At 47.1% G+C, this 57,671-nt stretch carries 55 protein-coding genes and 1 pseudogene (1 of these 56 running past the window's edge); 39 read left to right on the forward strand and 17 right to left on the reverse strand.

Annotated features, from left to right (window positions below; all coding sequences use genetic code 11):
- The first annotated feature begins 109 nt into the window (after positions 1-109).
- The 3 genes from B0X71_RS03095 (at position 110) to B0X71_RS03100 (ending at position 1,496) form a co-directional block, all read left to right on the forward strand.
- Positions 110-472: a hypothetical protein gene (locus B0X71_RS03095; protein WP_077588069.1), complete on the forward strand. Its 363-nt coding sequence runs from the start codon at positions 110-112 to the stop codon at positions 470-472.
- 104 nt (positions 473-576) lie between these two features.
- Positions 577-747 carry a hypothetical protein gene (locus B0X71_RS20805; RefSeq protein ID WP_156889783.1) on the forward strand — a complete coding sequence of 57 codons (171 nt, stop codon included), beginning with the start codon at positions 577-579 and terminating at the stop codon, positions 745-747.
- Positions 744-1,496 (forward strand): hypothetical protein, encoded by a 753-nt coding sequence (locus tag B0X71_RS03100; RefSeq protein WP_077588070.1) that lies wholly within the window; start codon positions 744-746, stop codon positions 1,494-1,496. The genes B0X71_RS20805 and B0X71_RS03100 overlap by 4 nt, the downstream gene beginning before the upstream one ends.
- A 276-nt stretch (positions 1,497-1,772) precedes the next feature.
- Here B0X71_RS03100 and B0X71_RS03105 read toward each other — a convergent pair whose 3' ends face one another.
- On the reverse strand, positions 1,773-1,988 hold the full coding sequence (locus B0X71_RS03105) for a cupin domain-containing protein (RefSeq protein WP_077588071.1): 216 nt from the start codon (positions 1,986-1,988) through the stop codon (positions 1,773-1,775).
- A 287-nt stretch (positions 1,989-2,275) separates the two neighbouring features.
- On the opposite strand from B0X71_RS03105, the gene B0X71_RS03110 reads away from it, so the two are divergent.
- A complete protein-coding gene (locus tag B0X71_RS03110; RefSeq protein ID WP_077588072.1) occupies positions 2,276-3,580 on the forward strand; it encodes an MFS transporter in 1,305 nt (434 codons plus the stop codon).
- A gap of 29 nt (positions 3,581-3,609) precedes the next feature.
- The gene (locus B0X71_RS03115; protein ID WP_077588073.1) at positions 3,610-4,593 is read left to right on the forward strand and encodes an ornithine cyclodeaminase family protein; all 984 of its coding nucleotides are present in this window, start codon (positions 3,610-3,612) and stop codon (positions 4,591-4,593) included.
- 742 nt (positions 4,594-5,335) lie between these two features.
- Here B0X71_RS03115 and B0X71_RS03120 read toward each other — a convergent pair.
- From B0X71_RS03120 to B0X71_RS03130, 3 genes are all read right to left on the reverse strand, one after another.
- Positions 5,336-5,998: a DUF4352 domain-containing protein gene (locus tag B0X71_RS03120; RefSeq protein WP_077588074.1), complete on the reverse strand. Its 663-nt coding sequence runs from the start codon at positions 5,996-5,998 to the stop codon at positions 5,336-5,338.
- Positions 5,999-6,067: 69 nt separating this feature from the next.
- Positions 6,068-7,450, reverse strand: a complete 1,383-nt coding sequence (locus tag B0X71_RS03125) for an alkaline phosphatase (RefSeq protein ID WP_077588075.1) — start codon at positions 7,448-7,450, stop codon at positions 6,068-6,070.
- 288 nt (positions 7,451-7,738) lie between these two features.
- Positions 7,739-9,106 (reverse strand): alkaline phosphatase, encoded by a 1,368-nt coding sequence (locus B0X71_RS03130; RefSeq protein WP_408634132.1) that lies wholly within the window; start codon positions 9,104-9,106, stop codon positions 7,739-7,741.
- A gap of 394 nt (positions 9,107-9,500) precedes the next feature.
- On the opposite strand from B0X71_RS03130, the gene B0X71_RS03135 reads away from it, so the two are divergent.
- The gene (locus B0X71_RS03135; protein WP_077588077.1) at positions 9,501-9,851 is read left to right on the forward strand and encodes a hypothetical protein; all 351 of its coding nucleotides are present in this window, start codon (positions 9,501-9,503) and stop codon (positions 9,849-9,851) included.
- Between the two features lie 54 nt (positions 9,852-9,905).
- Here the strand turns inward: B0X71_RS03135 and B0X71_RS03140 are convergent, their stop codons facing one another.
- On the reverse strand, positions 9,906-10,112 hold the full coding sequence (locus B0X71_RS03140) for a hypothetical protein (protein WP_077588078.1): 207 nt from the start codon (positions 10,110-10,112) through the stop codon (positions 9,906-9,908).
- A gap of 226 nt (positions 10,113-10,338) precedes the next feature.
- Between B0X71_RS03140 and B0X71_RS03145 the strand changes: the two genes are divergently transcribed.
- The 10 genes from B0X71_RS03145 (at position 10,339) to B0X71_RS03195 (ending at position 21,720) form a co-directional block, all read left to right on the forward strand.
- Complete coding sequence (locus B0X71_RS03145; RefSeq protein WP_077588079.1) at positions 10,339-10,944, forward strand: CadD family cadmium resistance transporter; 606 nt, start codon at positions 10,339-10,341, stop codon at positions 10,942-10,944.
- A gap of 575 nt (positions 10,945-11,519) precedes the next feature.
- On the forward strand, positions 11,520-12,431 hold the full coding sequence (gene prpB, locus B0X71_RS03155) for a methylisocitrate lyase (protein ID WP_077588081.1): 912 nt from the start codon (positions 11,520-11,522) through the stop codon (positions 12,429-12,431).
- Between the two features lie 110 nt (positions 12,432-12,541).
- Positions 12,542-14,182 (forward strand): ATP-binding protein, encoded by a 1,641-nt coding sequence (locus B0X71_RS03160; protein ID WP_077588082.1) that lies wholly within the window; start codon positions 12,542-12,544, stop codon positions 14,180-14,182.
- Positions 14,179-14,865: a response regulator gene (locus B0X71_RS03165; protein WP_077588083.1), complete on the forward strand. Its 687-nt coding sequence runs from the start codon at positions 14,179-14,181 to the stop codon at positions 14,863-14,865. Before B0X71_RS03160 ends, B0X71_RS03165 begins: the two co-directional genes overlap by 4 nt.
- A 252-nt stretch (positions 14,866-15,117) precedes the next feature.
- Entirely contained in the window at positions 15,118-16,092 is a 975-nt protein-coding gene (locus B0X71_RS03170; protein ID WP_077588084.1) for a tripartite tricarboxylate transporter substrate binding protein, read from the forward strand.
- Between the two features lie 36 nt (positions 16,093-16,128).
- Positions 16,129-16,578: a tripartite tricarboxylate transporter TctB family protein gene (locus B0X71_RS03175; protein ID WP_077588085.1), complete on the forward strand. Its 450-nt coding sequence runs from the start codon at positions 16,129-16,131 to the stop codon at positions 16,576-16,578.
- Positions 16,579-16,590: 12 nt separating this feature from the next.
- Complete coding sequence (locus B0X71_RS03180; protein WP_077588086.1) at positions 16,591-18,087, forward strand: tripartite tricarboxylate transporter permease; 1,497 nt, start codon at positions 16,591-16,593, stop codon at positions 18,085-18,087.
- Positions 18,088-18,102: 15 nt separating this feature from the next.
- Positions 18,103-19,623, forward strand: coding sequence for an FAD-dependent tricarballylate dehydrogenase TcuA (tcuA, locus tag B0X71_RS03185; RefSeq protein ID WP_408634133.1), 1,521 nt, complete (start codon positions 18,103-18,105; stop codon positions 19,621-19,623).
- 95 nt (positions 19,624-19,718) lie between these two features.
- Positions 19,719-21,098 (forward strand): SLC13 family permease, encoded by a 1,380-nt coding sequence (locus tag B0X71_RS03190; protein ID WP_077588087.1) that lies wholly within the window; start codon positions 19,719-19,721, stop codon positions 21,096-21,098.
- A 133-nt stretch (positions 21,099-21,231) separates the two neighbouring features.
- A complete protein-coding gene (locus tag B0X71_RS03195; protein WP_077588088.1) occupies positions 21,232-21,720 on the forward strand; it encodes an immunoglobulin-like domain-containing protein in 489 nt (162 codons plus the stop codon).
- A gap of 242 nt (positions 21,721-21,962) precedes the next feature.
- Here the strand turns inward: B0X71_RS03195 and B0X71_RS03200 are convergent, their stop codons facing one another.
- Positions 21,963-22,721, reverse strand: a complete 759-nt coding sequence (locus tag B0X71_RS03200; protein ID WP_077588089.1) for a class I SAM-dependent methyltransferase — start codon at positions 22,719-22,721, stop codon at positions 21,963-21,965.
- Positions 22,722-22,819: 98 nt separating this feature from the next.
- Here B0X71_RS03200 and B0X71_RS03205 point away from each other — a divergent pair, with 98 nt between their 5' ends.
- The 3 genes from B0X71_RS03205 (at position 22,820) to B0X71_RS03215 (ending at position 23,932) form a co-directional block, all read left to right on the forward strand.
- A complete protein-coding gene (locus B0X71_RS03205; protein ID WP_077588090.1) occupies positions 22,820-23,020 on the forward strand; it encodes a hypothetical protein in 201 nt (66 codons plus the stop codon).
- Positions 23,021-23,079: 59 nt separating this feature from the next.
- Positions 23,080-23,403 (forward strand): YnfA family protein, encoded by a 324-nt coding sequence (locus tag B0X71_RS03210; RefSeq protein WP_077588091.1) that lies wholly within the window; start codon positions 23,080-23,082, stop codon positions 23,401-23,403.
- Between the two features lie 265 nt (positions 23,404-23,668).
- Positions 23,669-23,932, forward strand: a complete 264-nt coding sequence (locus B0X71_RS03215; RefSeq protein ID WP_232336832.1) for an NIPSNAP family protein — start codon at positions 23,669-23,671, stop codon at positions 23,930-23,932.
- Positions 23,933-23,986: 54 nt separating this feature from the next.
- On the opposite strand, the gene B0X71_RS03220 is transcribed toward B0X71_RS03215, so the two are convergent.
- Positions 23,987-24,316, reverse strand: a complete 330-nt coding sequence (locus B0X71_RS03220; RefSeq protein ID WP_077588092.1) for a hypothetical protein — start codon at positions 24,314-24,316, stop codon at positions 23,987-23,989.
- A gap of 199 nt (positions 24,317-24,515) precedes the next feature.
- Between B0X71_RS03220 and B0X71_RS03225 the strand changes: the two genes are divergently transcribed.
- The gene (locus B0X71_RS03225; RefSeq protein WP_077588093.1) at positions 24,516-24,758 is read left to right on the forward strand and encodes a hypothetical protein; all 243 of its coding nucleotides are present in this window, start codon (positions 24,516-24,518) and stop codon (positions 24,756-24,758) included.
- A gap of 64 nt (positions 24,759-24,822) precedes the next feature.
- Here the strand turns inward: B0X71_RS03225 and B0X71_RS03230 are convergent, their stop codons facing one another.
- Positions 24,823-25,572, reverse strand: coding sequence for an SDR family NAD(P)-dependent oxidoreductase (locus tag B0X71_RS03230; RefSeq protein ID WP_077588094.1), 750 nt, complete (start codon positions 25,570-25,572; stop codon positions 24,823-24,825).
- Positions 25,573-25,813: 241 nt separating this feature from the next.
- Between B0X71_RS03230 and B0X71_RS03235 the strand changes: the two genes are divergently transcribed.
- The 3 genes from B0X71_RS03235 (at position 25,814) to B0X71_RS03245 (ending at position 27,931) form a co-directional block, all read left to right on the forward strand.
- Entirely contained in the window at positions 25,814-26,320 is a 507-nt protein-coding gene (locus B0X71_RS03235) for a pyridoxamine 5'-phosphate oxidase family protein (protein WP_077588095.1), read from the forward strand.
- 188 nt (positions 26,321-26,508) lie between these two features.
- Positions 26,509-27,531, forward strand: coding sequence for an alpha/beta hydrolase (locus B0X71_RS03240; RefSeq protein WP_156889784.1), 1,023 nt, complete (start codon positions 26,509-26,511; stop codon positions 27,529-27,531).
- A 118-nt stretch (positions 27,532-27,649) separates the two neighbouring features.
- The gene (locus B0X71_RS03245; RefSeq protein WP_077588097.1) at positions 27,650-27,931 is read left to right on the forward strand and encodes a DUF5316 family protein; all 282 of its coding nucleotides are present in this window, start codon (positions 27,650-27,652) and stop codon (positions 27,929-27,931) included.
- Between the two features lie 77 nt (positions 27,932-28,008).
- On the opposite strand, the gene B0X71_RS03250 is transcribed toward B0X71_RS03245, so the two are convergent.
- Together B0X71_RS03250 and B0X71_RS03255 are read right to left on the reverse strand one after the other, a co-directional pair.
- Positions 28,009-29,388: an MATE family efflux transporter gene (locus tag B0X71_RS03250; RefSeq protein ID WP_077588098.1), complete on the reverse strand. Its 1,380-nt coding sequence runs from the start codon at positions 29,386-29,388 to the stop codon at positions 28,009-28,011.
- 431 nt (positions 29,389-29,819) lie between these two features.
- A complete protein-coding gene (locus B0X71_RS03255) occupies positions 29,820-30,389 on the reverse strand; it encodes a TetR/AcrR family transcriptional regulator (protein ID WP_077588099.1) in 570 nt (189 codons plus the stop codon).
- A gap of 191 nt (positions 30,390-30,580) precedes the next feature.
- Here B0X71_RS03255 and B0X71_RS03260 point away from each other — a divergent pair, with 191 nt between their 5' ends.
- The 4 genes from B0X71_RS03260 to B0X71_RS03275 all read left to right on the forward strand — a co-directional run bounded on the left by B0X71_RS03260 (position 30,581) and on the right by B0X71_RS03275 (position 32,410).
- On the forward strand, positions 30,581-30,988 hold the full coding sequence (locus B0X71_RS03260) for a hypothetical protein (RefSeq protein ID WP_077588100.1): 408 nt from the start codon (positions 30,581-30,583) through the stop codon (positions 30,986-30,988).
- Positions 30,989-31,246: 258 nt separating this feature from the next.
- A complete protein-coding gene (locus B0X71_RS03265; RefSeq protein WP_156889785.1) occupies positions 31,247-31,591 on the forward strand; it encodes an AbrB/MazE/SpoVT family DNA-binding domain-containing protein in 345 nt (114 codons plus the stop codon).
- A gap of 3 nt (positions 31,592-31,594) precedes the next feature.
- Positions 31,595-31,867, forward strand: a complete 273-nt coding sequence (locus B0X71_RS03270; protein ID WP_077588102.1) for a type II toxin-antitoxin system RelE/ParE family toxin — start codon at positions 31,595-31,597, stop codon at positions 31,865-31,867.
- Positions 31,868-32,158: 291 nt separating this feature from the next.
- Complete coding sequence (locus B0X71_RS03275; protein ID WP_077588103.1) at positions 32,159-32,410, forward strand: AbrB/MazE/SpoVT family DNA-binding domain-containing protein; 252 nt, start codon at positions 32,159-32,161, stop codon at positions 32,408-32,410.
- 200 nt (positions 32,411-32,610) lie between these two features.
- Here B0X71_RS03275 and B0X71_RS03280 read toward each other — a convergent pair whose 3' ends face one another.
- The 4 genes and pseudogenes from B0X71_RS03280 to B0X71_RS03300 all read right to left on the reverse strand — a co-directional run bounded on the left by B0X71_RS03280 (position 32,611) and on the right by B0X71_RS03300 (position 35,467).
- Positions 32,611-33,105 (reverse strand): helix-turn-helix domain-containing protein, encoded by a 495-nt coding sequence (locus B0X71_RS03280; RefSeq protein ID WP_232336770.1) that lies wholly within the window; start codon positions 33,103-33,105, stop codon positions 32,611-32,613.
- A 284-nt stretch (positions 33,106-33,389) separates the two neighbouring features.
- Entirely contained in the window at positions 33,390-34,166 is a 777-nt protein-coding gene (locus tag B0X71_RS03290) for a class I SAM-dependent methyltransferase (RefSeq protein ID WP_077588105.1), read from the reverse strand.
- Between the two features lie 18 nt (positions 34,167-34,184).
- Positions 34,185-34,601 (reverse strand): NUDIX hydrolase, encoded by a 417-nt coding sequence (locus B0X71_RS03295; RefSeq protein ID WP_077588106.1) that lies wholly within the window; start codon positions 34,599-34,601, stop codon positions 34,185-34,187.
- 60 nt (positions 34,602-34,661) lie between these two features.
- A pseudogene (locus B0X71_RS03300) lies at positions 34,662-35,467 on the reverse strand (DUF817 domain-containing protein).
- Between the two features lie 385 nt (positions 35,468-35,852).
- Between B0X71_RS03300 and B0X71_RS03305 the strand changes: the two are divergent.
- Positions 35,853-36,755 carry a glycerophosphodiester phosphodiesterase gene (locus tag B0X71_RS03305; RefSeq protein ID WP_077588107.1) on the forward strand — a complete coding sequence of 301 codons (903 nt, stop codon included), beginning with the start codon at positions 35,853-35,855 and terminating at the stop codon, positions 36,753-36,755.
- Positions 36,756-36,951: 196 nt separating this feature from the next.
- Here the strand turns inward: B0X71_RS03305 and B0X71_RS03310 are convergent, their stop codons facing one another.
- The 3 genes from B0X71_RS03310 to B0X71_RS03320 all read right to left on the reverse strand — a co-directional run bounded on the left by B0X71_RS03310 (position 36,952) and on the right by B0X71_RS03320 (position 39,242).
- Entirely contained in the window at positions 36,952-37,563 is a 612-nt protein-coding gene (locus B0X71_RS03310) for a PIN domain-containing protein (protein WP_077588108.1), read from the reverse strand.
- A 5-nt stretch (positions 37,564-37,568) separates the two neighbouring features.
- Entirely contained in the window at positions 37,569-38,012 is a 444-nt protein-coding gene (locus B0X71_RS03315; protein ID WP_077588109.1) for a helix-turn-helix domain-containing protein, read from the reverse strand.
- 690 nt (positions 38,013-38,702) lie between these two features.
- On the reverse strand, positions 38,703-39,242 hold the full coding sequence (locus B0X71_RS03320) for a hypothetical protein (protein WP_077588110.1): 540 nt from the start codon (positions 39,240-39,242) through the stop codon (positions 38,703-38,705).
- 318 nt (positions 39,243-39,560) lie between these two features.
- On the opposite strand from B0X71_RS03320, the gene B0X71_RS03325 reads away from it, so the two are divergent.
- From B0X71_RS03325 to B0X71_RS03375, 11 genes are all read left to right on the forward strand, one after another.
- Complete coding sequence (locus B0X71_RS03325) at positions 39,561-39,992, forward strand: DUF4181 domain-containing protein (protein WP_077588111.1); 432 nt, start codon at positions 39,561-39,563, stop codon at positions 39,990-39,992.
- Positions 39,993-40,774: 782 nt separating this feature from the next.
- Complete coding sequence (locus tag B0X71_RS03330) at positions 40,775-41,452, forward strand: SLATT domain-containing protein (RefSeq protein WP_077588112.1); 678 nt, start codon at positions 40,775-40,777, stop codon at positions 41,450-41,452.
- Between the two features lie 14 nt (positions 41,453-41,466).
- Positions 41,467-42,900, forward strand: coding sequence for an RNA-directed DNA polymerase (locus tag B0X71_RS03335; protein WP_077588113.1), 1,434 nt, complete (start codon positions 41,467-41,469; stop codon positions 42,898-42,900).
- 1,239 nt (positions 42,901-44,139) lie between these two features.
- Positions 44,140-44,385: a TIGR04540 family protein gene (locus B0X71_RS03340; protein WP_232336771.1), complete on the forward strand. Its 246-nt coding sequence runs from the start codon at positions 44,140-44,142 to the stop codon at positions 44,383-44,385.
- Positions 44,386-44,415: 30 nt separating this feature from the next.
- Positions 44,416-45,012, forward strand: coding sequence for a DUF1819 family protein (locus B0X71_RS03345; RefSeq protein WP_077588115.1), 597 nt, complete (start codon positions 44,416-44,418; stop codon positions 45,010-45,012).
- A 12-nt stretch (positions 45,013-45,024) separates the two neighbouring features.
- On the forward strand, positions 45,025-45,591 hold the full coding sequence (locus B0X71_RS03350; RefSeq protein WP_077588116.1) for a DUF1788 domain-containing protein: 567 nt from the start codon (positions 45,025-45,027) through the stop codon (positions 45,589-45,591).
- 21 nt (positions 45,592-45,612) lie between these two features.
- Positions 45,613-49,185 carry a BREX system P-loop protein BrxC gene (gene brxC / locus B0X71_RS03355; RefSeq protein ID WP_077588117.1) on the forward strand — a complete coding sequence of 1,191 codons (3,573 nt, stop codon included), beginning with the start codon at positions 45,613-45,615 and terminating at the stop codon, positions 49,183-49,185.
- Between the two features lie 13 nt (positions 49,186-49,198).
- On the forward strand, positions 49,199-52,651 hold the full coding sequence (pglX, locus tag B0X71_RS03360) for a BREX-1 system adenine-specific DNA-methyltransferase PglX (protein ID WP_077588118.1): 3,453 nt from the start codon (positions 49,199-49,201) through the stop codon (positions 52,649-52,651).
- Between the two features lie 84 nt (positions 52,652-52,735).
- Positions 52,736-55,288 carry a BREX-1 system phosphatase PglZ type A gene (pglZ, locus tag B0X71_RS03365; RefSeq protein ID WP_332309473.1) on the forward strand — a complete coding sequence of 851 codons (2,553 nt, stop codon included), beginning with the start codon at positions 52,736-52,738 and terminating at the stop codon, positions 55,286-55,288.
- A gap of 17 nt (positions 55,289-55,305) precedes the next feature.
- Entirely contained in the window at positions 55,306-57,348 is a 2,043-nt protein-coding gene (brxL, locus tag B0X71_RS03370) for a protease Lon-related BREX system protein BrxL (protein ID WP_077588120.1), read from the forward strand.
- 254 nt (positions 57,349-57,602) lie between these two features.
- Positions 57,603-57,671 carry the 5' portion of an AAA family ATPase gene (locus B0X71_RS03375; protein ID WP_077588121.1) on the forward strand. It continues 1,074 nt past the right edge of the window, so 69 of the gene's 1,143 nt are visible here — the first part of the coding sequence; its start codon is at positions 57,603-57,605; its stop codon lies beyond the right edge, outside the window.

A 57,671-nucleotide genomic window follows, 5' to 3' on the forward strand; every position in this document is an offset into this window, starting at 1 on the left:
ACCAAGATTCAGCGGAAACCGGGCGACAACACTGTCGTTAATTCAGAAAATTGTAACGCCCGGTTTTTTGGTTCGTCTAATGAACCAAAGCTGAAAGGAGATGATCGCCATGAAACGGCTGACAGGAAGATTCGCAGTCGCATCGCTTGTGCTCATTGGCCTGACAGCCTGCGGGGAGGAAGAAGCGCAGGAAACGGAAGTGGCTGCAGCTGAAGACACCCATGAAGCGGAAACGGGCGGCGGGCTGCCGGTGACGTGGATCGTGCACGAAGGAGATAAATATACCTTCATTGAAATCGTGCCGAAAGAGGACATCGATATGGAGCAGGTCGTATCCACAGGAACGTTCACTAATATGGGGGATGGCATGAAATTCGGTGAAGAAATCCTTCAATATGAGAAAGACGGCAGCCTGTTCGTCATCGATAACACCGGTCCCACTGAACAATGGGCCAAGTTTACGTTGAAATAACAAAAAATGGATTGCCGGGATTTGGCCGGCAATCTGTATACATAGCAGCAGTCGGAAGGGTTGCCGGGATATGGTACGCTTATAGCAGGAGGTGTTCATGCGGCATGACGGATACGTTGCGGATTTACGTTATCTCAATCATCGTGATTCCATTGGTGATGTCGTTTCTGATCGACGCGGGAACCCGGGAGTCGGGTGGTGTGATCATGTATGTGCTGATCGTCATCGCGACCCATCTCATTGTCACAAAAGTCCAGGAGGAGCAGGGCCGATGAAGCGGATCGGGGCATTGCTTCTTGTCTTGCCGGTTCATTTGGTCATGGGCGGCATTTCCTTGCTGCTGCTCGCCGTGTCATTCAACGGGAGTTTGGAGTTAGTGTCACTTACTGCATTTTTTATAAACTTTATCGGCTTTGTGGCACTCAGTATGATGCTACTGAAGAACCGGGAATGGAAGAATGTGCTGTTTTCTGTGGGCGTGTTCCTCGGAATCGGTCTCGCACTCGCTGCCGTATTCCTGACAACGGGTCGATTCGATGAAGCGTTTTTCATTTATCATGCAGCAGGTCATATGTCTTTACTCTGGATCATGGAGCAGCCGGGTCTTTGGCAGGCAGCGGCATATTCCATTATCCCTTCCGCATTGATTGTCACCGGAGTTTATTTGGGAAAAAAGATCTCGTCGAAAGTGGCATTTATACGAACTGCCTTGTACAGCGGAGCCACAATCGCCGCAATCCTGATCGTGCTCATGAGCAGTTTCGAAGGGGAGCGGATCGAGACGCAGGCGGAACTCGCCCGCGCGTTTCCGATGGCGACCGGGTTTCCATTCGATTTCGCTGAATTGCGGCACCCGAAAATCGACCCGCCGCTGCCCTGGACATACAGCGGTATCAGTTGCTGTTCCATGACCATCATTTCGTGGAGCAAATTCGGGCTGTCGGCCGCGGTCCTGTCGGTCGGCATGCTGGTGGCAATAGAAGTGGTTTATTGGGCGTACCGGCGATTCAATACGGGTAAATGAAACCGGTATCGCAAGATTAACAAGATCGCTCTTTGGTATGCAGAAAAGTAAAGTATATATAAATTGAACTAAAGAAAGAGCATTTTAATTAACGGCATTTGAGGTATCTATGCTCGCTTGCCGCGGACGAACAGGCAAGCTTCCTCTGCCGGCTGGACCGACATGCGGGGTCTTGCCTTGTCCGTTTTTCCGCAGGCGTCTCACATTTTGTCTCTCATGCTCGTTCGAGTGGTGGATCTTTAGCTCAACATATATAGTTAAATTCCAATAACCTTTTTAGTTAACTGTATTTCTTGAACTAACTACGAGAAATTGAACTATCTCTTTTGTATAGTTGAACCAATAAGGCGGTTTGTTTGCATCAAACATGAGTGATTGATGTTCAGTTAATTTATGTTGCTGTCTTTCGATTTCCACTGTTACTAATTCTTTAATCACATCCGAGGCATCTGCGATTCTCTTAGTGTGGGCTATCGTTCCTTTCGAAGGCATGTTAACCGTTCACCTATAGAATTTTATGGCATCTAAAATTCCCTCACTTTTTCAAAGGGTTATTTCTTTTGTGATACAGGAAGTTTCGAGAAGCCTGAAGTAAGTGCTGGAAGCAACTTCTATCAGAAGGTGGCTTCATTTTTCGTGTTTCCTTTTTTGTCATAACATCTCCTCTCAAGATTAGTAATATCTCCTAAAAATTAATTTTATTTGAATATTGACAGAAAATTCTGTTGTGAATAAAATTGAATTGAAGTGAGACTTCAACTTGAGAGGGAGGGAAAGAGATGAGTAAAAACCAAACACGTCGTGTTCTGGTAGCTAGCTTGGTTGGAAGCTCGATTGAATGGTTCGATTATTTCTTGTATGGTACAGTTGCGGCACTTGTTTTTAATGAACTATTCTTCGTGAACGAGGATCCGACAGTGGGATTGTTATTAGCTTATGCATCATTTGCTCTGGCTTTTTTCATTCGGCCATTTGGCGGCGTGATATTCAGCCATATCGGTGATCGAATCGGACGGAAGAAGACACTTGTCCTGACACTGAGTTTAATGGGAATTGCTACATTTGGGATGGGACTCCTACCTACATATCAGGCAATCGGCATATGGGCACCGATTCTGCTAGTCACTTTACGGCTCATCCAGGGACTCGGTATCGGCGGAGAATGGGGCGGCGCCTTGCTGCTAGCGGTAGAATATGCGCCAGCTGAAAAACGCGGATTATTTGGAAGCATTCCACAGATGGGTGTAACTATCGGAATGCTTATGGGAACCATTGCACTTTGGGTGATGACTTTGCTGCCAGATGGAGCGTTCATCTCGTGGGGATGGCGAGTACCATTCATCCTAAGTGCGCTGCTTGTCGTGTTTGGTTTATGGATTCGTAAAGGAATCGATGAAACTCCAGAATTTAAAAAAGTGCAGGAATCAGGAGATATTCCGAAACTGCCAATTGTTGATACATTCAAATTCCATTGGCGTGAAGTACTGATTGCAGTTGGAGCAAAAGTAGTGGAAACAGCTCCTTTCTATATTTTCAGCACATTTGTGGTATCTTATGCGACTGCGAATTTGGGCTTTAGTCGCACATCCGTGCTGGCAGCTGTTATGATTGCAACTGTAGTAACAACAATTTTGATTCCAATCATGGGGGCGTTGTCTGACAGAGTCGGACGAAAAAAATTGTATATTGCAGGTGCAGTAGGGATGGCGCTGTTCGCGTTTCCTTACTTTTGGCTGGTTCACCAAGGATCCGTTGCTCTACTTATTATTGCGACTGTCCTTGGCTTAGGAGTTATTTGGGCGCCAATCACAGCAGTGCTCGGGACAATGTTCTCTGAAATATTCGAAGCAAAGGTTCGCTACACAGGTATTTCGCTTGGTTATCAGATTGGGGCAGCAGTGGCAGGCGGAACAGCTCCGCTCGTCGCAACAGCATTGCTTGTCCGATTCGATAATTCCTATGTCCCAGTCGCTGTCTACATTATCTTTACTGCACTTATTTCACTGGTTGCTATTTGGGCAGTTAAAGACCATAAGTCTCAACCATTAGTTGAACAGGTTATCGTAAAAGAAAGCCGCGTATAAGCGGCTTTTTTTTGTAAGGAGGAATGACGATGCTGATCATCAATGAACGACAGATTGAGCAATGCTATGACATGACGGATGCCATTCATGACATCCGGCTGATCCTCAAGTCGAAAGAGCGGGGAGAACTGCTCAGTCCGCACCGGACCGTGCTCGATTTTCCGGCGCACCGGGCATCGGCGCTCTATATGCCGAGTGCGGACCTTGCCGTGGAAATGGCCGGCGTCAAAGTCGTGACGATCTTTCCGGATAATCCGGATTTGGGCAATCCGACAACCCAAGGCGTTATCCTGCTGACCGATGCGATTGACGGGCGGCATATCGCCTTGATGAATGCGTCATATCTGACCCGGCTCCGCACAGGGGCATTGAGCGGCATTGCGACCGACCACCTTGCGCGAAGTGACAGCCGCACGCTCACCGTAATCGGAACCGGCGCCATGGCATTCGAGCAAGTGCTGGGCGTGATGGCCGCCCGTAAAATCGAGCAAATTCTGCTCGTCAACCGTACACCGGAAAAAGCGGAAGTGTTCGCTGAGCGGCTGCGGGCATTCGGCGTGGAGATTCCAACAAAAGTGGAAACGGACACAGCAACCGCGGTCCGGCAGGCAGATATCATCTGCTGTGCGACCCGCTCCGATGAGCCGGTGTTCAACGGCAGCGACTTGCAGCCCGGCACCCACATCAATGGTGTCGGCTCGTACTTGCCATCCATGCGGGAAGTGGACGAAACGACTGTGTTGCAGGCCAATAAAATCGTGGTGGACAGTCTCACTGGCGTCAAAGCGGAAGCCGGGGAACTGATCCATGCAGCTAAAAGCGGAAAATGGTCATTCGATCAAGTCCACGCGGAACTCGACGCACTTGCAAACAACACGGCAGCTGGCCGGGAATCAGCGGACGAAATCACTTTTTTCAAGTCAGTCGGTGCCGCGTATTTCGATCTCGCCGTCGCCCGGGGCGTCTACACAAAAGCGCAGGAAAGCGGAACGGGAACAGAGATGGACATCTGAATAAGTTAACTTGTTGTGCCATAAACCTCGTGTTTATGGTATTTTTTGTTTTTGGTAACGGGCGGAGCACGGACATTAAGCGTTTAGAGTGGTGAGGGGGCTTAAAGTGAACTCAGTCGACCTTAAAGTGCATTCAAAATTTTTTAAAAGGCACTGAACTGGTTTTAAAAATCATTCACCGCCCCTTAATATGCACTCACCCGATCTTAATCGTCACTCGACCACCATTTACATCATAAATCACAAAAAGCTGACACCGGAAACCCGATACCAGCGCTCACAATCTCCATCAAAAAGGATAAATCGCCGGATAGATGCCAAGAGAAATTTTAAAAGGCACTCATCCGGCTTTAAAGTGCATTCAAAATATTTTAAAAGGCACTGAACTGGTTTTAAAGATCATTCACCGCCCCTTAATATGCACTCATCCGATCTTAATCGTCACTCGACCACCATTTACATCATAAATCATAAAAAGCTGACACCGGAAACCCGACACCAGCGCTCACAATCTCCATTAAAAAGGATAAATCGCCGGATAGATGCCAAGAGAAATCTTAAAAGGCATTCATCCGGCTCTAAAGTGCATTCAAAATTTTTTAAAAGGCACTGAACTGGTTTTAAAGATCATTCACGGCCCCTTAATATGCACTCATCCGATCTTAATCGTCACTCGACCACCATTTACATCATAAATCACAAAAAGCTGACACCGGAAACCCGGCGTCAGCTTTACTTTTAATTAAAAATCAATCGTCAATTCATTGGCGTCTGCAATTTTTTCATCTTCTGTATTGAACACATCGCTCGTCGTTAAGGTAAGGGTCCGGGTATCTTCTCCGTCAAGCACGAATCCGATATGGCCTTTCACTGTTTCACCGGGCGCGATTTCGCCATTCAGTTCTTCCAGGTAGATATCATCTTCCCACGTATATTCTTCTCCGGTATCCGCCGAAGCGAGCGCAACCGGCGCGAATTTCAGCGGGGCATCCGTGGTGTTGCGGATTTCAATAAATGCGTTGATGATCGGAAATTCTTCGGCTTCGGTAAAGTGATGATAGTAATCGGTCAGGCTGTAATCCGGCTGATAGCTGAGCAGTTTTGCTGCATGCACCGTCAATTCGATGCCGCCGATTTCGACGGTGTCGCCATCCAGTGCCGCGGCGAGCAACTCGATCTGCCCCCGCGCATCCCGGAACACAGCGCCGGTTTCTGTCAGCGTCCGGTCATCCGTCACTTGCGGGTTCACAATATAACCTTCATAAAAACCGGGAATCGCGATATGGGAAGCGGCCGCAGATACGCCGGCTTCCGGCTGTTCAGAAACAGCGGGGGTGTCGGCTTGTTCACTGCAGCCGGCCAGCAATGCGGCCAGCGTAAAACCGATGAGGCTTGCTCGTTTCATTTCAAAACTCCTATCCCGCAGTGATTCCCGCTGCGACACAAGCCGGCGGGAACCGAGAGTAAATACGGATTATTTATCAGTGATCGTAACGTCAGCTTTCAATAAATCAAAGATCAGTTTCGCTTGGTCGGTGTTATCCAAATGACCGGCGAAATTGTCGCTCGACGGGCCGTATGCATAGACGGATACATCTTCACCGGTGTGGCCGCCTGTCGTCCAGCCGGTGAATGTGCGCGCATTGTAAATCGCTTCAATGGCGTTATCAACAGCCCGCAGATCGTTTTTCGCTGCTGCAGTTTCAACGGAACGGATCTCGGCCGCTGTCACTTTGAAGCCGCTATAAGCTTCGAGTGTTTCACCCACGCCTGCACCATTAATGATGCGCTGCGCCATGAAATCCGGTGTGCGTTTGGCGCCTTCAATGATTTCACTTAACCAATTGTACTGACCGGCTGCGCCCATCGAGAAGCCGCCTGTCGAATGATCAGCGGTTGCAATGACAAGTGTATGCTTGTCTTTTTTCGCGAAGTCGATCGCTGCCTGGAAAGCCAGTTCAAAATCTTCCATTTCACTCATCGCGGAGACGATATCGTTATCGTGTCCGGCCCAGTCGATCTGGCTGCCTTCCACCATAAGGAAGAAACCGTCTTTATCCTGGCTCAGGCGGTCAAGTGCAGAAACCGTCATGTCTTTCAAAGAAGGGGTGTCTGCGTCGCGGTCAATCATTTTCGGCATGCCGCCCGGCGCAAAGAGACCGACGACTTGTTCGTTATCGTCCGCAAACAATTCCTGCTTGCTGTCGACATAGCTGAAGCCGTCCGCCTGGAACTCTTTTACGAGGTTCCGGTCTTCACGGATCAGCAGGTCAGTGCCGCCGCCAAGAAGAACATCCACTTTATGTTCACCGTTAATTAATTCATCAAAATAATCATCCGCGATGCCGTTCATGTTCCGGCGGCTTGGGTCATGCGAGCCGAAGGAAGCAGGGGTTGCGTGTGTGATTTCAGACGTTGCCACGAGACCGGTCGCTTTTCCTTGTTCTTTGGCTGCCTCCAGAACCGTCTTCACTTCGGATTTATCGTTATCAACGGCAACCGCGCTATTGTATGTTTTAATCCCAGCGGCCATGGCGGTCGCTGCTGAAGAGGAATCGGTGATATTTTCGTCCGGGTCTTCCGCGTACGTCATCTGCATGCCGACGAGGTATTCATCCATCGCTGTCCGTTCGACGAGCTTCGTCGTCGGATCATCTTTCAAATACCGGTAGGCGGATGTGTAGGAATTGCCCATTCCATCCCCGATCAGGAAAATCACATTTTTGACTTTGGCGTTGCTGTCAGCCTGTCCGCTTTTTGCTTGTGCGTCAGCTGCGGCACCGAAAATTCCGGCGAATGAAATGACAGAGATGGCCGCGAACGGGATCAATTTCTTCTTGAATGAATGCGTGGTCATGAAATCACTTACCTCCTGCTTTATATATAATAAATCTTTATAAATTTAACCGTTATTCTGAAAAAATAATAGATGCGGAAAGTAGGGGAAAGAGAAGCGAAAAACAGATGGCAAAATCCTATGGAAACAACAGCGGGCATAGGAAAACGAATTTAAGTGAGTGGAAAGTAACTGAAAGCTGAGAAAGAGAGGGGAGAAGCGGTTTTTAATGAAATTTTCAGTTTTAATGGACGAGGAAATACCCGGCTGCATCGCTTGGATGCCGCCGGGTTGGATGGCTTGCTGAGTTTATTCGTCGGTGATGTCCGCATCAGCGCCCAGCAGCCGAAATAATTTTTTTGCTATATCCGTATTATCAATGTGACCGGCAAATTGCGTCCGACCCGGTCCGGCGGCATAGACGGGCACATCTTCACCGGTGTGGCCGTCAGTCGTCCAGCCGGTATGCGAGCGGGCGTCGAAAATGGCTTCAATGGCATCATCTGTCGCGCTGAATCCCTCGGTGCGCGCGGCTTTGCGGACGGCGGCGATTTCTTCCGACCGCAATTCAATTCCGATATACGCATCAAGTGTTTCTTGAACGTCAGCTCCGGTCAAAATCTCCCGGGCGATGAAGTCAGGCGTACGCCGTGCCGTCCGTACCGAATCGCCGTCCCAGTCATAGTAACCGTCAGCGCCAACGGATAAGCCGCCGACGGAATGATCCGCGGTCGCGATGACGAGCGTGTCGCCGTCTTCCTGCGCGAAATCGATGGCCGTCTGGAATGCCTGCTCGAAATCCGCCATTTCGCTCATCGCTGCGACGATATCATTATCATGCCCGGCCCAGTCGATCTGACTGCCTTCGACGAGGAGAAAGAAACCGTCATCGTCCCGGCTCAGCCGCTCGATCGCCGACTCGGTCATTTCCGCAAGCGATGGCACATCATTCGTCCGGTCAATGCTATACGGAAGGCCCCGGTCTGCAAACAACCCGACCACACGGCTGTCGCGGTTTTGCCGCAATTCCACCCGGCTGTCCACATAGCTATAGCCGTCTGTCTGGAATTCCTCGACCAAATTGCGGTCGGACCGAATCAGCAAATCCCGCCCGCCGCCAAAAAGCACATCGATTTTATGGGCACCATCAATCCGGTCGTCGTAATAATCGTCTGCGATCGCCCGCATGTTCTGCCGGTCGGCGACATGCGCAGCAAAAGCGGCAGGGGTGGCATGCGTCACTTCCGAAGTGACGACAAGTCCGGTTGCTTTCCCTTGGGCCTTAGCGGCTTCCAGCACCGTCTGGACCGCGGACCGGTCATTGTCGACGGCAATGGAGCTATTGTACGTTTTCACACCTGCCGCCATGGCGGTCGCCGCGGCGGCAGAGTCAGTGACATTCGCTTCCGGGTCATCGGCATGCGTCGACTGCATGCCTGTGAGATACGGATCAAATGCGGTATCGTCGACAATCGCTGTACGCGCATCATCCTGCAAATAGCGGTACGCTGATACATATTCTATCCCCATGCCGTCACCGATGAGAAAAATGATGTTTTCCGGTGTTGTATAAGTGTAGAAGTTCCCGGACTCTTCCGTTTCAGCAGCCAGGTTTATAGTTCCCGGACAAGTGAGTGCGGCGGCATTTATGAGCAGCAGCTTTTTTCCGAGTGACATGCCCATCGTAGGTCTCCTCCTGAAATGCAATGTGTTTAAAATCATCGATGTCGGGAGAAACAAGGCAGGCAGCAGCATTTATCAATAAAAAACGATCCGCCGGTCATGTCACAGACCGGCGGATCGTCCTTAAAGAATTCAGGTGGGGTTACTTATTTTTACCCCGAAATGCACAAGCGCAATCCCATTTTGAAATAAGAGCAGCAACTGGTTTGAGATCGATTGAGCCGACGTTCAGAGCCGGTAAAGTCCTGTTGAGGGAGACGGAAGCGCTCCAAGAACAATTGGGGGGATGATCGGATCTTCCGGCAATAAATCCTATGTCCCATACTAATATTTTAAAAATTGTGTTAAATTATTCTTAATAAAAAGAGGCCGGCAGGAGGTGAATACAGTGGGCCGGACGACTGAGATGGCCTTAGGCGTATTTGGCGGTCTGTTTGGGTTTGCAGGGGCGATGATGGCATTGTTTATCGGAATGGCGGAATTCGTTTTCACAGGTTCCAGCCAATTGATTGCAGCGGGAGCCAATGCGCTCGTCTTCAGTGCATTGGCCGTCATCGGCGCCGTGATGGTTGAGATACATGCGAAAGTTGGCGGCGGTTTGATGATGGTCAGCGGAATTTTGATTTTGCCTGTGCTGGATCTGTTCGGTGTAGTGCCTGCATTGCTGCTGGTGCCGGCAGGCGTAATGGGCATGGTGCGGAAAACGAAGCCGGAACTTCCCAAAAACCTGGCCGCCTGACCGCTCACGAGCCGTAATCAGGGAAACTGCATTGAGCCAAGGGATCAATTCGGATCATAAAAAGAGCGGACGCACAGCGCCCGCTCTTTGTCCGTTCCGATCTGACCGGCCGATGGTTGTCTGATAGCTCAGCGGGCATATCCGGGGTATTTCCGCTGTCCGGCAGTCGATCGGGGCCGCGGCTGAGCGGCCGAGCCGACTCCATCTCCCAATCCACGTCGACATCAATCCAGCGCCTGCGAGACCAGACGCCGGCTCCACATCGCAGACCCCCCTTTCGGTAAGACAGACCCCATCCAGTCCGGGGGGATGGATGGTTACCTTTATCGTAGCAATCATTTCGGAATCGCGACTTGACCGGGATCAAGTTTTACATCCAAAAGCAAAGCTTCGTAAATCAGCGGCAATTGCGCCTTCAAGAAAGATTGCCGTTGTCCTCTGCGGGTAAATACAGGGCAACAGCATCTTCCGGAAGGAGGGATGAGTTGTGCTGACGACGGTCATCTCTGCAGTATCAGCTTTCATTGCAACGAGCATCGATTACATCTTTATCCTGGTCATTTTGTTCGCGCAGCTCAAGAAAGGCAGCGCTAAACGCATCGTCATCGGCCAGTACTTGGGGCTGACCGTGCTCGTGGGCGTCAGTGTGCTTGCCGCATACGGACTCGCGTTCATCCCGCAGCGCTGGATCGGATTTCTCGGGCTGATCCCGATTTACCTGGGATTCGATGTGCTGTTGAATAAAGACGAAGACAACGAGGATGAAGACGTGCTCGAATCGGTCGGCCGGTTCCAGCACGCCGCGATCGGTGTGATGATTCTGGCGCTGGCGGCCGGCGGGGACAATCTCGGTGTCTATATCCCCTATTTCACAACGCTCACCGGCGGGGAATTGGTCGCTGTCCTGGTCATTTTCTATGCGCTGACGGGCGCGCTTTGCTACCTCAGTTATAAATTGGCGAAAATCGGCGCCGTATCCATCACGATTGAGAAGTATGAACGGTTCATTGTCCCTGTCGTATTCATTGCGCTCGGCCTCATGATTCTGAACGAAAACGGGACATTCGAGCTGATTGCGGGCTGGTTCAGCTAAAAAGAGATTTGGGGGTGACCCTGTGTCAGAAACAATTCACCCTCGATTGGCAGGCATTCAAGCTTAACGTGCACTCAAATAGTTTTAAAACCCACTCAGCCAATTTTAAAACGCACTCAAAAGTTTTTAATGAACACTCGACTGACCTTAAAACGCACTCAAAAGTTTTTATTACGCACCCAATCGATTTTAAAAAGCAATTATTGACCCAGACGAAGGGAATTGAATGTGACCCTGTGTCAGAAGCAATTTAGGATTAAAGTGCACTACACCCACTCAGAAGGTTTTAATGTTCACGCAGCCGATCTTTGAACGCACTCACTGACTTTCAAAATGATTCCACACCTCCACAGGAAAAACACGTCCCGCAGGTTTCTTGGCTGCCGGACGTGTTTTCGTGTTTCACGCAAAGCATAGGGGTACGATTCATTCAAAATAAGAGAACCCGAAGAAGATAAAAAAGTGCTAAACTGAACAAGGATATCCATGCCGGTTGAATGATCGCATTGGATGAAGAAATGGAATGGGTGCAACCAACGTCAACGTGGAAGAGCTAATGAAAAGGGGGACTTGGAATGACATGGCTTGTCAATGAACCGATCGGGCAAAAAGAGCTGGCTGCCCGCTTCAAAGAACTGGTCGATGGACCGGACATTCTGCAAGTGGCCGGCGCGCACGACGCAATGGCAGCGCTTGCAGCAAAGCAGGCGGGATTCAAGGCGCTGTATTTATCAGGTGCTGCCTACACCGCGAGCCGGGGGCTGCCGGATCTCGGCCTGTTGTATTCCAATGAAGTGGCCGACCGTGCCCGCGATATTGTCCGGGCGACGAATTTACCGCTTCTTGTTGATATTGACACAGGATACGGCGGTGTCATCAACGCAACCCGCGCAGCCCGTGAAATGGTGGAAGCCGGCGTGGCGGCCGTGCAGCTGGAAGATCAAGTGCAGCCGAAGAAATGCGGTCATTTAAATGGCAAGGCGCTCGTGCCGACAGAAGAAATGGTGCACAAGATTCAAGCGATCAAAGCGGCCGCCCCGGGTTTGATTGTGGTGGCCCGCACGGACGCATATGGCGTGGAAGGCATCGATGCGGCAATCGAACGGTGCACGGCATATATAGCTGCCGGGGCGGATGCGTTGTTTCCGGAAGCGCTTCAAAGTGAAGCGGAGTTCCAGGCTGTGAAATCGGTGGTGGATGTGCCGATTCTGGCCAATATGACCGAATTCGGCAAGACACCTTACTTCACAGCGCAGGAGTTTCAGCGCATGGGCTGCGATTTTGTGATTTATCCGGTCACATCGCTGCGGGTTGCGGCAAAGGCCTATGTCCGGGTATTTGAGGAAATCCTGACCGCCGGCACCCAACAAGGCCAGCTAGAGAATATGCAAACCCGAAAAGAGCTGTACGAGACCATTGAATACGAGAAGTACGAGCAGCTCGACCGAAAGTTGGCAAAGACGAAAATTGAAGATTATCACGGCTGAACACCAGCCAATCTGTACACTGCCCGCAATGGACCAAACGAATATAAAATCGGCGGTGGGACGGCAATTGCGCCGTACGTTATCGTTCGAATGGGAATAAGAGGCTTGCTATGATGAAGAATAAAAACAAACGATTTCTGCGCGTGTCCATTCAGTTGAAAATCCTCGGTCTGGTCATTTCCCTGCTCCTGCTCATTGTCGGTATTCTGACCGCCACGTTCATCTATTTTGATTATCAGGAAGGAATCGACCGGGCGGAAGAAGTCGCTTCACAGACGGCTAAAACGCTGTCTTATATGCCCGTTGTCCAGGAGACGCTCATGACAGGAGACCGGATGGCAGATACGGCACTCGTTGTTGAAAACCTGCAAAAAGATACGAAAGTGACCGGCATTGTCATCAGCAGCCGGGACACCGCGATCATTGAACAGGCACCGGAACGCGTGACCGACCGTCTGGCCCGCGCTCCTGAGGAGAACGAAGCGCTCGTATTCGGCAATAGTTATGTCGTGTCCATCGGCGAAGGAGCGGACCGGCTGCTGGCAGGTGTCGCTCCGATTTACGTCGATTATGGAGACTACTTGAAAGTGGAAGGGACCGTGACGGTCATTTTTGAAATGAGTGTCATTTTCGAGAGTCTTCTGAGGGGCATGAAATTGATTTTCATGGCCGCGTTTATTGCGCTCGTGTTCGGCATTCTCGGCAGCTGGCTGCTAGCGTCTGATATCCGGCGGGACACACTCGGACTGGAACCGAAGGAAATTGCCTCACTGTACCGGGACCGGACGGCGCTGTTCCAGTCCATCCGGGACGGGCTGATCGGCGTTGACCAGGACGAGCAAATCACGGCAATCAATAAAGCGGCCAAGAAAATGCTGGATATTCACGAGTGGGTGAAAGGGAAATCGCTGAGAGAAGTGCTGGCGTCCGATTCGGTCTACGGGGCGTTCCACCAATTGGCGGAAAGAGGGACGACGGAATTCGAACACAACGGCAAAACACTTGTTGTCCATTCGGAGCCGATTTTCAACGATTCGAAAAAAGTCGGAACCGTTTTTAACATCCTGGACAAAACAGATATCCGGGAAATGGCCGTGACACTGACAGAGGTCAAGCAATATTCAGAAGACCTCCGTGCGCAGACCCATGAATTTAAGAACAAGCTCTATGTTCTGCTCGGATTGCTCCAGCTCGGGAAAACAGAGGAAGCGGTCACGTTCATCACGGAAGAGTCAGCCGGCCAGCAGTCGCAGGCGAATGTCATCCTCTCCAATATTTTGGATGAAAAAGTCCAGGCCATCCTGCTCGGCAAATCAGCGAAAGCCTCAGAGCAAAAAGTGAAATTCCAAGTAAGTGCCGACAGCACGCTGGAACCGCTGCCGGAAAGCATCGATCTGCTGCCGCTCTTGATCATCCTCGGCAATTTGATCGACAATGCATTCGACGCAGTCAAACAGCAGACAGACAGAGAAGTTTCCTTTTTCTCCACCGATATCGGGAATGATGTGCTGTTTGAAGTCACGGATAACGGGGCCGGCATTCCGCCGGACAGGCTTCCGCATGTCTTCATAAAAGGGTATTCCGATAAAGGAGAAGACAGGGGGTACGGGCTTTTTAATGTGGAGCAGGAACTGGAAAAGCTCGGCGGCGGGATCGAAGTGGAGAGCGAACCGGGCGAAGGCACGACATTTACGGTTTATATTCCGAAAAAGCAACGGGAAACAGAAAAACGGAAGGGGGAAGCAGGATGATTCGTGTGGCGATTTCTGAGGACGATTTTCGTGTCGCTCAAATCCATGAAGCATTTTTGAAAAAGATCAGCGGGGTTACCGTAGTCGGGAAAGCGGTCAACGCCAAGGAGACACTTGCGCTTCTGGAGACGGAACAAGTGGATCTCCTCCTGCTGGACGTTTTCATGCCGGACCGCCTCGGCTCTGATTTGCTGCATGAAATCCGGCTGAAGCATCCGGAAGTGGACATCATCATGATTTCAGCGGCACAGGAAAAGGAATTTATCCGAAAAGCGATGAATTATGGCGTGTTTTATTACTTGATCAAACCGGTCCAGCTTGAGCAGTTTAAAGAAGTGATGGAGCAATACAAGGAAAAGCGCCAGCTGCTGGACAGCAATGAAGAAATCGCACCTGACATGATTAAAGAATTATTCAATCAGCCCACGAAGGATAGCCCGTTGGATGACCAGCAGGACTTACCGACCGGCATCAATTCCATCACGCTCCGGAAAGTCATCGAGCTGATTGAATCCCATCAGGAAGGGCTGACGACCGACATTGTCAGCCAGAACCTGGGCGCTTCCCGGACAACGGCAAGACGCTACCTGGAGTATCTGGTCGGCAAAGGACTGGTGAACGCGGAAAGCGTGTACGGCATCGTCGGCAGACCCGAAAGAAAGTACTATCCGGTCAAATCCTGAAAATTGCATAGCTCTGTGACTGCAGCGGATCCTGTGCCCTCCCGGTAAAATGGGGGGCATGGGTTTTTGTGTGTCTGGTGCAATATTGTTTTTTTATTGGCGTTAAAGAATGGTTTTAATGAACAAAATGGCATTAAAAACTTTAAAATTATTAAAATTGGAAACGTTTACATTCTGAATATTTCAAGTCTATGATGAGGGCAGTCTTATAAATCACTTTAACCAGGCGAAAAAACAAAAGGAGTGAATGACATGAAAAAAACAATGTTACTGGCTGCCTCAGCGCTTATCCTCGGTGCGTGTTCCGGAGAAGCAAGCAGCGAAGAAGAAACGTTCCCAACAGAAAATATCGAAATTGTGGCACCGGCTTCACCGGGCGGCGGCTGGGATCTGACAGCCCGCTCCCTAACGAAAGTGCTTGAAGACAATGAATTGGTGGATCAGTCGATCACCGTTGCGAATAAACCGGGCGGCGGCGGTGAAGTGGGCTGGCAGTACCTCAACGGTCAGGATGCACACACCTTGGCAGTTAACTCCAGCCTGTTGATCACGAATAACCTGCTTGGATCAAGCGAACTCACACACGAAGATTTCACACCGCTTGCGACACTGGCGACAGAATGGCAGTCGGTTGCAGTGCCGGCCGATTCGGAAATTGACAATGTAGAAGAACTGATGGAAAAGATCAAAGAAGATCCGTCTGCAGTGAACATCGGCGTAGGACCTGCCCTCGGAAACGATGACCACTTATCGTTCGTACAGGCTGCCCGGGAATTCGGCGTCGATCCGAAACAGCTGAACTTCCTCGTATATGAGGGCGGCGGTGATGTATTGACAGCGCTTCTTGGCGGACATGTCGATGCGGTGACGACTTCACTTTCTGAAGTGAAAGACCAGCACCTGGCAGGCGATGTAAAAGTGATCGCGATTTCTTCGCCTGAACGGCTGCCGGACATTGAAGATGTGCCGACATACGTTGAACAAGGAATCCCGGTCGAATTTCCGCATTGGAGAGGTGTCATGGGACCACCGGATATGACGGAAGAAGAAATTGCGTACTGGGATGAAAAAATCGGCGCGCTTGTAGAAACGGAACAATGGGCGACACTGCTTGAAAACAACGACTGGGACAGCTTCTATAAAGACAGCGCGGAAACATCGGAATTCTTTGAAGAGCAGACAGAACTCTATGAAGGCCTTGTGCAAGATGCGGGTCTCGGCGAATAAACCGGTAAATCAGCTGATGACGAGAGGAGTGGAAGTATGAAATTGATCAAATTGGGCATGCCGGTGTTTTTGGTCCTGCTGAGTATCGTATTTCTGGTAGGAACATATAATTTGCCGAAAGCGAAACTCGGCAATCCGGACGCACCGCTCTATTTCCCGATGGGCGTGTCGGTTCTCCTGCTCGTCTTCAGCATCATTTACCTGGTCCAGGAACTGAGACGAGCGAACGAAACGAACGAACAGATCGCTGAAATGCTCAGCGGCAGAACCCCGCTGCTGATCGGTGCAACGATTGCACTCGGCATTGGATACGCATTGATATTTGAATTACTCGGATTTTTGTTTTCAACCCTTCTGTTCCTCGGCGCGTTGTTGTTCGTCGTGAACGGACGGAAAAAATGGGTGGCGAACATTATCGTCACCGTCGTTTTCTCATTTGCATCATGGTACGCCTTCAGTGAACTGCTCGGCGTAAGTCTGCCATAGGAGGTTATGTAAATGGATGCTTTTTTAGAAGGACTTCTAACCTCACTGCAGCCGATCAATATCCTCTGGATTTGCGTGGGCGGTTTTCTGGGGACGATCGTGGGAATGCTTCCGGGTCTCGGGCCGGCTACAGCTGTAGCGGTCCTGATCCCGATTACATTCGGCATGGATGCGACCAGCGCCTTGATCCTGATGGCGGCCATCTATTACGGAGCCATGTACGGCGGCTCCAGAAGTTCGATTCTGCTTAACACACCAGGTGACGGCTCGGCGATTGCCGCAACGTTCGATGGCTACCCGATGGCTCAGAAAGGGCAGGCCGGACAGGCGATGGCGCTTTCCGCTGTCGCTTCATTCATCGGCGGCATTATTGCGACAATCGGTTTCGTAGCACTGGCAAAGCCGCTTTCCGCCTTTGCCATCCAGTTCGGACCGGCTGAATATTTCCTGCTGATGCTCTTGACGCTGTCAGCCATCATTTCCTTATCACTCGGCCGGATGGTGAAAGGGCTCATCGCGATGTCGCTCGGCCTGTTGCTCAGCACGATCGGCGTTGACACACAAACCGGCGTTTACCGGTTCACGTTCGGTATTCCGCATTTGAGTGAAGGGCTGGATTTCCTGATTGTCATCATCGGCATTTATGCGGTCGGTGAAGTGCTTTTCAATTACTTGAATATCGACAAGCAGAAAAAAGAGAAAAAAGAAGTCGGCAAGATCTGGTTTACTAAAGAGCAGTGGAAGCGGTCGAAATGGCCGATTCTCCGCAGCGGTCCGCTCGGCTTCATCATCGGCGTACTGCCGGGGGCAGGCGGATCCATCGCCTCGATGCTCAGCTACACCACTGAAAAACAAATCTCCAAAAAGCCGGAGGAATTCGGCAAAGGGGCACCTGAAGGATTGGCCGCACCGGAATCGGCGAATAACGCCGCATCTGTCGGCGCACTCATCCCGCTCCTGACAATGGGAATTCCGGGGTCCGGAACGACAGCTGTTATGCTCGGTGCCTTGATCATGCTCGGCATCCGTCCAGGCCCGCTATTATTTGAAAATGATCCAGGCATGGTATGGACGCTCGTCAACAGCATGTTCATCGGCAACATCGCTTTGATCATCATCAATATTCTACTAGTCGGATTGCTTGTCCGGATTCTGGACACACCGGCGAAAATTCTGTATCCGATCATTGTCATCCTGGCATTCATCGGTACCTACACGCTCGGTTACAGCACAGTCGATTTCTTCTTCCTGCTGATTTTCGGTTATTTCGGTCTGCTATTGAAGATTCTCGACTTCCCGATTGCGCCATTGATCCTGGCGATCATTGTCGGCGGGGATATGGAACAGAACTTCCGGATGTCGCTTGCATCATCCGGCGGCAGCGTCGGCATTTTCTTCGGCTCGACAATTGCGGTTGTGCTGGTCGTCCTGACTGTGTTGTCGCTGTTCTACCCATTGATTATCCAGTCGATTAAAAAATTACGGGGTGCAGGCCCTGCTGCTGACTGATAGAGAGGATGAATAATTTTGGTGAAGAAAGAACAGAACAATACTTACGATATCATCGTCGTGGGAGCTGGCAACGCGGCGCTGTGCGCGGCGATCGCCGGCAGTGAACAAGGAAGCAAAGTCGCTGTGCTCGAACGGGCGCCGAAAGAGAAGAAAGGCGGCAACTCCTTCTTCACGGACGGCGCCATCCGGGCGGCTTACGGCAACCTGGACAATATCCGGAAAATCATTCCGTCCCTTTCCGACGAGGAAGCGGCGAACACGGTGATGCCGGAGTATACGAACGAAGAATTCTACGGAGATATGATGCGGGTGACGCAAAAAGAGAGCGATCCGGAACTCGCCGGCACGCTCGTCAACAAATCGCTCGAGACGATTCTGTGGATGCGTGAGCAAGGCGTCGAATTCGAGCTCAATAAAGGCAATCAATCGTTCGTCGAAGAGGGCAAACGTCACTTCTGGGGCGGCCTGCCGCTGAAAACGAAAGAAAAAGGCATCGGCCTGATGCGTTCTTTATTCCAAAAAGCGGAAGAGCGGGGCATCGACGTCATCTATAACGCCAACGCCACGGAATTGATCACCGAAGATGGAAAAGTCGTCGGAGTCACGGTGGAAATCGACGGCACACCGGCCCAACTCCACAGCAAAAGCGTCATCCTTGCCTGCGGCAGCTTTGAAGCAAATAAACAACAGCGCCAGCAGCATATCGGCGAAGAATGGAATGCGGCGATCGTGCGGGGCACAGAATACAACACCGGCGGCGGCATCGACATGGCGCTCGCGGTCGGGGCGCAGAAATACGGTCAATGGTCCGGTTGCCACGCGATCGGGACGGATTACAACGCACCGAAAGTGGGCGACTTCAAAAAGCCGGGCGACATTTACAAAAAGCATTCGTACCCGCTCAGCATCATGCTGAACAAAAACGGGGAACGGTTCGTGGATGAAGGCGCGGATTTCCGCAATTACACGTATGCGAAATACGGCAAAGAAATTCTGAAGCAGCCGGGCCACGTGGCGTATCAGATCTTTGATTCGAAAGTGCGGCCGCTGCTCCGCGAAGAATATAACCTCGAGGAAGCAACGGCTTATGAAGCGGACACATTGGAAGCGCTCGTCGATCAATTGGATGTCGACAAAGAAGGCTTCCTCCGCACAATTGAGGAATACAACCGGAACGTCCAGGAAGGGGACTTCAATCCTTCCGTAAAAGACGGCAAAGGGACGGACGGCATCGTCCCTCCGAAGACGAATTGGGCGAACACCGTGGAAGAAGGCCCGTTCTATGCCTATCCGGTAACATGCGGCATCACGTTCGCATTCGGCGGCATTAAGGCGGATAGCGCAGGACATGTGTTGAACGGATCCGGCGAACCGATCGAAGGGCTCTTCGCAGCCGGTGAAATGATCGGCGGGATTTTCTATCACAATTACCCGGGCGGTTCCGGACTCATGTCAGGAGCGGTATACGGGAAAATTGCGGGCACATCCGCCGGTCAATACAGCAATGAAGCGAAGGATGCAGTCAGCAAATAAGCACCGCTGCTTCTAAGAAGAGCCACCAAGCGATTGGTGGCTTTCTTCGTTGGATCGCATCCGAATTTCATGTCGTCCGAAGGGGTCTTGTCATAATGAAAAAACACATTCTTTTTGCCATCGCCGCAGTCATTTATTTATTGATCATCCCGGGTTATGCCGACACGCCACTGGAATTGAAGGCGTTTGCGACACTCGTGGTCATTCAGATCTTATGGATCGGGCGGGTATTTCCGCTTGCGCAGAGTTCAATCATCCTGATCCTGATTTTGTCTTTCCATTTCTTCACGTATGAAGAAACGCTCAGTTACATCGCGTCGGATATCGTATGGCTCTTGTTCTCGACATTCATCATTTCGCATTCGTTCATCAGTACAGGATTGGCGGGCCGGATCTCCCTCGCGGTATTGCGCTTATCGAGAGGGTCCGGCAAATCGCTCGTCTTCATGTCGTACGTGCTCATGTTCCTGTTATCATTGATGATTCCATCGAACGTCGGAAAAGGGAGCCTTGTGGCGTCCGTCTTCGACAGCCTGCTAAAAAACATGAAACAGATCACGAACGTGGAAAACCTCGGCAAGAGCCTGTTTATCGGGATTTCCTACATCGTTGCGATTTCAGGGGCATTGGTCGCGACAGGCGCCAGTTCCACGATTTACACATTCGGCATTCTCAATGAAAACATCGACGGGCTGAGCTATTTGAAATGGCTTCTCTTATTCCTGCCGCCGATCGCTCTTTTTGCCGTTGCACTCGGCGGGCTGTCGCTGCTCATATTCCCAACCGAGAAAATCGACCAGCAGGCCCTCATCCGGGTTATGGACCAGGAAGCGGCGAACATGGGAAAACTGAGATTTCCGGAGAAGAAAGTCATGCTCATCATCGGCATCGTCCTCGTGCTGTGGAGCACGCAGCAGCTCCATGACATCTCCATTCCGCTGACGGGCATGCTCGGTGCCGCGCTGACAATCATGCCGGGCATCGGCGTCTGGACATGGGAAGAAGCGAGGAAATCGATCGACTGGGACATGATTCTGTTTTTCGCGGCGACAATCATGGTATCCGGAATGCTCGTTGAGACCGGCACGATCCAAGTGGCGGCGGACTTCCTGTTACATACTTTGCCGCTTGACCATCCGATCATCATTCTCGTGTTGCTCGTCTGCCTGACAGCTGCCGTCCGGCTGATCTTCGTCAACGTTCTCGGACTGTTGACGATTCTCCTGCCCCTTGGTCTGACACTCGGAGTTGCGCTCGAGGGGCTTTCGCCGGCCCTCGTCACGATGGCGCTGTTCCTCGCCGGCGTTCCGGGCTTTTTATTCATCACCCAGTCGCCGGTCCACTTAATCGCCTATTCATATGGGTATTTCAAAGAAAAGGACTTATTGAAAATCGGCGGTTATGCGCTCGTCGTCTGGATTGCGCTTGTCAGTATCACTGCCGGGTTCTATTGGCGGTTCGTGTTCGAATTGTAGGGGGAAGGGGGGGGATTTGTTTCTCTCCCTGTGTCACAAACAACTTCAGAACAATTCAGTTCCATCGCCGGATTTTCCTTGAACAGGAGAATCCGGTTTTTTGAAGAAGTAGATAGATAAGGGGGCGAGGCATATGAAGCGATCCCTGCTTCTTTTATTGGCGGCAATCGGACTCGTTGGCTGCACCGAGCCGGAACCGGAGCCGCCGACGATTGCGGAACCCGCTTCTGAACCGGGAAGGACGGAGGAGTTGCCGGATGAAGTGGCAGAAGGTGAGTTTGCAGCATGGATTTATACGGATCAGGAAACGTACAATTTGCCGGTCGAAGAAATTAAGGTGACCATTGAAAACGTCGGAGAAGAGCCGATGGTTACAGGTGAAGCGATGAGACTCGAGAAGCTGGAGGAAGGCGTCTGGATGCCGCAGCTGGCGGGAATGGAATTTACACAGGAAGCGTTGGATATTCAACCCGGGGAAACACTCATCGGGACAGTGCCGATTGATTTCATGGAAGAACCGCTGACCGCCGGCGCGTACCGGGTGACGAAGAGAGTGGCGCCGAAATCCATGGATGCGCTGACCTTTCACGAGATCGCGGCGACTTTTGAAGTGACGGAATAATTGGGGGAGTCCCTGCACATGGCGTCAGGTGTTAATCGGCATTCATTTGTTTTTAAAGTGCATTCAATGGGTTTTAAAACACACTCACCCAGTCTTAAAATGCACGCAACCGGTTTTAAAGTGATTTCACCGTCCCACACAAAAAGCGCATCCGGCAGATTTTCTTTCTGCTGGACGCGCTTTCATTGTGCTTGATCGCTAACACATTCACTTATAACTAATCGGAATAAAATCAGTGAATCTCACAAGGTGGCAATCAAAATGAACCGGTGCTGCTGGACATCGAAATAGCCATGTTCCTGGATGCGCTGATGGATGCTGTACAGCTCGTCCAAATAACGGTCGATTTCGAATCCCGGCACTTGCCACGGAATGGCTTTCAAATAGTAGACGAGGGCGCCAATGTCGTAGAAACGCTGAACCGGAAACGCTTCCTGGCTGAACGAGACTTCCATGTCGATGTCCTGGAAATCCTGCACAGCCTGTTCCCATTTCCAATGTGTGAATTCCTCGTTCACCGGAACGCCGAGCGCGTCATTGATCTGATGGCAGTCATCACCGCCGACCTGCTGGGTGATGAACGTGCCGCCGTCTTTCAGGATGCGCCGGATCTCACTCGGTGAATAAGCCTCGTGGCGGTTCAGAATCAAATCGAATTGATCGTCTTCAAACGGCAGCTGCTCATCGTCCTGCACTTCCGATACGGTTACGCCGAGCGGCTCCAGCCGTTTTCGCGCGATGGGGACGTTCGGCGCATAGCCTTCTGTTGCATGGACTGTCTGCGGGAACGGCTGCAGCTTTGAGAGAAATTCCCCGCCACCTGTTCCCATATCGAGCATCGCTGACGATGCGCGGACATGCGGCAGTACGAGACTGCCGTATGACCATGGCAAAAGTTCCGTCTGCAGCCGGCCGGTATCCGAGACGAACGAAAAATCCCAGCCGGTGAACGGCTGTTTTGCATCTTCGATGTACGATTGGAACAATAAATCATCCTTCATTGAACACCCTCCAATCCCTCTGTTTCATCCATTGTACCGGAAATCAGAAAAGTTCAATAGCTCATTAATGGTAAACTGGAAGAAAAGGAGGTCATCACATGGTCATCCAACCGAATATGTCCCCCGCAGCCATCCAGGAGATCTGGCCGGAAACAGCAGGGGTGTTCAAGGCACATGGTGTTCCGCGCGTGAAAGAAGCATTGGAGACGTGCGTCAGACCGGAGCGGCTGCCATCGCTGCTTGCAGAACTGAACACTGTAGTCGGCAGTTCAGCCGCCACCTGTATCGGCGGGGGCTGACAAATGCCGACCAAAAAGGAATAGGTGATTCCTTTTAACTTTAGAAGGATGTGTAGTGGATGTATGCTCTGGTATTATTCATCATCGCGGGACTCGCGGAAATCGGGGGCGGTTATTTAATCTGGCTGTGGCTCCGCGAAGGCAAACCCGTATATTGGGGTGTGGCCGGCGGGATGGCGCTCGCATTATACGGAGTCATTGCGGCGTTCCAGACGTTCCCGTCATTCGGCCGGGTGTATGCCGCGTATGGCGGTATCTTCATTGTAATGTCCCTGTTCTGGGGATGGGGCGTCGATAAAAAGACGCCGGATCTGTACGACTGGCTCGGCGGCGCGATCTGCCTCACCGGCGTCTTCGTCATTTTGTTCGCCCCGCGCTCATGAGTGGCAGCAAGCCGATTGAATTTGTATTTTTAGAGCAGGAAATGAAAACAATGCGTTTTCGTTTCCTGTTTTTTGTATAAACATTTCAGGAATGGGTTGACCGTCAGTGGCACCGGTCCGCTGTCAAATTGCCGTGTGCGAAAAAAGTGCTGCGAGACAATTGCCAAAGGAGACGTGAAGCGATGATTTACCGCAGGAAAATATACCAGGTGAACCCGGATAAAATAGAAGATTCAATCGTCATTTCAACGAAAACCTGTTGCCGGTGCAGCTCGAGAATGGTGCCCGGCTCATCGGCAGGTGGATGACGCAGGAACAGGATGGATACATTGAAGTATTGGCGATCTGGGAATACGACGACCGCGATGCATTCGAACGAATCGAGGCGAGCGTACGGGCTGACGCCGAACACATGAAACGGGTGGATGACTGGAAAGAGAAGATGGGCGGAAAGCATAGCTTGCAGAACGTCTTTTATAACATCGAGCAGGATTTTCTGGAATCCACCGTTTCGGTACAGCAGGAATAATAGAGGAGAAGGGAGGCTCGGTCGACAGCGACCGGGCCTTTGCCTGGTCTGTCATCAAGCGCTGCAGCACTGTTCATGGAAATGGAAACCTTCACACGTCTCACAAAATAGTATGTCTTTAAAATACGCTTTCTTTACTTCCAGCTCAACCGACAGGCGGTTCGTCAGCATCGACCGCTCGGCATAATTGAGTCGCAGCACGTGGTTGTGTTCGGTATAAACACTCACCATGTGGCGTCGTTTCAAGTCATAGATGACGCGGTATGTATGGGAATCTTTCATAAATGCAATGAGGGCCAGCTGGCCATTCTTCACTTCTTTCACATCGGCTCTGTCATACAGCACACAGAATGCCACTTTGCTTGCGACTTTCGTATTGATCATAATCATCTCCTGTCTGTATGTTTAGTATAATCGAACACACGTTCTGTTAACAAGTACATTCATTCATTTGCCCCGAAAGTTATTAGAACCAGCAGACAATGGGTATGATAGTTTTTAAACCGCCAAAACGGGAAAACAATAAAAAAGGAATGGTTGACTGTGAAACCGGATAAGCAGACGAAGAAGGGAGGAATACGGAATGTCGATGTGGGGAGAAGAAAAAATCCAGAACGACAAAGTGCGGAACCATAAAGAAGGTGAAAGCATGGAAAATGACTGGAAAGATAAACAGAATGATCAAAGAAGAGAAAAGGAAAATCAGAGAGAGCACGAAGAAGCGGATAAGCATGACGACAAGCTCTTGAGCCGCTTGGTGCGTGGCAATGAAGAAGTGGATAACGGCACAAGCGCCTGGACAGCGACGGAGAAAAAAAGCCGATGAAAGCATAAAAGCAATAGGAAAAGCCCGCCGACCGGCGGGCTTTTCCATTAATTTTATACGAAGATCATTTCGTATTCGTGAAGCCGCCGTCAATGCGGATCACTTCACCATTGATGTATTCCGCCTTCGATGTCAGCAGGAACGCCACCAGTTCCGCGACTTCTTCCGGTGTGCCCAGCCGTTTTTGCGGAATGCCGGCTTCGGCGTTGGCTTTCATGTCGGGGTTGTCTTCAAAGAACGTCTTTACCATAGGCGTTTCCGTTGGGCCCGGGGCGATGGCATTGACACGCAATCCGTCTTTGGCGTACTCGGCAACCAGGCTTTTGGTCAGTCCGACGATTCCGTGCTTCGTGGCGGAGTAAGTGACGACTGAATCCTGTCCGATAACCCCGGCACTGGAAGCGGTATTGACGATCGATCCGCCGCCGTTCTTCAGCATCACTTCGGCCACATAACGCACGCCGTACAATGCGCCCATCAAGTTGATGCCGACGATTTTCTCGATTTCATCGATTTCAGTTTGGAGAAAATACTGGCCACTGCCTGAAATGCCGGCATTGTTGAAGAAATAATCGATTGTGCCGAAATGTTCGACCGTCTGATCGACGTATTTTTTTACTTCTTCCGCTTTTGAGACATCCGCATGGATGAAAATGGCGTCCGGCCCTAATTGCTTCACCAATTCAACCGTTTCAATGCCGCCTTTTTCACTGATGTCCACGACCGCGATATTAACGCCTTCTTTAGCCAGACGGACGGCTGCCGACTGACCCAGTCCGCTTCCGGCCCCTGTAATCACCGCTGTTTTGCCCATCATGAATTCCTCCTTCATTTTCAATGCTATTGGTTCCGATTCTTTCGTACAGTTTTATTATAGAGCCGCAAAAATTGAATTGAAAACATTCCATATCAAGCGGGCAAAAGCAGAACGGATTTTATTATCCACAAGATTCGCTATTCACGTTTTCGTTATATACTAACGGGTATATTAATGAGTGGATGCGCAACCCAGAAATCAGCAGAATCATTCATTTTTCACAAGGAGGACGATAAACATGGCAACACACGAACAGCTGAACCAAGAAGCGATCAAGACGGTCAATGATTTGATCAAAGACATTGAAGTGGCAATGTTTACGACAGTATCGGAAGGGAAGCTCGTGTCCCGGCCGCTGCAGACACAGGAAGCGGATTTCGACGGCACGCTATGGTTCCTGACGCTGAAAGACACCGTTAAATACGAGGAGATCCAGCAAAACCCGAACGTCAATATCGCGTATGCAGGAAAATCATACGTATCGGTCAGCGGCACGGCGGAATTCAGTGAGGATATGGAGCGGAAGAAAGAATATTGGAGCCCGGTGTTCGATAAACTGCTCGAGACGACGGTCGATGATCCGAATGTTGTCCTGATCAAAGTGACAGCTGAAACGGCGGAGTACTGGGAGGCCGGAAAACCAATGAAGATGGCGAAGAAATTTGTCAAAAAGCTTACCACCGATGAATCATTGGGTGGGGATAACGAGCTCAATAAAACCGTCGATTTCGATTCCTCCAATTAATCGAAGCGGTTATCATCCAGACCGGCTGTCCTGCAGTTTACCAGGCCAGCCGGTCTGTTCATGGGCGAAAAAAGAGAGAATCAGAAACACTTCCCGCCGTGCTTAAATTGTTTATAAAACGGGAAAACAGGAGTAGAACTGATTTTCTTCCTGAGTTATTCAAAAGCAGAGAAACTGTACAGATTGGAGTGTTCGTCATCAAACACCAGCTTAAAAATAGACGTACCGGCACTGCGGCGCTGGCAGGGACTGTAGCGGCAGTCGGCGGTTATTATGTTTACCGGAAACAGGCCACAAACCAGAGTGCTGCAAGCAAATGTATCGAAATCATCATGCGGCTGACCGGTGTGAAGATGGTGCTGTCCGACCCCAAGAAATTCGATAAATTTATTAAAACGAAACGGTTGGAGGGAGATAAGCCGTATTCCATCCCGAAAATCGTGCGGCTCAAGAATCCGGTTAAACGGATGGAGTACGATGATATGATCGTGTATAAACTGCGCCCGTCCGAGACAACCGGCGAACAGACGAGTGACCGGAAGCAAGTGCTTCATCTCCATGGCGGCGGTTATATTCTGCAGCCGCATAAAAGGCATTGGCATTTTCTCGATAAGCTGGTAAGACGGACCGGCTGGGAAATCACGATGCCCATCTATCCGAAAATCCCTCATCACTCCTACGAGGAAAGTTTTCCGAAAGTCCTTTCACTTTATAAGGACATGCTGAAAGAGACAGCGCCGGAAGACATTGTGCTATTGGGCGAGTCCTCCGGTGGCGGGTTTGTACTGGCGCTGGCCCAATTGCTCAAAAAGGAAGGGCTGCCGCAACCTGGCCGGCTCATCCTGATTTCACCGTGGCTCGATGCGACCGTGAGCGATCCGGACATCGCCGTGTTCGATAAAAAAGATCCGCTGCTCGCTCAGCATGGACTGAAAGGGCTCGGTGAATTATGGGCGGGATCGGATGACCCGAAGAACGAGCTCGCAAGTCCGATTAATGGAGACTTGCAGGGACTGGCCCCGATTACGCTGTTTACCGGCACGCATGATATTCTCCTGCCTGACGCGAGAAACCTGAAAGAAAAGGCGGAGAAGCTCGGTGTGGATATCGCCTATCACGAGTACCCGAATATGACGCATTGCTTTCCGCTTTATCCGATTCCGGAAGCGGACAAGGCGCTTGAACAGCTGATTTCAACAGTAGAGTCGTAAAAGACAACTTTAACGGAGGAATGGTTCTGCCGGTCGGCAATTGCACAAATGCTTTTCAATGAACCGGAATTTGCAGTATCCTATAAGTAATGACATTTATAGGTTGGAGGAAAGTCGCATGAAATCTTTTCTGATCGGTTTAGTCGTGGCGCTGGCCGCTTTGCTCATTGGCTATCTGGCGGATGACTGGAGCCTCGCTTACTGGATCGCCGGTGCTGTCGGACTCTTGGCGCTGTTATGGGAAGGGCTGATCGCGAGCAGAAGAAGCAGCTCGGCCAGAAGCACGAGTTCTGAAAAGCGGCGGGAGCAGCGGGAGAAACTCGCGAAGATGCGGCGGGCGTTTTACTTCGCTTTGCCGAACCTCATCGTCGCGATTATTGCATTGATGATCTTCGAATGATCCCGCTTGCTCACAGGTATACATGAAAAAGGCGTTCCCGCTGGTGTCTACAACCAGCGGGAACGCCTTTTTCTGTTTTAATCCGCAAGTGCCGCCTGGATATCCGGCGCATGTTCCAGCCGCCGCTGAACGATGCGGAGCCGGATGAAGAACCCGATCGCGGCCGCTGTCAGACCGAGGCTGATGCCGATCCACAGACCGAACGGACCGAGATCCGTAAAGGCCGCAAGCACGTAACCGGTTGGGATGCCGATGACCCAGTAGGAGACGAGCGCGATCCAGAACGGGAGCTGCACATCCTTATAGCCCCGGAGCACCCCTTGGAGTCCGGCCTGCGCCGCATCCGACAGCTGATAGAGAATCGCGATGATGAAGAACTGGCCGGCGAGCGCAATCACCGCCGGATCTGTCGTATAAAATTGGGCGATCGATTCCCGGAAGAAAATGAGGAACACGGCGTTGACCGCCAAAAAGCCGATCCCGCCGAGAACGCCCATCTTGCCGTACTCTTTCGCGTTCTGCAGCTTTCCGCCGCCGACCGAATAACCGACGACAATCGTCAATGCCATCGAGATGCTGAGCGGAATCATGAAAATGAGCGACGTAAAGCTGAGGGCGATCTGGTTCGCCGCGATGGTGACCGTTGTGAATAAAATCCCGACGAGCAGCGTTACCACCGAGAAGATGCTGGATTCAAAAAAGATGGACAGCCCGATCGGAATGCCGATGACAAGCTGTTCTTTCCATGCTTTCACAGAAGGTGCCGGCCACATACGGAACAGCCGGTAATTGCGCACTTTCGGCAGCCGGAACGTCATCCAGATGGAGAACGCCAGCATGATCCAGAACGTGATTGCCGTCGCGTAACCGGCGCCGATCCCGCCGAGTGCCGGGAGACCGAAATTCCCGAAGATGAGCCCGTAATTCAATAGCACGTTGAACGGAACGGCCAGCACCGTGATGTACATCGTGATTGTCGTATAGCCTTGTCCGTCGAAAAAGTTCCGCAGCACATTCGCGATGAACAGCGGCATGATGCCGATTGACAGCCCGACCAAGTAATGGAAGGAAATATAATGCACTTCCGGTTCCAGGTCCATAAACGTCAAAATCGGATTGAGCAGGAAGCTGCCCGCCGCAATGACCAATATGGCGATAATGACCGCCAAATACAGTGATTGGGTGACGAAACTGGCAATTTTCTCTTTCTGCGCGCTGCCGGATAATTGCGCGACGATTGCCGTCACCGCAAGCAGCACGCCATTAATGCCGGTGAAGACCGGCATCCAGAGGCTCGAACCGATCGCGACCCCCGCCAAGTCTTCCGTGCCGACCCGGCCTGACATCATCGTATCGACAAGGTTCATCGCATACAGGCTAAGCTGTGTCACCATGATCGGCCAGAGGACAGAGAGAAATAAAGTTATTTTTTGTTTTTTTGTTTCTGCGTGATGCATACATTTCCCTCCAGATGAATCCGTGTTTCCTGAAATTTAGAGCTATGTTAAACCTTTATTATTGCTGTTTCGCAAAACAGCTTCGCTTTCCGCGGGCTTGCGTCGAACTAACTCGTGCTTGACGCCCGAGTGGATTTCGACACTGCGCTTATCCCGCTGGAGTCTCCGCTGTTGTGCTTCATACGCTAAAACATTAAAAAATCAACACTGTCCTGGTGGCTCTGCACTAAAACATGTTCTTGATTGGTTTCGATAACAAGAGGAACAGCATCAAAGTTAAAAAGGTGAAGATTGAACTTGAATGAAAGAGCGATAAGCGGCGAATCCTACGAAAAGCATCCATCTGAAGTGGTTTTCATTTGTGAAAACGGAGGCTTTTTATACCCTTACCACTACTGCGTGAGAACCACTGTTCTTTAACTTGGTCTAATTTAAATCCCCGCCCAGTATACCGCCCATGCGGCTTCGAGCTTCCGTTCGGTCCGTTCCGCGCCGCCGTATACGAGTTCGACGCAAATGGAATCGATCAGGGCAGAGAAGGCCAGTGTCGCCGTTTTGGCATCCTGCCGGGTGATTTCTTTCTGTTCAACGGCTTGTTCAAACCGTTTCAGATACAGCTCATCCACTTGGTCGATGTACGAATACACCAGCTTCACCGTTTGCTCGTACAGATGGGCAGGCGGGAAAAACGATACCCGGAGCCAGAATTTCAAGCGTGAATCGTGCTCGAACCGGTCAATGGTGCTGCGCACGGCATCGAGCAGGAACTCATCCAGCGGATTGTCGAATTGTTCGTTCACGTACGTTTCTCTATTATGCAGTTCCGCGGAAAAGGTATCTTTCAGCACCTGCAGGAATAAGGCGTCTTTGCTTTCAAAATGCGAGTAAATGGATTGTTTTTTCAGGCCGGTCTCCGCTGCAATTTGTGACAGGGAAGTCCCGTTATAGCCATGTTCAGCGAATAGCACGAGCGCTGCGTCTTTTATTGATTGAGAAGTCATAATTCCGTCCTTTCCTGACGACCGTTCGTAAGGAAGTGTACCAGCAATTCCGCTTAAAAGCAATAAAGGATGATTGGCGGGAAAGAAAACAGTTTTCGGATATTAAAATTTTCTTACTTTTCCTAAATAAGCGGGTTTCAAAACCGCGAAAAACAGGAATTTAAACAGCAATAAGAAAGGAGACGGTTCCAATGGGGAGAGAATTGCTGCAGAGGCTGATCCGGCTGTTCGGGTATGAACAGGAACGAGCCGTGGACGTGGATGAATTGGAACTGGACGCGGAAGTCGGAAGGAAGGCGCGCAAGGACCAGGCATTAACAGCGGTCATTGGTGAAGATCCGTTAGACCAGATCGATTGGCTGATTGCCCATGGATTCGACGAATTGATCAAAGTCCAGAAGCGGATTGACCGGGAGCACACAAAACCGCACATACCGGAACGCAGTCAGCAACTCGCTTCCATGCGGCAAGTGGTCGTGATTGAATGGGTCGCTGCTGAAACCGTGGATGTACCGAAACCACCTGTAAGAAGAGAACCACTCCTCACATACGAATACATCGCCTGCAGCAAAGTCATTCATTATTGGATCCGGAGTTGAAAGATCACTCTGTCAGATTAATCAACCAAATCAAACCCGTCAGCGTATAAGTGCTTGGCGGGTTTCGTTATTGTGGTGAATATCTCCATGCATTTTTTCGATAACAGCCTTAAATAACCTGTAAGTAGAGCCCATTAATAATCGCAAATTAAGCAATCACCTTTTATTTCTACCACTTTTTAGGTATACTAGAAGTCAATAAGTCGGATTTTCCTACTTTCCGACTAGCAAAGTAAATTTACCAGGAGGATGAATACTATGAAGACTCCAGTTAAGTCCATAAGTGATGAAACCTTCAAAAGCCAACATGAAGTGGAAGTTGAAAGCGCCGTCATCAACATTAAGAAAAAAGGACAAATCACCCTGCCGGTCGCTTTCAGAACCGCATTAGGATTAGAAGAAGATGATCAACTTGAAGTGAGCTTGGAAGACGGACGCGTGGTACTGACACCAGTTATCACGATTGCAAAGGATCAGGCGTGGTTCTGGAAGAAGGAGTGGCAAGAGGGCGAGCGAGAAGCACAGCACGATATCGATACCGGCAATGTCAAAAGCTTTACAGACGTAGAAGATGCCATTGCTTCCCTGCGCAACGGGGAGTAGCACATGGCGTATCAGCTGGACATTACCAATCGATTTAGACGCTCATATACTAAACTATCTCCTGAACTACAGGACGCAGTGGATGATGCGATACGCACGCTAGCCAATGGCCGCCCCTATCCGGTGGGCTTACGTGCCAAAAAGATGAAAGGGCATAAGTTCATTTTTGAAGCGTCACCAACCATGGCTTGCCGCATCACCTTCGAGTACGAAAATCCGGACTACATGATCCTCCGAAATGTCGGTGAGCATGATGTCACCTTGAAGAATCCATGACGCATAAGCAGAACAATGACCTTCACTTGGGGGGCATAGGCTGTTCAGTTGTTTTTGGAATGAACACGAATAAAGTCATGAGTGTTTCTTCAAATAAAAGCCAATGCAACGAAAACTCCTGTGAAGAACAGAAGAAGACCCACGCGCCAGCTTCAAGTTACCTGGCTTTCATTGTTTCCATAACCATTGGGTATCCTTGCTGTATATAGAACGGAGCGGGTTCTTACTTTTCATCGCGCTTCGTTCAATACATTGTATAACTGTTATGACAATTATATGGAGGCGGAAACCATGGAAAACGCCAAACGCAAAAGTACAAAGACCGGCAATTCACTCGGCGTCACCATTCCGGAAGAATTGCTTGCGCAAGTCGGATTCAAGCAAGGGGATGATGTCCGGCTGGAAGCGAAGGATGGTACTATCCGTCTTGTGAAAAACCGGAAAACTGTCCTGCCTAAAGATGTCTCTAAGGATTTCTTCGATATTTTGAATGAAACCATCGCTGACTACGATAAGACCATTCGTGGATTAGCGGACAGATAAAATGTGTGACGGATCAGAGATTCTGGCAGTCAGTTACTTGCTAATAGACCGTATTCACCCGTCAGGATAAAAGAGATTTCAGACCGGACAATTGTATAACTCAACGGTTGAACAGCTGATACAGCTGGTATTGGGTGAAGACACATGCTTACAAGATAAACAAAACCCGCCAAAGCAATTGCGCTTGGCGGGTTCAAGTATTATACAGATACAATTTCTTGTTTTTGGGCTAAATCCGGTTCGTTTCGTAGTATTTCCAGCAGCCGGCGGGCAGCGCCGCTCGGTTCATTCGTTCCACGTTCCCAAGATTCAATCGTTTTCACGGATACGCCGATGAGTGCCGCAAATGACTTTTGAGTTAGCTTCAATTCCAGGCGTAACTCTCTAATTTCTTCGGCAGAGAATACAGCCAATTCTTTTATTGCAATAGTTTTCGTTCTTACTTTTGACTGATTCCCCTTTGCATGTTCGATAGCTTGTCCCAGACTTGTTTTCAATTCATTGAAGAACTGATCTTCGTTCATTCGGCATCCATCCTCTCTGAGGTATAAAGGCGTTTTAATTGCTCTGTGAATGGCTTCAGCACCTTTTTCTGATCCGGTTTTAATGTCGCTTGCTGGTTCTTCGGATAAATGAGAAGCAGGATGGTGTGTGAAGAAAGCGGAATATCCAATAGATAATCCGGTAAGCTCCACTTTTTCCTCTTTGTTCCCGTTCAGGTGAAAAGCGCATCTTCCGAAGGCCGCCAGTACCAGATATGACAGCTCCTTGTTCAGGATCTGACAACAACTGAAACTCCAATTCCCGTTGTTCAACGGAGTTGAGGCCAAGTTGCTTCCATTTATGATCGAAATTCTCCACGTACATGAACGTCCTTTTCATTGAATACTCCTCTAGAATTTTCTAATCTCATTCCATTTTACCCTATTTAATAGGGTATTTCAACTTATGAACCCTTTATGCTTTGACTAGCGGCTTATCACTTCTTTAAATCATTCCTTCTTTTAGCAACCAATAAAAACCGCCGCTGCGTCGCCTCGAAATAGCCGTTTTCCTGAATCCCCTTATGAATTACATACAGCTCATCCATATGCCTTTCCACGTCAAAATCCGGCACTTGCCACGGAATTGCCTTCAAGTAATAGATGAGGGCACCGATGTCGTAAAAGCGCTGGGGAGGGGAGGCTTCCCGGCTAAGTGTGACTTGGAGGCCTTCCGATTCGAGTTCTTTTTGTCTCGTTTCAAGCGCCGAGTAGACGGTTCGCGGATTCATCGGCACGCCGAGTGCTTCGTTAATCTCCGCGCAATCCAGCCCGCCGACTTGCTGGGTGATGAATGTGCCGCCATCTTTCAGCATCCGCCGGACTTCTTTCGCGGAATAGGATTTATGCCGGTTGATGATCAAGTCGAACGCACCATCTTCAAACGGCTGTGCTTCTTTATCGTGTTCCTGTTCGATCCGCACGCCGAGCGGCTCCAGCCGGGCTTTCGCCACCGGCACGTTCGGCACGTAGCCTTCCGTCGCGCACACCACATGCGGAAACAGCTGCAGCTTGGACAGGAATTCCCCGCCGCCCGTCCCCATATCGAGCATGGAGTGGGCGTTGCGTATGTAAGGCAAAATAAGACTCCCGTACGACCACGGAAGCAGTCCGTTCTGCAGCCGGCCGGTACCAATGATGAACGAGAAGTCCCAGCCGGAGAAGGGCTGTGCGGCATCGTTTATAAAAGCGGTAAATAACGGATCGTTTCGCACGGCTACTCCTCCAATTCCTCAATTGAAATGCGTGCTGGCATAGCGGATGAGCACGTCCCGTTCGTCCGGATACATCAGCTCCAGCGATTCGATTTCCTCGGCCGTCTTCCAGGCCACTTCGGCAATCAATTCATCTCCTTCCGGTGCTTTTGGCATTCCATCGGTAAGTTCGGTTTTGAAATAATACACCGTCAATTGAATGCCCGCCTGCGGATAGGCGAGTTCTTTCGTCTCCACCAGTTCCGTGACTTGCGCTTCGCAGCCCGTCACTTCCTTAACTTCCTGTTTGACCGCTTGTTCGAGTGCATCATCGTCTTCCGTCACAGCCGTCGGGACGCTCCATTTCTTGTCGTCTTCCGGCGCGCCTTGGAGGATCATCAGCACCCGTCCGTCACCATCCAGGCATAGCTCTGCCGCTCCGGTCCATTTCAACATATACGTCAGCCCCTTTCACTGTTCTTAGTATACCGGAATCTGAAAAAGGGGGCGATGGTGTCACCGGCTGACCGGTTTCTGTGCCGTCCGTTTTTTCAAAGCAAGTTCCGGCACATCTTCACCGCTTTTCACCCGCTTCAGTTGAGCAACGATGATGACGCTGATGATGACAAGCAAAAACCAGGAACTGATTTTACCGATGTGCACGAGCGACCACGCGTCGGTCTGACTCGGGTATTGCCAGGCGCCGAGGTACGTCGTGATGTTCTCGGCGATCCAGATGAAGAACCCGATGAGCACGAACGACACGATCATCGGCATCGTATAGACGCTCGCATTCACCCGGAACGTGACGGACGTCCGGAAGAAAATGATGACGAGCAGCCCGGTCAGCACCCAGCGAAAATCATACGTGAAATGGTGTGTGAAGAAATTGAAATAAATGAGGGCACTGACGCTGAATGCGAACAGCGGCTTCGGCCAGCGGTAAATCTTCAGCTCCATCCGCCGCCACGACTGGCAAATATAGCTTGCAACACTCGCGTACATGAATCCGCTGTAGAGCGGCACGCCGAACAGCTTGCTGAAGGCTTCTTCCGGATATGCCCACGAGCCCATATGCACTTTGTACAGTTCGAGCGCGAGGCCGATCACATGGAAGACGCAAATCACTTTCAGCTCATCCCGCGACTCGACTCCGGACGCCACCATCAGCACTTGCGCCACGAGACAGACGAGCAGGATGAAGTCGTAGCGCGGCAGTCCCGGAATCCGAATAGTTTTGACACCGCCAGCGCCGCGAAAATCACCACCGGAAAAATACAGCACAGCGCCTGCAGGTAGCCGAACGTCAGAAAGTTCTTCATGGAAACCGTCTCCTTTTTGGTTCGTTGTTATAAAAGAGGACGACGGAGAAGAGAAAGTGTTGCTGTTTTTCGTTCTTTTTTTATTGATTATCGATAAAAGTTGTTGCCCGCTGTTATTTCAGGGGCTTGTTAACTGATTCTCCTGCAGGAACCTGACCCTCCATGACGGCCGCAGTTTTTTGTTTCATTCCAATCGTTAAGGGAAAAAAGAGAAAGAGGTCTTTTTATCCGAATGAAATTCGAAAAAAAGGGGGAGTGCCAAGGAATGGCTCTTCAAAAAGAGGAATAACATCATCATAGATATTGACATATAGAACGATATTGAGGAGCGGGCTAGCCCCGTCGAAATAGCAACGAACAGATAGTGGAAAGGGAGAGATTCAGGATGCAAAAAAAAGATTCAGAAGGAACACTGGTTGCGGTCATGGTCGATGAGGAATCGCGGGCGAAGCAAAAAGCGATTCAGGAAGATGAGAAAGTGATTCCGACAGAACCGACGCCGATCTGGAACGTCGCCCACCGCGGCGCTAGCGGTCACGCGCCGGAGCACACATTGGAAGGCTACCGGATGGGCGGTACGATGCTCGGGGACTTCATCGAAGTGGATCTGCAGATGACAAAAGACGGCGTGCTCGTCGCCATGCATGACGAGCGGGTGGACCGGACGACGAACGGCACCGGTCTCGTAAAGGATTTCACGCTCAAAGAACTGAAAAAACTCGATGCCGGTTCGTGGTTCAACGATCTGTATCCGGAAAAAGCGCAGCCGCATTACGTCGGTCTCACCATCCCGACACTTGAAGAAGTCATCGAGGAATTCGGGACGGACGAACGGTATTACATCGAGATCAAAGAGCCGGGCATTTACCCGGGCATGGAAAAAGAACTGATCCGGATTCTCGAAAAATACAAGCTGATCGGCAAGGACCCGAAAGAAAGCCATGTACTCGTCCAGTCATTCAGTCCGGAAAGTCTCCAGAAGCTGCACGAACTCAACTCCATCGTGCCGCTTGTGCAGCTGTTCACCTATTACGGAGACATCGGCACGATCACGGAAGAGGAGTTAAGAGAAATTGATAAATACGCAATCGGCATCGGCGCGAACCACAACGGAATCGACGAAAAGTACGTGCGCCAAGTCGTGGACGCCGGTCTCATGATGCATCCGTATACCGTGAACACGAAAGAAGACATGCGGAAAGTGATCAACTGGGGCGTGACCGGTATGTTCACGAACTTCCCGGATCTCCTGCGGGACGTGCTGAAGGAATATGAAGAGGCGAGCTAAGACCGAGTGAAACAGATAATCACAAAATGCCGCTCTCCATTTAATGGAGGCGGCATTTTTTCATGCTGTTCAAATCGGAATAAATGAGGAAGGAAAAGTGATGGGTCATCTTTAGCAATGACATTTGCAGGCTGTTCATGGCATAGTAGTGTGCCACATCATCTTAAACCATAACGAATTTCATCTTTCAGAGATTCTACTCATCGGCAAACTCGGCATCTTGTTCTGCTTCAACAAATTCCCGGAATAGCGTTTTGAATTTCGTATCTGACCAGATAGCTCTATGTGTTTCCTCTGAAAATTGAATGAAATCATTAATTATCAGGTTATATAGCCGTTGTTCTTCATATGGGAACAGCAACGGATACAGCAGAAAATCTCTTACATTAGCAGTAACTAAAATGCTATCAGCAGCATATGAGCTATAAAGAATCCGTGAATCGGAAACACCGCCATACGCCATTTTCCCGTCAGTAAGAATATCTTTGAAATTAGCCCGTAAATAAGCGGTCATTTTACGGATGGAATGTTCCAATTCATCAGACACAGGAGGAGAAGTCTCCTGACATACATCTAATAATTTTTGCACGCGCATGTTCTCATTCCCGCTTAGTGTGTAGGACTGGATCTCCAGCTCTCTTTTAACTTCAGCAGGAACAAATATAATTGTAGATCCTTCAGCAATTTCAGTCTTTATTTTTCTCCAAAAGACTTTAGCAGCAAGCCTTAAATCGGGTTCACCTGTTTTGCTGGCATAGTATCTTATAACATTCGTATCAACCGTGTATGACTTGAAATCATCCGCCACGGGGCTTAAACTCCAGAGTCCAACTGAGCCAGCACTTCATCAGCAAGCGCTGTTGATTGCTTCTTCAGTTTTGCCCTTTTGTCAATGAACCGTTCCCAATTGGGTTGCTCCATCAGCTGAGCCGTCGCAATGCGCCACTTGCCGCTGCCTTCGAGCGTCTGCTGAGCAGAAAGCTTTCCTTCAGCGCAATAGCGCCGAACCATTTGAGGACTGATACCCATAATTTCTGCGGCATCTCTCACCGTCACGTGAGGTGGAATATTGAATTCACTGCTAAGCGCTTCAAACGCTTCTTGTTTCTCGTCTTCTTCCAGTTCGCGGTCAAGTCTCGCTTTTTCCCGTTCCAACTCTTCATACAGCCGCATCAGCTTTACATATTCCCGCGCACGCTTGCTTTTAATCCGTTCGTCAGAAGGCAGTGACTTTACTGAATTAAGCAATTCGAGCATGTCAATCACCTCGTTTTTCTCTATTATACTTGACCACAAAGCGAAATAAAAGAAAACAACGAAACTTTTGAAACCTGTCGCCGCATTGCCGTCATTAAATATCGCTATTGGAAATTGCGTCTCTGCTGTGTCAGCCGCTATTTAGCTTATTTACGCCAATTGCATGAAAAACTAGCTGTTCTTAATGAAATCAATCGATTTCCAGGGCGATCTCTACTTCTTTATTGAGAAAAAGAAATAGTCATAATCGGACGGAACACAGGGACGGCTTTTAATTGTTTGAAAATATGCACATGGATACAGAACGGCAGAAAACCAAGTGAATAAATTCAGCATACTGAATAATGGGGCATGAAAAAGAACCACCCAGTCAGCGATGGTTCTTTTCGGTATGTATGCGAATGTGGAGAGGTGCGAATCATTTTCAGTTTTGTACGAATTCGTACAAAAACCAGTAAGTGGCGGGTGGTCATACGGCTCCTGGATGTCCCTCGTCCTCGGTCAATGGGTCAGCGGGTGGAATCCTGGGCGTATGATTAGCGTAATTGTCTTCTGTGAGAAGACGGATTCATTTTTCACGTCGCACATTCGCCGGACGCCGGAAGACCGTACATCCGCACATCCCCCGAAGGGAATGCTTCCAAAAGGGGAGAAGAAGATCAGCGTCTCCCGGCTTTTGGAAACACACCCTTACAGGTATGCGTCCACGCCGTTCACTTCTACCATGACCAGCACCGACTGCCGTTCGATTTCGCGGCTCAGACGGTTTGCTTCTTTCATGAGCGCTTCGCTTTCCTTGGCGTAATGCTCGATATCATAAGAACGTTCTGTAATGATGCGTTCACTGCCGCCGTATACGTTCTGGACACTGGTTTTCTTCTGATTGCCAAGCAATTCGAACAGCGCCGCTTTCCGGCGGACCTGTTTCACATAATCCAGTGCACTGGCGAGGTTCAAGTTCACTTCACTGCCATTCGCCTTCGTATGCGTCACAACCGTCCCACGGTTCGCGTCATGGAGTTTATCCGCCACTTGAATCGACAAGGCGTTCAGTTCATCGAGCTTGCCGATCGCCGCTTCCAATTCCTCAACGGAAACCGATTCCGTTTCGATATCACCGTTCGTTTCTGTATAAGCGCCTTCTGCAATTTGCGCTTCCGCTTTATTCGCTTCTCTGCGCAGTGTGGACTGAAGCTGGAGCAGTTCGGAAATCGAAAGTGTGGTTGCCATGGTTTCAACATCCCTTCAATGATGGATTTAATGCGAATTAAAGGCACAGCACCAGGAAACGGGCCGTTCGTATTCAGTGACTGGCGCGTTGTCTGTATTGAAATGCACCCGATTATGACTTCGCTGAGAAAGCAAGTTTTCAATTAGCCTACAGGAAATCCGCTTCATTGTAAATCAAAAAGAGGGAAATTAAGGAAGAGACAGAAAGGCTCAAAATAGGTTCGATTGAATGAAGGAACACGGCCCATCAACACACTTATCAGGCAACTTAGAGAATTATGGAGATATATGGTAACCTAAAAAGAAAGGGGGAAGTCCATGTCTTACGATCTGTTACCGGAACACCTTTGGTATCTTGATATCCTCTTGCTATTCGTCGGAACCGGCTTGCTAATGTGGCTGTTCAGCAAGGTCGTATACAAACGGTTCGGGATCAAAAAGCTGTATTTCAATAGTAATCAACACGTGAACAACACCCACCGAAAATGGGACTTGACCACCCGCTCTGTCTATCTGTCTATTTTTGTTCTTATCTTTTTATTCACCTTGGCACAGAATATCTATATCCCATGGATTTTTTTGCTGCTCTTGCCACTGTACCTGATACAAACCGTGTTGGCCGCAGTCATGGAGTGGAAGCATGGAAGAGGACGCACAGTAGCCATTGCCACCATCGTGCAAATCGGATTCTTTTTTAGTGTCGTTGCTTTTCTAGTAGCTATTCTTTTCCTGGGGATCTGGCGTGCGTGAAATCAGGATCAATAGAAATAAGGAAATAGACTATTTGAACCGAGGAGGGATTGATCGGTATGCGGTAAAAATGAAGAGGATACGTGGAAGCGATCGACTAGGGTGGAACCGGCATATTCCCCAACTTTTCTGTTGTATCGTGAAATAGGCTAAAAAAGTACGGGTAAGTGAAATAGAATCCACAACGAAATCGCGGGTTTTCTTTGCTATGAGTCGTAGTTTTAAAACTTACTTTGATTGTAAAAGAGAAAATGTTAGTGAAGGCTATTCGCCGTAATTCACTTTAACTCCCCATCTACTTTTTCGAGTCGCATAACTGTTCTCTGTGGAAGGGGACAGGTTTTGGAATTTTGTATTACAGAAAATTTTTTGCACATAGACATCTATTAATTAAATGTAGTAGTTAAACCGCATTGAAACAGTCAAAAAATTAAAACCATATCTAGCATTTAGCTTCATTTTTTAAATGATCAAACAATTAATGGGATAATTACGGTAAACTAAAAGGAAAGAAAATTGTGATGCCTTGGAATTTTCCATTAAAGCGTTTAAATTTTACCTGTTTTCGTTAATCGTTAGAGATTTTCTGCTTGATGACGCACAAAAGATTGGGCGTTAAGCAAAAAAGATTTTTTAATAATAGGAAGTTGAAGAATGAAATAGACATCAAATCGTCATTTAAGTAATGACAGTCGTCATGTCAATCATAAGGATGACATATTACGAATTATTGAAAAAGCTCATAATTGAGAACTTATATATTTTGGGGAGAATAATTTACTATGAAAGAAATTAAAAAATACCAAGATAGAGATATAAACGATGAAATTGAGAAAAAAATAAATACTCTTAATAAAACTCGAGACAACAGACTAGAGATGAGTAAAAGGTTAACGAGTTATGACGATAAATGGAAAGTAGTGTTTTTCTTTCTAAACATAGAAGCAGTGATATTTATACTGCTGGCTCTTAGTGAGACAAACATAGATGAAATTTTGCCAGGAGAAATTTTTTCCCTCTTCTCAGGTATCTTTTCAATCTATGTAATATTGCTTCAGTATTATATTAATAGTTTGAATTATAGAGAGAGAGCTCTAAGAATGCATTATCATCAGTTAGATATTGAAGATTTAATTTTGAAATTTAAAGTGGTTTTTCTTAAGAAAAAAGACCCGGAAAACTCAATTGAATATTCCGAGGCTATTAAGGATTATAAGACTATAATGTTTAAATATCAGTCCATATTAAAAAATAATGAAAACCATAGTCCTATTGATAATAAAGTTAACGAATTTTATAGATCAAACATAGATTCGCAGAAAGCAAACAAGGATTGTAAGTTATTTAGAAAGTGGAAACCCTTAGATTTGACCGTCGATAATACAATTCTTTATTTAAATGTCTTTTTTACTTTCGGGCTTTTGGTAATTCTAGTTGGAGTGTTGTGGGTTATTTCCTAATTAGGAGGAGTATTATGTTGAATGATAGTTTAGATATACCAATGCTAACGTTGAGATATGGAGAGTCTTTATCAAAATCGAAGTTATATAACCCGCAGACGATTTCAATATTAAATTTGATTAAGAAAAACGAAAATAATGTTTTATTGAATGAACTTGAAAAAGGAGTAGAAGAGTTTTGTGAAGATAATACCCTGCATATTTCTCGAGATTTTGTATATAAAAACGATTACTTTACACCCCGTAATATGCACTTAATCTCGCCCCTTTATTATTTGTATTACACTAAAATAGTTTTTGAAATCGCTCGAAGTTACTTAAATGGAATGGAGACGTTGAATTTCTCATCTAAAAGACTGAAATCTTTTTACTCAGGAAGATTAGAGTTTTCTTTGGATAAAGAAAAAGTAAGTGAGAATTCAAATTTTAATAGTAGTTACAAACATTTCCAAAAAGAAAGAGAAAAGTATTTTGGACACCCCGCACTGAAGATTGATTTAAAAGACTTTTTTTCTTCAATTAAGGTTGTAAACTTGAAAGAAAAACTTGAAAAGCATATTGGCAGAAATCCAGCTATTGATGATTTAGTACTTTTCTATTCATTTTGCGGTTTTTCTTCATTACCTCAATTTCATTATTCGATAGCTTCTTCAATATTATCACAATTTTATTTACAAGACTTTGATAACAAAATGAAGAGTTTGTTGGATGAAGAAGAATTAATCCTAATTCGCTTTGTTGATGATATGTTTATAATTCCAGAAGATAAGACAGTAGTAGAAAAAAGAAATAATACACTTTTGCAGATAATTAATCATTGGCTCTGGGAAGATGAATTAGTTTTAAATTCTTCTAAGACAAAATTATTGAGTGCAGAGGAGTATGAAATTGACTTTCAAACGTTGCTTGATTATGAGGAGAATAATTCATTTTTGAGCGAAAAGAAAATAGAAGAACAAGCTAAAGAAATAATAAGTAATGGAAATTTTAAATACCTATTACTAGAGTTAAACAAGTTAGAAAAAGATGAAGGAGTCAATCTTAGCGCTTATAAATCCTTAACTGATGAATATGTTTCAATAGGTGGTGAAGATACATATAAAATCATCAATAATATTATTTATTCTCGAAAGTGGGAAATGATGAACGATAAAGACTTAATTGAGATAATAAAGAAATGGAAATACGTTCTGTATAATCCATCTCAATTCACGGTCTTGTATGTAATGATTTGCAGGTACTTAGAAAACAGAAGTAAAGTTGACGGTAGCCCAATCCGTAAACTTTTAAATTATTTACTAAGAAGAGATAATTTCACCTTTCGTGATACTTTAGTTGCCGCCGCTTATCTTTTCCAGAACAAAAAGAAACACAGCGATCTTTTAGATAAAATTTCAGCCATCAATAATGATTACGTAAAATTTATGAAAATGTATATTTCGGACTAGATTAAGATAAAAGAGCCGAGCATTTACCCGGACATAGAAAAAGAACTGATTCGGATCCTCGAAAAGTGTAAACTATCGGCAAGGACCCTAAAGAAAGCCATATACTCATCCAGTCATTCAGCCCCGAAAATCTCCAGAAACTGCATGAACTCTATCTCATCGTGCAATTGTTCATATACCATGAAGAAATTAATACGATTTTGGGAGAAGAGTGGAGCAAAATGACGACTATACGATCGGAATCGGCGCAAACACAAAGGGATCGACGAGAAGTACGTGCGCCAAGTCGTGGACGCAGATCTCATGATGCACCCGTACACGGTGAATACGAAAGAAGATATGCGGAAAGTGATCAACTAGGGCGCGTGACCGGCAAGTTCGTGAACTTGCCGGATCTCTTGTGGGACGTGCTGAAGGAATGTGAAAAGGCAGGGGCAAGCTAAGGCTGAGTAAAGTAGACCATCATAAAAATGCCGCTCTCCACCAATGGGGAGCGGCATTCTTTATGGTTTTATTCGATTTAAAATAAGCAAGGAAGGAAAAGTGCTAATGCCGTCTTCTGCAATGGCTGAAGTTCTAAACTACTGCAATGAGGAGTGATGTATACTGTATATAGTGTAGCCTGCGTGAAGAGGGAAATGGAATCAGTAAGTCCCTGTCTATAGTCAAAGTAAAATGATAAAATTAAATCATGCAACCGAATAGGGAGCTCAAGGGCGGTCGGCCATCCCCGAACGAAAGGGGGTGGTAAAGATGACAGTTTACGAAGCATTAATGTTTGCAGTGGCGTTTGCAGGCTTGGTGCTGGTCATAGCTTCATCAGACCAGAAAAAATAACCCGCCCCTTGAGTTGACAGCTCGGCGGGTTATCCTCGTAATTGTAGCCGTTCCCCCTTGAAGGGACCTGTTCGTTGCTATGCCGTCGGTGTTACCAGCACCGGCGGCATATTCTAATTTCTCATTTTTAATATATACCCGGATTGATTTAAAATCAACCAGTCTATCCAGCCTTATACTTTTGGTTAATAACAGTAATAAATGAAATTAACCATTTGATTTAATACTATTCAAGTTTTGAAAATAGGAAACTTATTCATCTCAACACTTCGTTTCCTCTAGTTAAATATAACTCCAAATACTTTGATTATCTCTAAAAGTGACAATTAGAAAATTTAAAGATTCCATTGTTTAACAAAAAAAATAAGAATAGAATAAGAAATAGATAAGAACTCTGAAGGGGTGAGGGCCTTGGAAGTTAAACTCTTTTACCGAACGCAACGGGATCTTGCCATTGCGCTGAACCAGCTCATTGATAGCTATTTCGAAGAGGAAATCCCGGAAAGAAAGCTGATAGAAAACATTGTAACTATTCATGAGAATAATAAGCACAAGCTAGTGAAAAATCACCAATTCACAACAGTTATTCAGCAACATTGTGGGAAGCGGCGCCTGGCAGTTGTGGAACGAGTCTTAGAAATGAAGTGAACAAAGAATCAGTATGGAGGAATGGAGCGCATGACACAAGAAATGAATTACTCATCTGTCCTGACGGGTGCCTCTTTCATGCTGTATGAATTCAAACAAGTGGCTGCTTTAAAAGAGCAAGGGTTAAGCGATGCGGAAATCCGCAAGAAAGCCATCGATGAAAACTTGTTTCAGCATGAAAAGATATCGAGTTTGCAGCGTGGATTTCCATCTATTCTGCGGCGAGTGAATGCTTTGGATGAGGAATTGCTGAAGCTTCTCGCTAATGAATCATTAGAAACTGCTAAAGTAATCAATCTATATGCCATTATGAAAACTGATCGCCTCTTCCATGAGTTCATGATTGAAGTAATAGAAGAGAAATTTCAAAATAATGACTACACGATAGAAAAAAAAGATGTGAATACGTACTTTACAACGAAAGCTGAGCAACATGAGTCCATCGCTAATTGGAAGGAAGCGACTATCCAAAAATTGAAGCTGGTATACATGAACATCTTGCTTGGTGCCGGCTTATTGGAAAGCAAAAAAACCGGGGAATTGAACCGATTAATAATTGATGACCAAATAAAAGACCATTTGCGGCGGATCGGCGATGCCCGGTACTTACAGGCAATGGGGGAATAAAGGAGGCGGCCGATGGCTACATTGAATGCACGGCTTGATAAGATCATCCCGAAAATCCGGGAGGACAAGTTCCTCGCAGGGCGCGGGCTTGGCAATGAAATCAGTTTTTATGTATTCGACTATGATCCGAAAGATGAACTTGCTGTTCGAGATCACATTGAATACATCAAAAAAGAGTTCAGCGGCGAGTACTCTGGAAGGAAAATTGCGGAGTTCGATTTATATAAGATGCTAATTGAAATTCTGAAAGAAAAGAATATCTTTGACCGGGTTTTTGATATGGAACAGCGGCAAGGAAAAGATGCGTTATTCAAAGCGATGACAACATTCGCTAAACCGGAAATCTTTTTATCAAAAATAAGAGAACAGCTCAATGACCACGACGTCATATTCTTAACCGGTGTTGGAAAGGTTTATCCATTCGTCCGCTCTCACAGTATCCTGAATAACTTGCAGGAAGTGGTCGACAAGACACCGGTCATCATGTTCTTTCCTGGAAAGTATGACGGTCAGTCATTACAGTTGTTCGGCAAATTTAAAGACGATAATTATTACAGAGCATTCCGGTTAGTTGATTAAACGTTAAAGAGGGGGATCTACATGCAAATTAAAGACATGTTCCAGAAAGATATCGAACGGGACATCCGGGGCGTCATTAAAGTCGCACAAACGAGTGAAGAAGATATTCATCAGGAACTCGATGAATATGTCGTAACAAAAGAATTACATAAGCATCTGTCGAAGTTCTATGAGAACTACCAAAAAGGTATAAATGGTAAGACCGATAAAATGGGTGTCTGGATTTCAGGTTTCTTCGGCTCTGGTAAATCTCACTTCCTGAAAATCCTGTCGTATCTTCTGAAAAACCAGGAAGTCAAAGGCAAACGACCGGTCGATTTCTTTGAAGATAAAGTACTAGATCCGCTTGTCTATGCCAATATGCAGAAAACAGCCGGTGTGGAGACGGAAACCATTCTGTTCAACATCGATGCGAAAGGCGGCTTGGACAATAAATCAAAAGAAGATGCAATTCTCCGCGTCTTCCTGAAAGTGTTTTACGAGCACCGAGGTTATTACGGGGATATTCCGGGCGTTGCTGAAATGGAGAAATACCTTGATGACCAAGGCGTTTACGGGGATTTCAAGGCAGCGTTCGAGACAGCTGCGGGTGAATCGTGGGAGGAACGCAGAAACTCGTTCTACTTCGATGCAGACTATGTAATCGGCGCATTAACAAAAGTGACGGATATGTCTGAAGACTCCGCCAGAAATTGGTTTGAGAATGGTGTTAATAATTACGAAATCAGCATCGAGAAGTTCGCAAAAGACGTAAAGGATTATGTCGATTCAAAAGGACCGAACTTCCACCTAATTTTCCTTGTCGATGAAGTCGGCCAGTATATCGGTGACAGCCGGAGCCTGATGCTGAACTTACAGACACTGACGGAGGAACTTGGAGCACATGCATATGGAAAAGTATGGGTGATGGTCACGTCTCAGGAAAGCATCGACAGCATCGTCAAAGTGAAAGGCGATGACTTTTCTCGTATCCAAGGCCGTTTTGACACACGCCTGTCGCTGTCTTCCATCTCAGTCGACGAAGTAATCAAAAAGCGGATTTTGCTGAAAAACGATGTTGCTGAGGATAAACTGGAAGCGATTTATCCAGAGAAAAGTGCGATTCTCAAAAATTTGATCTCCTTCAAAGAAAGCACGGCAGATCTCCGTGGCTTCGATAATGACCAAGAGTTTGCAGGGATGTATCCATTTGTTCCATACCAGTTCAAACTGCTGCAGAACGTATTCGAACAGATCCGGAAACATGGTTCTTCCGGTAAGCATTTATCCGAAGGTGAACGTTCTATGCTATCTGCCTTTAAAGAAGCGGCATTGCGCTATAAGGATGCGGAAGAAGGAATGCTCATTCCTTTCCATGCATTCTACGATACCATTAAGGAATTTCTGAATCCATCCGTCTCCCGTGTTATTGAAAGTGCGGCGGTCAATCCTGTGCTCGAAGATGATCAATTCAATATCGATCTGTTAAAAGTACTGTTCATGATCAAGTATGTGAAAGAACTGCCAGCGAATATCGATAACATTGCCACATTAATGGTAACGCAAATCGATGAAGACAAACTGGAGCTGAAAGAAAAAATCAAGACAAGCCTCCGGAAATTAATGACACAAACACTGATCCAGAAAAACGGGGATTTGTATGTATTCCTTACTGACGACGAGCAGGACATCAACCGGGAAATCAAGCAGCAGAACATTGACGAAGAAATCATTAAACGAGAGCTTGCAAATTATATTTTCCAGGACTTATACGACGACAAGCGCTTTAACTATAATCGTGAGTATTCGTTCGCGTTTAATCAAAAAATGGACGAAAAGAATTACGGCAACCAGACGGCGAGCATCGGCCTTCACGTGCTATCACCATTATCGGACCATTACCACAAATCTGATCAAGAACTCATGATGATGACGTCCGGTAACGGAGAGATGATTATCAAATTGGGCGGCACTGGCGCGTTTACGGAAGAGATGGAAGAAGCACTTCGCATCGAGGAGTATCGCAAGAAAAAGAACATCACGCAATTACCGGAGAACATTCAAAATATCTTGAACAATAAACAGGCCGAAGTGCGTGAACGTCGGCGCCGTGTCCGTGAATTGCTGGAAGATGCGATCAAGTCTGCAGCGTTTTATATCAACGGTGACCAAGCAGATGTCAAAGGCTCTTCTGTGAAAGAAAAAATCAATAGCGGTATGAAACAGCTTGTCGATAACGTCTACACAAAGTTGAACTACATCAAAGAACACACAGAAAACGAACGGGCGCTAATTTCTATCCTTTCCGCTGATTCAGATCAGTTGTCCCTCGATGGCCAGATGGACACGAATCCGAACACGGCTGCCAGACGGGAAGTCAAAGAATTCATTGATTTGCAAGACCAGATAAACAAGCAAGTGCGCGTAAAGTTGCTATATGACCGCTATCAGGACAAACCATACGGTTGGAAGCAGCTCGACGTCGCAGCGGTCATTGCTGAACTGCTGAAAGAGCAACAGATCCGCGTCCGTTACAACTCAGAGTACTTGGATCCTGAGACTGATACGAATAAATTACTGCAAGTATTCGGCAGACCAGCGGAAGCTGATAAAGGCATCATTTTGAAGCGAGTGAAGACAGACGAGAAACTGATTCGGACAGCAAAATCGATTTGCAAAGAAGTATTCAATACGACTGCCTTATCTGAAGACGAGGACGGATTGATCAAAGACATCCAGTTGCTTATTGAAAAACAGATATCAGATATTAATAGTCTGAAAGCACAATACCAGGGCAAAAAGTACCCGGGGTTAAGTCTGTTGGATAAAGGGCTCGAGTACTTCGGCGAATTTGATAACCGACTCGATAACGTCTCATTTCTGACAAAGCTGAAAGATCTCGAAGACGATTTATTAGACTGGGATGAAGACATAGAAAAGGTTCAGAGTTTCTTTAGATCAAATCAGAAAGAACTATTCGAGAAGGGTCTTCAGGAAACAAAGCAGTATGAGGAGAATGAGGCTTACCTGACGGATCAGGAGGCCAATACAGCTTATAGTAAGCTAAAAGGCATTTTGGAGAAGCCGGTCCCTTACAATGAAATCAAGGATATTCCGGAACTAGTGAATCAACTGCAAACGCAGTTCGAAGAGGCATTGGCCGAGAAAAAAGCAGAAGCTAAAACAAAAATTGAAAATCATCAGAAAGAGGTTATGTCTCAGGCCGGAGATTATGGTGTTGAACCGGAAACGAAAGCACAGGCTGAAAAGTATTATGGAAATTTACTTGAGAATCTCCAACAACAGAAGGATATCATCAAAGTAGATGCGGCGATCTCACAGAGTTCAAGCTTTAAAGAGAAGATCGAACGGCAGATTAGATGGGATATTGCTGAATGGAAACGGAAGAGAACGGTGGAGCCAGTTGACCCTGGCGGAAAAGTAGTGGAGCCGCCAACCGTGGAGCCTAATAAACATCAAATGCGGCTTAGAGAACTAACAAATGAAGTTACGATAATAAAGACAGAAGAAGACGTAGATAGATACATTAATCTGCTATCTACAAAACTAAAGAATATTATCAAATCCAATAAGCATATTGAATTCGTCGAGTAGAGGATGAAATGAGATGAACAAAACCGCATTGAAACGCTTCGCGACAGAAGCAAGAAGAGAACTATTGGAAAAAGTGGAACTGCAGGCGCGGAAAATCGGGATTACCGCAGAAGCGATCCAGCAAGCGGACGTTGAAAGCTCGGACGCTGTCTTTATCGACGGCAAACAGCTTTCCGATATAGAACGCCGGCAGCGCAATAAGCTTGTTGCACGAATTAATGACATCGGCTTCCGGCGGGTGATAGATGAAGCGGCATACACATGGTTCAACCGCTTCATCGCACTTCGCTTCATGGAAGTGAACGATTACTTGCCGACGAAAGTGCGGGTGCTGTCAACAGCAGAACCGGACAGCACAGAACCGGACATGATCAAAGAAGCACTGTCGCTTGACCTGGATATAGATAAAGAAAAAGTTTATGAATGGAAAGTGAACAACAATACAGATGCACTGTTCAAGTACCTCATCAAACAGCACTGCAACTACTTGAATCGCTATATGCCATTCATGTTCGAGACGATTGAAGACTATACGGAAATCCTGTTCCCGGAAGGGCTTCTCGGGACGGATTCCTTCGTGCGGAGAATGACAGATACCGACTTCATTCCTGAAGATAACTGGAATAAGGTTGAAATTGTAGGATGGCTTTATCAATACTATATTTCAGAAGAAAACGAGCGAGTTATTAGAGCGAAAAAGCGGTATAAAGCAGAAGAACTACCATTTGCTACACAATTATTCACGCCAGAATGGATTGTGCGCTACATGGTACAGAATGCTCTAGGACGATATTGGATTGAATCTCATCCTGAACATGAAGACCTGATTCAAAACTGGGAATTCTTTCTAAAAAGCCAAGAACCAGATGATGTTCTTCAGGAAAAGTTGACTCCTTATATTAATAAAGATCTTAATGTAGAAGACATAAAATGTTTTGATCCCGCGATGGGTAGTGGTCATATCTTGATCTATATGTTCGACGTGCTATATGAAATCTATAGCAGATGCGGTTACAGTGAACGGGAGATACCACGACTTATCATTGAGAATAATCTCTATGGTTTGGATATTGATGACCGAGCATATCAACTGGCCAGCTTTTCTACCGTAATGAAAGCTCTTCAGTATAATAAGCGCTTTTTGAGAAGTATAGTTCGAGATGGATTAGCGCTGAACTTTGCTGCAATCCAAGAGACGAATGCAATCAGCGATGAAGAAGTAGCTTTCTTGGCAGGAGAATCTTCAGGCAAGGATTACGAGTCAATGAAAGAATTCATTAGCCAATTCAGACATGCTAAAGCCATCGGTTCACTAATAAAACTTCAATCGCATGATGAGAATTTCCTATATGAGCGTGTGGCAGCAATTGAAACGCTTGAAGGAGATCTATTCGAGCAGGAGCTTAGAGATCGCACGCTCAACTTGTACAAGCAACTTATTCACCAAGCAAGTTTGATGAGCGGAAAGCACGATGTTTTTATCACAAATCCCCCGTATGCGGGTAATAAATATTTGACTCCGGAAGTAGCGGATTATTTAAAGGAAAACTATTTGGACGTAAAGGCAGATCTGTTCTCGTCATTTTTTGAGTATAGTTTTGATGTAACGAAAGAAAATGGACAAATAGGATTTATGTCTCCGTTTGTCTGGATGTTTATTTCCTCCTTCGAGAAATTTAGACAAAAAATGATCGGCCAAAAAACAATCAGTAGTTTAATCCAACTCGAGTATTCAGGTTTTGAGGGCGCCACAGTTCCTATTTGTACATTCACACTACGGAATTATAATAGCGAATTACTCGGTGAATATGTTAAGCTCACTGACTTTAGAGGATCAACTAATCAACCAACTAAGACGCTAGAGGCAGTAACAGAAGCTTCTGTGGACTATCGTTACTCTTTTGATCAAAGAAATTTTAGTGAAATTCCAGGAAGTCCAATTGCTTATTGGCTTAGCGAAGATTTTGTGAATATATTTATTGAAAACCAAAGAATTGGTGAAGTTGCAGTTACTAAACAGGGATCCACTATTGGTGATAATAATTCTTTTCTACGGCTATGGTTCGAAGTTAGTAACATGAAAAATGAGAAATGGGTTCCATGCTTGAAAGGTGGTTCTTATAGAAAATGGTATGGAAATCATGATTACCTAATCAATTGGGAAAACAACGGAGCAAGAATAAAAAGTACTGGAAGAGCAACAATACGAAGCGAAAAAATGTTATTTAGAGAAGGAATCTCTTGGTCAAACATAACTAGCGGTAAATCTTCTTTTAGAATAATGGAACCCGGATATTTTTTTGAAAGTACTTCGAGTGTGTGTTTTCCGAAAGAGAATAATTTATATATACTTGGTATGTTGAATACTAAAATTTCAGAAAGTGTAACAAAAATCCTAAATCCAACCCTACATTTACAATCTGGGAATGTTGCGGCTATGCCTTACTTGTATGATGAGAAAGTAGGCAAAGAAGTTGAGCGATTAGTAACTGGATGTATAGAGATAGCTAAATTCGATTGGGATTCTTATGAAAATTCGTGGAACTTTAAAATTCATCCCCTAATACGGTTTAAGAATAAAAATTTAAAACAGACATTTCAAGACTGGGAACAAAAAACAAATCACTTATCAAAAGAACTAAGACAAAAAGAGAATCGGATTAATGAAATATTTATTGAAAGTGCAAAATTAAATGATGAGTTTACTCCAGAAGTAGACGAAAGAGATTTAGGAGTACGGAAAGCAGATATAGGACGAGACATCAGAAGTTTTATCTCATATACAGTTGGGTGCTCTTTCGGTCGCTATTCTCTTGATGAGGAAGGCCTTGTTCATGCAGGAGGAGATTTCAATCCTTCTCGCTATAAGAGTGTCCCGGTAAATAAGGATAATATTTTACCGATATTGCCTGATGCTTATTTCGAGGATGATATCGTAACAAGGCTCGTCGACTTTGTCCAAACCACTTTTGGTGACGAAACACTCGAAGAAAATTTAGATTTTATTGCAGATGCAGTTAGCCGAAAGAAGAACGAAACAGCAAGAGAAGCTCTTCGACGCTATTTCTTGAATGATTTTTATAAGGACCATGTTCAAGTGTACAAGAAGCGACCAATATACTGGTTGTTCACTTCCGGTAAGGAGAAGGCATTCAATTGTCTCATCTATATGCACCGCTATGATAAGACGACGCTTTCTCGAATCCGTACAGATTATCTTCACGAAGTGCAGACACGGATGGATTCTGAAAAGAAGGATTTACTGCAAGTCATTGAAGGGGCTTCGACTGCCCAGGAAGTCACCGCAGCTAAAAAAGAGTTGAAAGTGCTCGATAAGAAAATCGATGAGCTGAAAGCGTATGATGAGCAACTTCATCATATGGCGGATATGCAGATTGAAATTGACCTTGATGACGGCGTGAAAGTGAACTACGCGAAGTTCGACGGGTTAGTGGCAAAAATATAATAGACCAGTTGATGATACACCAGCACCCGCTGGTGTATCATTGTTATAGTACGAGTTTTTATAAAGCAGGTGAGAAGAGTGAATATGCACCAAGTAGAAGCATCGCTGCAGGCGATATTTGATAAACCGCTGGAAGACGGAGAGAACCGACGAATCGTATTTTGGCTGGACCAGGACCGAGAGCTCAGCGAAGAAGTAGACCAACTGAAGTTAAATAACGTGAAATTCCATACACTTACGGAACGCAATCAATTCGCAACGAAATATTTGCTGGAGGAAGAGGATCTCGAATCATCATACTTAATCTATACGAATCTGGAACTGGATATCGAAGATAACTGGCTGGCGGATACCGTCCTTTATTCTAAAACGTTTTTTGCAGATCGTCTATCACTAATCCTCAGTGAACTGAAGATTGATCCGGCACTGCGTCCAGTGGTAAAGCGACATGAGAAGTTCTTTAACAATAAGGAACGGTTCCGGAAGTTCCAAGCTTATGGGATCGAGTCATTCACAGAAGAGACAACTGAACTCGCGATTATGAGTGTACTTTGTAACTTGAAGACGCCTGATTTTGAAGCTGTGCTGAAAACAGTACTATTGGACACGCTGGATAATGAAGACAATAAGTACATATCGGCCTTCAATAAATTTTTCGGAGTTGATATCTTCTGGAACTGGGTGGATCGCCGCTATGGCTATGAGCGTCCTGTGAAAACGCTAAAGACGTTATTTATTCACCTGGCTGTGACCGCATTCAGTCATTCTGTAGATGAGCGCTATCTTCAAAACGTAAAGGACTTTATCGCAGATCGACAAAAAGCGAATGCCCTTGTGTTCGTTGACCATTGGATGCACCATAAAGTGGATGAAACGGTGTTTAATGAATACGCGATGATGGCTGAGCAAGAGATCAATTTACCAACGCTGCTACAATCTGTGCCGATTGATGAGTTTAAACAGGCGGAAACATTCCCGTATATCGATAAAGCGATCATCATTCATATTGCCAATAGCTTGTTGGAGCAGCGGGAAGATTTCGAAGATTATTTGAAACTTATCCGTCTGCGACGGGCGAAGCATTATTACGAACAGTACAGAGCGATTTATGAAGCGCTGTATTATACCGTGAAACTGCAGGAATTCTATCTTGAACACAAGGCAGGACTTCCGCAGAGCAACGCGGCGGATTTATTCAAGGCGTACCGGGATACTTATCATTTGATGGACTTTTATTACCGGAAGTTCTACGTGGCATTTGATGAAGAAAGCAACCACGAGTTGTTGAAGAAACTGAAGGAGCTCGTGGAGCATGTGTATACAGACTGGTTTATGGGCGAACTGAATGCGCATTGGTCGCAGGCAGTGCGGGCAGATTTGGCCAATAGTTGGTCCTTGCCGAATGTCCAGAATCAGCAGCGATTTTATTCATCTGTTGTTTCTGATCATATTCAAAAAGGCGAGCGGGCGTTTGTCATTATTTCGGATGCGATGCGCTATGAAGTCGGTGTGGAATTGGCAGAACGGCTGAACAGCGGCACAATCGGCACTTGCGCCGTGGAGCCATTCCTGAGTGTTGTGCCTTCTGTTACGAAACTCGGTATGGCAGCTTTACTGCCACACCGGACCATTGACTTTGATGATAAAGGACGAGTACTTGTTGACGGTAAGGATTCATCGGGACTCGAAAACCGGCAAAAGATTTTGGAATCATATGAGCCGGAAAGTCTCGCTATTCACTTCCGGGATATTTTTACGATGAATAAAGCCGGCCGACGTGAAACATTCAAAGGCAAGAAGCTGGTTTATATTTACCACGATACGATTGATGCAACAGGTGATAAGGCAAGCACGGAGGCATCCACATTCGGTGCGGTAGAGCAAAGCTTGGATCAGCTGGCTGATCTCGTGAAAATTATCCGGGATGATTTAAGCGGGACGAATATTTACATTACGGCGGACCACGGGTTCATTTACCAGCGGGAAGAACTGGCGGAAAGCGATAAGATTGTTAAAGAAGCGATAGAAGCCATCGAAGTAAAACGCCGGTATATGTTATCGCCCGAGAATCGGGAAATTGATGGTCAGCTAACGGTGGATTTGTCGAGCGTGGTGAAAAATGAACAGGGATTGGTTACCTATATGCCGAACGGGACAATCCGGAACCGGATGCAAGGATCCGGCGTCAATTTCGTCCATGGCGGTGCCAGCCTCCAGGAAGTCGTCGTTCCACTCCTAACTTTCAAAAATAAACGATCTGGCCAACGTGGTATGCAAGCGATCCAGAAAGTGGACATCAAGCTTACAAGCTCGATTCGAAAAATCACGAACAGCATTTTTAATTTGGAATTTTTCCAGACGGAGAAAGTGGAAGACAAACGAGTACCGCGTACAGTCACCATACAAATGGAAGATGCGGAAGGAATCGTATTGTCGAACGCAGAAACGATCATCGGTGACCGGACGAACGACAAGCCGGCTGAACGGATGTTCCGGTTGCAGTTTGTGCTGAAAAGCATTTCATATGACCGCGCAAAGGCGTATTACCTGGTTAGCAAGGATGTTGAGACCGGTGCAATTGTAGAGAAAGTGCCATTCTCAATCAATTTGGGCATCGTCAGCGATTTCGATTTTTGATGTAGGGGGTAGAATGAATGGAAGAAAAGACACTCGATTTAGACGGCAAGCTGAATGATGTATTTGCCGGCCGCGTCGTCCGGAAGGATCTAACGAAACTCATTAAAGAAGGCGCGAACGTGCCAGTCTACGTGCTTGAATACCTGCTCGGCATGTATGCCGCAACTGACGACGAGGAAAGCATCCAGCAGGGAGTAGAGCGAGTGAAGAAAATCCTGTCGGATAATTTCGTTCGTCCGGATGAAGCGGAAAAGGTGAAATCCCGAATCCGCGAGTTAGGGCAATACTCAATCATCGATAAAGTGACAGTTGCGCTAAATCCAAAGATCGATACGTACGAAGCAGAGTTTTCGAACCTTGGTTTGAAAGGTGTGCCCATTGCTGCAAATTACGTAAAGGAGTTTGATAAGCTCCTCGTCGGCGGTATTTGGTGTATGGTCAAAATCGATTATTTCTATGATGAAGAACTGCGGTCGATGAATCCTTTTAGCGTCAGCAGCCTGCAGCCGATTCAAATGCCAAACATGGACCTTAATGAAGTATTCGAGGGACGTCGTCATTTTACAAAAGACGAGTGGATTGATGCATTGATTCGTTCAACGGGGATGGAGCCGACGCAACTAGAAGAGCGAGTGAAGTGGCATTTGCTGCTCCGGCTCGTTCCGCTTGTTGAGAATAACTTCAATATGTGTGAGCTCGGGCCAAGGGGGACAGGGAAATCGCATGTCTATAAGGAGATTTCGCCAAACTCAATTTTAGTATCAGGGGGGCAATCAACAGTCGCCAATCTTTTCTATAATATGTCTTCTCGAAAAATCGGTCTCGTCGGTATGTGGGACTGTGTCGCATTTGATGAGGTGGCCGGAATCCGTTTTAAGGATAAAGACGGTATCCAGATCATGAAGGACTATATGGCTTCTGGATCCTTTGCAAGAGGAAAAGAAGAAAAGAACGCTTCCGCTTCCATGGTCTTTGTCGGGAATATCAATCAAAGTGTCGATGTGCTCCTGAAGACATCTCATCTCTTCGCTCCATTCCCGGAAGAAATGGCGAGTGACACGGCATTCTTCGACCGGATGCATCATTACATGCCAGGATGGGAAATCCCGAAAATGCGTCCGGATTTTTTCACTGATCGATATGGTTTCATCGTTGATTATGTAGCGGAATTTTTCCGGGAAATGCGGAAGCGTTCGTTTGCGGACTCGATTGATCGATACTTCAAGTTGGGAAACAACCTGAACCAGCGGGACACCATTGCGGTCCGTAAAACGGTATCTGGTATGGTTAAACTCATCTACCCGAATGGTGAATACACGAAAGAGGATATCGAAGAAATCTTGAGGTATGCACTGGAAGGCCGTCGCCGTGTGAAAGAACAGCTGAAGAAAATTGGCGGGATGGAATTCTACGATGTCATGTTCTCTTATATCGATAAAGAATCCTTGGAAGAAGAATTCGTCTCCGTCCCAGAACAAGGCGGCGGGAAACTGATTCCTGAAGGTATGGGCAAGCCGGGTCATGTCTACGTCGTCGGGCAAAGCGACTCCGGCATGATCGGTGTATATAAGCTTGAGAACCAAGTATTCAGCGGCACTGGAAAGTTCAATAAAACGGGAGTGAATGCTCACCGTGGAGCAAGAGAAAATCTTGACACAGCTTTCCGCTACTTCACCGCAAATAGCAAAAGCATCAGCAATACCATCACGACTAAAACGAAAGATTATATGATGTATATCAGTGATCTACAGGGAATCGGGTTGACCGAGCAGCTGGGTATTGCAGAACTGATCGGTCTCTGTTCAGCAGCGTTGGAAAAACCAGTTCAGGATAGCACAGTGATTATTGGAAACATGACAGTAGGCGGGACGATCTCGAAGGTAGAGGAATTCGCGAACGTATTGCAAGTGTGTGTGGATGCAGGTGCGAAGCGAGTGCTGATACCAGCAGCGTCGGTAGTAGATTTTCAGACAGTGCCGTCGGATTTGTTGGTTAAGATCACGCCGATGTTTTACTCGGATCCGATTGATGCAGTGTATAAGGCGCTGGGAGTTCAATAATTAGAATTTAAAAACTTACTTACTCTTTAAAAAATGATGTGGCAGGAACATTTATACTAAAGAAATAATAAATGCTAGATGTAGAGTTTTAGAGGTGGAATGGAGTAAGATGTGTAAGATAGGATATATAGAATGAGAAATCTAAGTGATATATTAGAAGATACTTTCTTGTTAGATTTATGAGGTGTTATGCGGTTTTTTATTATGCAGATTTTATAAATTAGGTAGCTATAATGAAAAGAAGGTGAAATATTATGACTCAAATTAAATCATTTAGAGTAAAAAAGTATAGAGGAATTGATACAAGTAGCTTCGAAGGGTTA

Source organism: Planococcus lenghuensis (assembly GCF_001999905.1).
Taxonomy (GTDB): domain Bacteria; phylum Bacillota; class Bacilli; order Bacillales_A; family Planococcaceae; genus Indiicoccus; species Indiicoccus lenghuensis.

Excerpts from the sequence above, each read along its gene's own strand:
- B0X71_RS03095 (WP_077588069.1), top strand. The coding sequence starts at position 110 with ATGAAACGGCTGACAGGAAGATTCGCAGTCGCATCGCTTGTGCTCATT.
- B0X71_RS20805 (WP_156889783.1), top strand. The coding sequence starts at position 577 with ATGACGGATACGTTGCGGATTTACGTTATCTCAATCATCGTGATTCCA.
- B0X71_RS03100 (WP_077588070.1), top strand. The coding sequence starts at position 744 with ATGAAGCGGATCGGGGCATTGCTTCTTGTCTTGCCGGTTCATTTGGTC.
- B0X71_RS03105 (WP_077588071.1), bottom strand. The coding sequence starts at position 1,988 with ATGCCTTCGAAAGGAACGATAGCCCACACTAAGAGAATCGCAGATGCC.
- B0X71_RS03110 (WP_077588072.1), top strand. The coding sequence starts at position 2,276 with ATGAGTAAAAACCAAACACGTCGTGTTCTGGTAGCTAGCTTGGTTGGA.
- B0X71_RS03115 (WP_077588073.1), top strand. The coding sequence starts at position 3,610 with ATGCTGATCATCAATGAACGACAGATTGAGCAATGCTATGACATGACG.
- B0X71_RS03120 (WP_077588074.1), bottom strand. The coding sequence starts at position 5,998 with ATGAAACGAGCAAGCCTCATCGGTTTTACGCTGGCCGCATTGCTGGCC.
- B0X71_RS03125 (WP_077588075.1), bottom strand. The coding sequence starts at position 7,450 with ATGACCACGCATTCATTCAAGAAGAAATTGATCCCGTTCGCGGCCATC.
- B0X71_RS03130 (WP_408634132.1), bottom strand. The coding sequence starts at position 9,106 with ATGTCACTCGGAAAAAAGCTGCTGCTCATAAATGCCGCCGCACTCACT.
- prpB (WP_077588081.1), top strand. The coding sequence starts at position 11,520 with ATGACATGGCTTGTCAATGAACCGATCGGGCAAAAAGAGCTGGCTGCC.
- B0X71_RS03160 (WP_077588082.1), top strand. The coding sequence starts at position 12,542 with ATGATGAAGAATAAAAACAAACGATTTCTGCGCGTGTCCATTCAGTTG.
- B0X71_RS03165 (WP_077588083.1), top strand. The coding sequence starts at position 14,179 with ATGATTCGTGTGGCGATTTCTGAGGACGATTTTCGTGTCGCTCAAATC.
- B0X71_RS03170 (WP_077588084.1), top strand. The coding sequence starts at position 15,118 with ATGAAAAAAACAATGTTACTGGCTGCCTCAGCGCTTATCCTCGGTGCG.
- B0X71_RS03175 (WP_077588085.1), top strand. The coding sequence starts at position 16,129 with ATGAAATTGATCAAATTGGGCATGCCGGTGTTTTTGGTCCTGCTGAGT.
- B0X71_RS03180 (WP_077588086.1), top strand. The coding sequence starts at position 16,591 with ATGGATGCTTTTTTAGAAGGACTTCTAACCTCACTGCAGCCGATCAAT.
- B0X71_RS03190 (WP_077588087.1), top strand. The coding sequence starts at position 19,719 with ATGAAAAAACACATTCTTTTTGCCATCGCCGCAGTCATTTATTTATTG.
- B0X71_RS03195 (WP_077588088.1), top strand. The coding sequence starts at position 21,232 with ATGAAGCGATCCCTGCTTCTTTTATTGGCGGCAATCGGACTCGTTGGC.
- B0X71_RS03200 (WP_077588089.1), bottom strand. The coding sequence starts at position 22,721 with ATGAAGGATGATTTATTGTTCCAATCGTACATCGAAGATGCAAAACAG.
- B0X71_RS03205 (WP_077588090.1), top strand. The coding sequence starts at position 22,820 with ATGGTCATCCAACCGAATATGTCCCCCGCAGCCATCCAGGAGATCTGG.
- B0X71_RS03210 (WP_077588091.1), top strand. The coding sequence starts at position 23,080 with ATGTATGCTCTGGTATTATTCATCATCGCGGGACTCGCGGAAATCGGG.
- B0X71_RS03220 (WP_077588092.1), bottom strand. The coding sequence starts at position 24,316 with ATGATCAATACGAAAGTCGCAAGCAAAGTGGCATTCTGTGTGCTGTAT.
- B0X71_RS03225 (WP_077588093.1), top strand. The coding sequence starts at position 24,516 with ATGTCGATGTGGGGAGAAGAAAAAATCCAGAACGACAAAGTGCGGAAC.
- B0X71_RS03230 (WP_077588094.1), bottom strand. The coding sequence starts at position 25,572 with ATGGGCAAAACAGCGGTGATTACAGGGGCCGGAAGCGGACTGGGTCAG.
- B0X71_RS03235 (WP_077588095.1), top strand. The coding sequence starts at position 25,814 with ATGGCAACACACGAACAGCTGAACCAAGAAGCGATCAAGACGGTCAAT.
- B0X71_RS03245 (WP_077588097.1), top strand. The coding sequence starts at position 27,650 with ATGAAATCTTTTCTGATCGGTTTAGTCGTGGCGCTGGCCGCTTTGCTC.
- B0X71_RS03250 (WP_077588098.1), bottom strand. The coding sequence starts at position 29,388 with ATGCATCACGCAGAAACAAAAAAACAAAAAATAACTTTATTTCTCTCT.
- B0X71_RS03255 (WP_077588099.1), bottom strand. The coding sequence starts at position 30,389 with ATGACTTCTCAATCAATAAAAGACGCAGCGCTCGTGCTATTCGCTGAA.
- B0X71_RS03260 (WP_077588100.1), top strand. The coding sequence starts at position 30,581 with ATGGGGAGAGAATTGCTGCAGAGGCTGATCCGGCTGTTCGGGTATGAA.
- B0X71_RS03265 (WP_156889785.1), top strand. The coding sequence starts at position 31,247 with ATGAAGACTCCAGTTAAGTCCATAAGTGATGAAACCTTCAAAAGCCAA.
- B0X71_RS03270 (WP_077588102.1), top strand. The coding sequence starts at position 31,595 with ATGGCGTATCAGCTGGACATTACCAATCGATTTAGACGCTCATATACT.
- B0X71_RS03275 (WP_077588103.1), top strand. The coding sequence starts at position 32,159 with ATGGAAAACGCCAAACGCAAAAGTACAAAGACCGGCAATTCACTCGGC.
- B0X71_RS03295 (WP_077588106.1), bottom strand. The coding sequence starts at position 34,601 with ATGTTGAAATGGACCGGAGCGGCAGAGCTATGCCTGGATGGTGACGGA.
- B0X71_RS03305 (WP_077588107.1), top strand. The coding sequence starts at position 35,853 with ATGCAAAAAAAAGATTCAGAAGGAACACTGGTTGCGGTCATGGTCGAT.
- B0X71_RS03315 (WP_077588109.1), bottom strand. The coding sequence starts at position 38,012 with ATGCTCGAATTGCTTAATTCAGTAAAGTCACTGCCTTCTGACGAACGG.
- B0X71_RS03320 (WP_077588110.1), bottom strand. The coding sequence starts at position 39,242 with ATGGCAACCACACTTTCGATTTCCGAACTGCTCCAGCTTCAGTCCACA.
- B0X71_RS03325 (WP_077588111.1), top strand. The coding sequence starts at position 39,561 with ATGTCTTACGATCTGTTACCGGAACACCTTTGGTATCTTGATATCCTC.
- B0X71_RS03330 (WP_077588112.1), top strand. The coding sequence starts at position 40,775 with ATGAAAGAAATTAAAAAATACCAAGATAGAGATATAAACGATGAAATT.
- B0X71_RS03335 (WP_077588113.1), top strand. The coding sequence starts at position 41,467 with ATGTTGAATGATAGTTTAGATATACCAATGCTAACGTTGAGATATGGA.
- B0X71_RS03345 (WP_077588115.1), top strand. The coding sequence starts at position 44,416 with ATGACACAAGAAATGAATTACTCATCTGTCCTGACGGGTGCCTCTTTC.
- B0X71_RS03350 (WP_077588116.1), top strand. The coding sequence starts at position 45,025 with ATGGCTACATTGAATGCACGGCTTGATAAGATCATCCCGAAAATCCGG.
- brxC (WP_077588117.1), top strand. The coding sequence starts at position 45,613 with ATGCAAATTAAAGACATGTTCCAGAAAGATATCGAACGGGACATCCGG.
- pglX (WP_077588118.1), top strand. The coding sequence starts at position 49,199 with ATGAACAAAACCGCATTGAAACGCTTCGCGACAGAAGCAAGAAGAGAA.
- pglZ (WP_332309473.1), top strand. The coding sequence starts at position 52,736 with ATGCACCAAGTAGAAGCATCGCTGCAGGCGATATTTGATAAACCGCTG.
- brxL (WP_077588120.1), top strand. The coding sequence starts at position 55,306 with ATGGAAGAAAAGACACTCGATTTAGACGGCAAGCTGAATGATGTATTT.